The sequence below is a fragment of the Terrabacter sp. P2_E3 genome (genome assembly GCF_056403915.1).
In genome coordinates this window covers 454858-511594 of record NZ_JBFUEN010000003.1, presented here as the reverse complement: position 1 = coordinate 511594, position 56737 = coordinate 454858, and the positions used below count along the sequence as shown (strand labels likewise).

Sequence of the window (56737 nt, the reverse complement as noted above, 5' to 3'; positions counted from 1 at the left end):
CCAGGAGCGCAGCCACGAAGCCCAGCACCATGATCACGACACCCTTCGTGCCGCCCACCGACCCGGCCGAGCCGAGCTGGAGCAGCGCGCCGACGACGATGATGCCGCTGATCGCGTTGGTGACGGACATCAGCGGCGTGTGCAGGGCGTGGTGGACGTTGCCGATGACGTAGTAGCCGATGACGACGGCGAGCGCGAAGACGGTGAAGTGCCCGAGGAAGCTCGGCGGCGAGACGGCGGCCACCGCCCCGAAGACGACGGCTCCGATCGCCATCCCGGCGTACCTGCGGCGTGGGTCCTTCGGTGGCTCAGGCTCTTTCACGACCTTCGTCCCGGACGCCGTCTGGGCCACCGGGGCTGCTGCGCTCACCTGGATCGCGGGCGGCGGCCACAGCAGCTCACCGTCGCGGGCCACCGTCATGTTGCGCTGCACGACGTCGTCGAAGTCGAGGACGAGCTCGCCGTCCTTGCCCGGCGTCAGCAGCTTCATGAGGTTGACGAGGTTCGTGCCGTAGAGCTGGGAGGCCTGCGTGGGCAGCCGGGCCGCGAGGTCGGTGTAACCGATGATCGTCACCCCGTTGTCGGTGACGACCATCTCGTCGGCGACGGCGCCCTCGACGTTGCCGCCGTTGGCTGCGGCCATGTCGACGATGACCGAGCCGGGCTTCATCGACGCCACCATCTCGCCGGTGATGAGCCGCGGCGCCGGGCGTCCGGGGATGAGCGCCGTCGTGACGATGATGTCGACGTCGGGCGCCTGGGCGGCATACAGCTCAGCGGCCCGTCGGTTGTACTCCTCGCCCATCTCCTTGGCGTAGCCGTCGCTCGACGCGGCAGCGGCGTCGACCTCGGGCATCTGGACGGCGAGGAAGTCGGCGCCCATCGACTCGACCTGCTCGGCCACCTCGGCGCGGGCGTCGGTCGCGCGGACGATCGCCCCGAGCGAGCGGGCCGTGCCGATCGCGGCGAGGCCCGCCACGCCGGCCCCAGCGACGAGCACCTTGGCGGGCGGCACCTTGCCGGCCGCCGTGACCTGCCCGGTGAAGAAGGAGCCGAACTCGTGGGCGGCCTCGACGACGGCGCGGTAGCCGGCGATGTTGGCCATCGACGACAGGACGTCGAGCGACTGGGCCCGGCTGATGCGCGGCACCGCGTCCATCGCCATGGCGGTGACGCCCGCGGCGCGCAGCCTCTCGACGAGGTCGGGGCTGATGGCCGGCGCCATGAGCGAGACGAGGACGGTACCGGGGCGGAGCCGCGCGATGTCCTCGTCCGAGGGCGCGTTGACCTGGTGGACGATCGGCGAGCCCCACGCCTCCTCGGCCGTGACGACGCGAGCGCCGGCGGCGGCATACGCCTCGTCGGAGAAGCTCGCCCGCTCCCCCGCCCCGCTCTCGACGGCGACGTCGTAACCGAGTCCGACGAGCTGTTCGACGGTCTTGGGCGTCGCGGCGACACGTGTCTCGCGGGCACGGGTCTCACGGGGGACACCGATCTGCACGCTGGGCTCCTTCGCGCGGAGGGCTGGTGGGCACTGGTTCACGAACCTAGAGCACGACCCACGGGTAGCGGCAGGTCTGCCGGGCACGTCACACAAATGACACGCGACCGGACCCGAACGTCTCTGATCGTGGGCAGACAGAGGGTCGGCGAGGCTGCCCCGGTGAGCTCGACGTGAACCCGGACGGTCAGTGCGACGGCGCCCGACGACCGAGGCTGAACACCTCGGGCGGCGGCTTCTGGTCGGACTCGAGCCGTCGGTAGGCGCTCGGCGTGGTCCCCACCTCCGCGAGGAACTGCCGGTTGAAGTTGGCCATGTTGTGGTAGCCGCTCATCTCGGCGACCTGGGCCACGGAGTGGTCGGTCGTGTCGAGCAGGCGTCGGGAGTAGGCGATCCGCAGCTTCTTGACCATGCTCGAGAAGGTCATGCCGGTCGCGGACTTGAAGTACTTCGAGAACGTCGGCTCCGACATGTACGCCAGACGTGCGGCCGTCGACAGCCGGATGTCGCCCGTCAGGTTGTCGGAGATGTAGCTGAGCCCCGCCTCGCCGGCGTCGCGCGACGCCGCGTCGGTCGGTCGGCCCATCCACTCGCTCGCCACGAGGTCGTACTCCTCGGGCGGGGCGTGCGCGAAGAGCGCGAGGAGCTTGAAGAGGTGGCCGAGCTGCTCGACGCCCTGGCTGTGCACGCAGGCGAGGATCGTCTCGGCGGCCCGCCAGGCCGTGGCACCGGAGAAGACGATCCCGCGGGTCGAGCGCTGGAGCACCTCCGTCACCTCGGCCAGCTCCGGCAGGTGCTCCATCGCCGCGTGGATCCACTCGTCGCTGAACTGGATGACCGCGTCGCGGTCGACCGCCACCTGCCCCTCCGCGAGGTCGCTGACCCAGTCGTGCGGCAGGTTCGGGCCGATCAGGCTGACGTGACCCGGCGCGAAGGTGCCGATGTGGTCGCCGGCGATGAAGCTGCCACGCGTCTTGGTGATGAGGTGGATCTCGTACTCGGGATGGAAGCCCCAGCCGCAGATCTCGCTCGGGAAGTCGTGCGTCAGCACCCGTGCCGAGGCCTGCGGGTGGTGCGGGATGTACTCCCGCCGGACCGGCTGCCCCAGGATCGGGCCCGACGGTACGGAACGCATCGACTCGACGTCGGTCGTGCGGGAAGCGCCATCCGAAGACTGGCCGGATCGATACGAAATCTTCGTCTCCTTCGCCGCGCTGGACAGCACCGTCGCCGTCCCGTGCGGGGCTGCGACCGATTCGTCACCTGCAGCTCCCACCCGTACGCAAAATCGTATCAACGACAGGGGGCTCATGGTGCTTGTTGCCCCGACTCGCGCGTCGTTACCGTTCCGGCAAGTTCCCGTCAAGAAACGAAGCGGAGATCGCCGCAGGGCCAGGTGGAACCGGCCGACGGAAACGAGGAATGCCTACCAAAGGAGTTAGGAATGCTTGCGAACAAGCGCATGCTCGCGCTGGGGACGGGCGCGGTGGCGGTCGCCATGACGGTGGCTGCCTGTTCGTCCGGGGCAGTGCAGTCCGGCAACGGGTCCACGGGCGCCGCCGGAGGCGCCGTCACCCTCAAGGTGGCCACCGTGAACAACGGCCAGATGAAGGACATGGAGAAGCTCAAGTCCGAGTACGAGAAGGCGAACCCCGGCGTCACGGTCAACTTCCAGGTCATGGAGGAGGGCGACCTCCGCGCCGCCGTGACGGCGGACGTCGCGAGCGGCGCCGGCCAGTACGACATCGTCACCATCGGCGCCTACGAGACGCCGCAGTGGGGCGCCAACGGTTGGCTCGTCGACCTCACCCCGGAGCTCCAGTCCGACTCGTCGTACGACGTCAATGACCTGCTTCCCCCGGTCCGCGACGTCAACACCTTCGACAACAAGCTCTTCGCCGTCCCGTTCTACGGGGAGTCCTCGATCCTCATGTACAACAAGGAGGTCATGGACAAGGCCGGGGTCACGATCCCGCAGAACCCCACGTGGCAGCAGGTCGCGGATGCGGCCAAGAAGGTCAACACCGCCGACATGGCCGGGATCTGCATGCGCGGCAAGCCCGGCTGGGGAGACCTCTTCGCCCCGCTGACCACCGTCGTGCAGACCTTCGGGGGCAACTGGTACGACAGCAGCTGGAAGGCCACCGTCGACACCCCGGAGTGGAAGCAGGCGGTCAGCTTCTACAAGACGATGCTCGACCAGTCCGGTGAGAAGGACCCCGTCTCCTACAGCTTCAACGAGTGCCTCACGGCCCTCAAGGAGGGCAAGGCCGCGATGTGGGCCGACGCCTCCGTCGCAGCGTCGATGCTCGAGGCGGCCGACTCGCCCGTCAAGGGCAAGATGGGCTACGCGCACATGCCGGTCGACAAGACCAAGGAGTCCGGCTGGCTCTGGAGCTGGAACCTCGCGATCCCGACGTCGACCAAGCAGAAGGACGCGGCGGTCAAGTTCGTCAAGTGGGCCACGAGCAAGGACTACATCAAGCTCGTCGGCACGAAGATCGGCTGGTCCAACGTCCCGCCGGGCTCGCGGACCTCGACGTACGACATCCCCGAGTACAAGGACGCCGCCAAGGCGTACGCGCCCATCACGCTCGACGTCATGAGCTCGGTCAACCCGAAGCAGCCGGGCGTCAACCCGCAGGGCTGGGTCGGCATCCAGTACGTCTCGATCCCCGAGTTCCAGGACGTCGGCAACCAGTGCGCCCAGCTCGTAGCGGACTACCTGGCCAACCGCGGCACGATCGACGACGCGCTCAGCAAGTGCCAGTCCATCGCCCAGGCTGCGGGCGACAAGCACAAGAAGTGACCTCCTGTTGACGAACAGGTGACACGTGGTGGCGGGCCCGGCCCCCCCCCGGSCCCGCCACCACACCCCCTCCAACCCGCAGTCGCACGAGCCGCACAAGGGAGTGCCGACATGACGACGACCACCACCACGCAACCATCCGAGCTCGAGGACGTCCGGGCCAGCACCGCGACCGACAAGCGGCGCGTGCAGCGGACGGAGCTCTGGCGCAACCGGGGACTGCTGCTCCCGGCCGTCATCTTCCTCATCCTGCTGACGCAGATCCCGTTCCTGACGACCATCGGGTTCTCACTGACGAAGTGGAACCTGCTCTACCCCAACGACCGTGCGTTCGCCGGGTTCGACAACTACACGAGCGCACTCACCTCGGGCGACCTGTGGCCCTCGATCCGCGCCACGGTGCTCATCACGGCCTTCTCGGTCACCCTGGCGGTCCTCTTCGGCCTGCTCTTCGCCGTCCTGCTCGACCGCCCGTTCCGCGGTCGCGCCCTCGCCCGGACCCTGATGATCACGCCCTTCCTCATCATGCCGGCGGCGGCCTCGCTCATCTGGAAGTACTCGATGTTCGACACCAACATCGGGATGCTCAACTGGGTCTTCCGGACCCTGCACCTGCCGGTCGTCGCCTGGAGCACCGAGCACCCGATGGCCACGGTGGTCATCGTGCTGACGTGGCAGTTCACGCCGTTCATGATGCTCATCCTGCTGGCCGGTCTCCAGGGCCAGGACAAGGGCATCCTCGAAGCCGCCCAGGTCGACGGGGCCGGCACCTGGCGCACCTTCACCTGGATCACGCTGCCCCACCTACGGATGTACATCGAGATCGGGGTGCTCCTCGGCTCGGTCATCATCCTGCAGGTCTTCGACCCGATCGCGATCCTCACCAAGGGGACCGGCGGCACGAAGACCCTCGCCTATCTCCTCTACGAGCGGGCCTTCATCGGGCTCGACGTCGGGCAGGCAGCGGCATACGGCGTCGTGACCGTCGTCCTCACGATCATCGTCGCGACCATCGCTCTCAAGAGCGTCTTCAAGGTCTTCATGGCAGGAGGAAGCCGATGAACGGCTCAGGCAGCACCACGAGGTCGAAGGCATCGGCCCGAGGAGCCCTCACGACGCTCGTCACGTGGATCCTCGTGCTCATCTTCTTCTTCCCCGTCTTCTGGATGGTCCTCAACGGGTTCAAGCCGGAGTCGCTCGCGTCGTCCGTCAACCCGACGTTCATCTTCAAGCCCGTCACGGAGGGCTACCAGCTCGCGATGGACCGCGGGATGGCCGGCTACCTCCAGAACTCGCTGACCGCCGCTGTCATCGCGACGATCATCTCGGTGGTGCTCGCGATCCCCGCCGCGTACGCCCTGTCGATCCGGCGGGTCAAGAACGTCGAGAACTCGCTCTCGTTCTTCATCTCGACCCGGTTCATGCCGCTCGCCGCGATCGTGCTGCCGCTCTTCATGATCTTCAAGACCGTCGGGCTGCTCGACAACATCTACATGCTCGCCATCGTCTACGGCGCCATGAACCTGCCCGTGACGGTGTGGATGATGCGCTCGTTCTTCCTCGAGGTGCCCTACGAGATCATCGAGGCGGCCCGGGTCGACGGGGCCGGCATGTTCCGTGAGATCGTGCGGATCGTCCTGCCGCTCGTCCTCCCCGGGGTCGCGGCCGCAGCGCTCATCAGCTTCATCTTCGCGTGGAACGAGTACTTCCTCGCCCTGCTGCTGACGAGCTCGGCCGCCCGCACGACGCCGCCCTTCCTCGGCAGCTTCGTCGACGGCCGAGGACAGTTCCTCGCCGTCCTGTCCGCCGCAGCGACCATCGCGGCCCTCCCCGTCATCATCGCGGGCTGGGCGGCCCAGAAGCAGCTCGTCCGCGGCCTGTCGATGGGGGCGATCAAGTGACCGGCACCAGCACCACGCCCGGTCCCGTCACGCTCCCCGCCGTCGACCGTGGACGGAGCCTCGAGGACTCGGTCGTCGTCGTCACCGGTGCCGGCGGTGGCATCGGTGGCGCGATCGCCCGGATCGTCCTCGAAGCGGGCGGTCGCGTCGTCGCCGGTGACCTCCGGCCCGAGGCCCTCAGCTCGCTCCGCGACGCCTGGGGCGAGGAGCGGCTGGCCGTCGGCCTCGGCGACGTCCGGGACGAGAGCACCGCCGACGCGCTCGTCGCCGCGGGAGTCCAGGCCTTCGGTCGGGTCGACTCCGTCGTCGCCAACGCCGCCGTCGGCTTCTACGGCGGGATCCTCGACTACTCGGCCGAGCAGGCCTCGCTCATGGTCGACGTCAACGTCAAGGGCACCGTGTGGCTGGCGCGGGCGGCCGTGCGCCAGTTCCGCGCCCAGGGCGGAGGTGGTGACATCGTCATCATCGGCTCGGTCGCCGGACTCCTCATCGGGGGCGGCAAGGAGGCGGTCTACTCCGCCACCAAGGCTGCGCAGATCAACCTCGGCTACGCCCTCGACCGCGAGCTGCGCTCGGAGGGGATCCGCACGACGACCATCGCACCGGCCGGCGTCAACACCCCCTTCGCCGCCGCCGACGGACGCTTCGGCGACCGCGACCCGTCCGAGGGCGACTTCATGGAACCGGAGGACATCGCCCAGGCCGTCGTCTACACCCTCCGACAGCCACGACGGATGCGCACCGAGCTGTGGACGATGTGGAGCCTGTCCGAGACGCACTGACGACCGTCAGCCGCGCGTCGAGGACGACCGGCTCCCCCCGTGTCCGGCCACCAGCCGCCGACGACATCCCTTTCCTCCGAGAGGACCCAGACGACCATGACCACCACGCCCGCCACCTCGCCCCCGCGGCCCACGACTCTCGCGAGCGCGACGCTCGACGCACTCCCCGCCGCGGTGGGCCGACCCACCTACGACCGGACGGCCGTCACCGCGAGCATCGTCCACTTCGGCGTCGGCGGCTTCCACCGCGCCCACGAGGCGATGTATGTCGACCGGCTCATGGAGCTGGGCGTCCCCGGAGCCCTGGACTGGGGCATCTGCGGCGTCGGGGCCCTCCCCCACGACCGGCGCATCGTCGACACCCTCACGGCGCAGGACGGCCTCTACACCCTCGTCGTCAAGCACCCGGACGGCCACCGGGAGCCGCGCGTCGTCGGGAGCCTCGTCGAGCTCGTGTTCGCGCCGGACGACCCGCAAGCCGTCGTCGACCGGCTGGCCCACCCCCGGACGCGGATCGTGTCGCTGACCATCACCGAGGGTGGCTACCTCGTCAACCAGGTCACGGGTGCGTTCGACGCCGCCGACCCGTCGATCCGGGCCGACCTCGAGGACGGCGCGGTCCCGCGCACCGTCTTCGGCTACGTCGTCGCCGGCCTCGCGGCCCGACGGGACGCGGGCGAGGCCCCCTTCACGGTCATGTCGTGCGACAACCTCCCCGGCAACGGTGACGTCGCGCGGACGATGATGACGGCATACGCCCGCCTCAAGGACCCCGCGCTCGCGGACTGGATGGACGAGCACGTCTCCTTCCCCAACGGCATGGTCGACCGCATCACACCCGTCACGGTGCAGGACGACATCGACCGCCTCGTCGAGGAGTTCGGGGTCGAGGACGGGTGGCCCGTCGTGTGCGAGCCGTTCACGCAGTGGGTCCTCGAGGACCACTTCACCCAGGGGCGTCCTCCCCTCGAAGCGGCCGGCGTGCAGCTCGTCGAGGACGTCGTGCCCTACGAGCTGATGAAGCTGCGCCTGCTCAACGCGAGCCACCAGGCCCTCTGCTACCTCGGCTACCTGTCCGGCTACCGCTACGCCCACGAGGTCTGCCAGGACCCCCTCTTCGTCGACTTCCTGCTCGGCTACATGGAGCACGAGGGCAGTCCGACGCTCCCCGACGTGCCGGGGGTCGACCTCGACGCCTACCGGCACGAGCTCATCGCGCGCTTCGCCAACCCGGAGGTGCGTGACACGCTGGCACGCCTCTGCGCCGAGAGCTCGGACCGCATCCCGAAATGGCTCGTCCCCGTCATCAGGCGCAACCTCGAGAGGGGCGGGCAGATCGACAGCTCCGCGCTCGTCGTCGCCTCGTGGGCGCGCTACGCGGAGGGCGTCGACGAGCAGGGCGAGCCGATCGAGGTCGTCGACCGCGTCAAGGACCGGGTCATGGCCGCAGCCGCGCAGCAGGGCACCGACCCGCTCGCCTTCCTCCGCGACCGGGACCTCTTCGGCGACCTCGTCGACGACGAGCGGTTCACCTCGGTGTTCACGCGAGCTCTGTCGGCCTTGCACACCAAGGGCGCTCGGGAGACCCTGCAGTCATGGACCGGGCGGAGCAGCACGACGTGACCGATGGACGCACCCTCGTGGCGGGGGTCGACAGCTCGACCCAGTCGACGAAGATCGTCGTCTGCGACGCCGAGACGGGGCAGGTCGTGCGCACGGCCCGGGCCCCTCATCCCGACGGCACCGAGGTGCACCCGGACCGGTGGTGGGAGGCCTACGAGCACGCGTGCGGCGACGGCGTCCTCGACGGGGTGACCGCCATCGCCGTCGGTGGCCAGCAGCACGGCATGGTGACGCTCGACGAGGACGACACCGTCGTGCGGGATGCCCTGCTGTGGAACGACACCCGCAGCGCGGGGGCAGCCCGCGACCTCACGACCGAGCTCGGCGGCGTCAGTGCGTGGGTCGACGCCGTCGGCCTCGTCCCCGTCGCGAGCTTTACGGTCACGAAGCTGCGATGGCTCGCAGAGCACGAGCCCGACCACGCTGCACGGGTGGCCAGGGTGGTCCTCCCCCACGACTGGCTCACCGGCCGGATCCTCCAACAGGGCAACGGTTTCGAGCGCTGGAGCACGGACCGCGGGGACGCGTCCGGCACCGGCTACTGGTCGGCCGCCGACGGCGACTACCGGCTCGACCTGCTCGACCGGGCGTTCGGCCGGACCCTCGAGGTCCCCGAGGTGCTCTCTCCCGCCCAGGCTGCCGGCCGCACGGCCGACGGCCTGCTCGTCGCCGCCGGCACGGGCGACAACATGGGTGCCGCTCTCGGCCTGACTCTCCACCCCGGTGACGTCGTCGTCTCGCTCGGCACGAGCGGCACCGTCTTCACGCCGCACGGCTCGGCGATCCGCGACGAGACCGGTGCCATCGCCGGCTTCGCCGATGCGACCGGTCACCACCTCCCGCTCGTGTGCACCCTCAATGCTGCCCGCGTGCTGACCGCGGCTGCATCGATGCTCGGTGTGGACCTCGCAGAGCTCGACCGTCTTGCGCTGCGGGCGATCCCGGGCGCGGGTGGCCTGACCCTCCTGCCCTACCTCGACGGCGAGCGCACCCCTGACCTCCCCGAGGCGACCGGCACTCTGAGCGGACTCACCCGCACGAACGCGACACCCGAGAACCTCGCCCGGGCCGCGGTCGAGGGGATGCTGTGCAACCTCGTCGCGGGGGTCGACGCCCTGCGCGACCACGACGTCGAGGTCGGACGCATCCTGCTCATCGGCGGAGCGGCCGCCTCACGCGCCGTCCGCGAGATCGCGCCGGGCCTCTTCCGCGCCCCAGTCGTCGTGCCGGCACCAGCCGAGTACGTCGGCGTCGGCGCCGCGCGCCAAGCCGCGTGGGCCCTTTCGGGAGAGACGGACCCACCGACGTGGGCCCTCGCGATCGACTCGGAGTATGCCGTCCCGAGGAGTGACGAGCAGGCGCACGTCGACGTCGTGGCGCGCTACCAGGACCTCGTGTCCCGCACCCACGGGGTCTGAGCCACCAGCGCTCGGGACGCGAGCGGCATACGCCCTCATGCCTCGCGGAGGCTCGGCGCGACGGCCGAGCCTTCGGGGGGCGCCTACGGGTGGTGCCGTGACAGGACGGCGAACCCAGCCGTCAGGCGAGGGCCTTCGCCTTGAGGGCAGCGAACTCGTCGGCGGAGATGGTGCCCGCGTCGAGCAGCTCCTTCGCCTTGGCGATCTGCTCCGGTGCCGAGGTGCTCGAGGCCCCAGCGACGGAACGAACGTAGTCCTCCTGCGCCTGGCGGGCCTCCGCGTACTTCTGCGTCGAACGCTCGTTCATGCCGCGACCGCGGACGATGAGGTAGACGATCGCGGTGATGAAGGTGAAGAAGACGAGGCACACGACCCACAGCGCCTTCATCCCGCCGGAGACCTGGGGGTCGCGGAACAGGTCGGCCACGATCGAGAACAGCACCAGGAGGTAGGTCGCGAACGCGAAGAAGATGACGATGAACCAGACGATGTCCCAGAACGACATGGGGCGACCTTTCTCGGAGGGCAGCACGGAAGCGGTGCTCACCCCCATGGTCGTGACGCGCGGCCACCCTCGGCATCATCCACACGGGGTGACCGCGCGGCCCGGCGCCTCAGCGGTACTCAGGGTTGTGCCAGCCGAAGTGCTCGCCGGCGTTCCAGGCCGACCGCAGGTTGCCGTAGGCCGGCACGCCCCCCGCGTCGTGGAGCATCCTCGCGAGGTGCATGAGGTTCCACGTCATGAAGGTCGTGTTGCGGTTGGTGAAGTCGTTCTCCGGGCCACCGCTGCCGGGGTCGAGATAGCTCGGCCCCGGACCGGCCTCGCCGATCCAGCCGGCGTCGGCGTTGGGCGGGATCGTGTAGCCGACGTGCTGGAGGCTGTAGAGCACGTTCTGGGCGCAGTGCTTGATCCCGTCCTCGTTGCCGGTGATGAGGCAGCCGGCGACCCTGCCGTAGAAGAGGTACTGCCCCTGGTCGTTGAGCATCCCGCTCAACGAGTAGATGCGCTCGATGAAGCGCTTCGTGACGCTCGAGTTGTCCCCGAGCCAGATGGGGCCGGCGACGACGAGGATCTGGCTGTCGAGGATGCCGGGGTACAGGTCGGGCCACGCGTCGCTCTCCCAGCCGTGCTCGCGCATGTCGGGGTAGACGCCCGTGGCGACGTCGTGGTCGACGAGGCGGATCTCGTCGACGGTGACCCCGTGCTCGCGCATGATGGAGACGCTCGCGTCGACGAGCCCCTGAGTGTGGCTCGGCTCGGGGCTCTTCTTCAGCGTGCAGTTGACGTAGGTGGCCTTGAGGCCGGTGAAGTCCCAGTCGGTCATGGAGTCGACTGTCCTCCGACGCGGCCCGCCGCCGCAATGGCCCGGATGTGACGAGGTGCTGACGTCCTCGCGGTCGTCAGCACCTCGTCGGTCACGTCTCAGGACGTCGGGTGGTCAGCGACGCGTGAAGCCCATGACCTTGCGGATGAGCAGGATGCCGACGACGCCGCCGGCGGCCCCGAAGACGCCGCCGAGGGCCTCGTACGTCAGGCCCGTCTGCAGCGTGGAGACGAGGGAGTCGAGGGAGTCGGGCTGCTCGATCCCTCGCTGCGCGGCGCGGCCGAGCATCGCGAGGACGAGGTTGACGGCGAGCACGACCCAGAGGGCGATGATCAGCGGCGGGGTCGTCGACGGACGATCGTGGCGGGTGCGCGGGTTCGCGTGCTCGGTACCCCAGAGGACGTCGCGCAGGGCCAGTGGGCCCAGGACGACGTTGGCGAAGGGGATGAACCAGCCGCCGATGGCCATGCCGGTGCCACGCGTGTAGAGCGCGTGGTCGGACCGGTCGGAGGTCCAGACCCGGTGGAGCCAGACGAGCATGACGATGCCGGCCAGCCCGGCGAGGGCGAGGATCGGCAGGTAGAGGGCATCGGCGCTCTCGGCCTCGCTGACGACGGCGTCGAAGTCACCGTCGCTGAGCAGCCCCTTGATCCGGATGTCGAACCAGGCCAGGTAGAGGTTGGCGACGGCCGCGACCGCGAAGAGGGCCTGCGCGATGATGGCGAGCACGGCGGTGGACTGCTTCCACGGGCGCACCTTGACCGTCTTGGAGTTGGCGGTCAGGCCCGGCTCGGCGGTCGGCGCCGGCTGGGCCGGTCCGGTCGGCGCGGGCAGGTGGCCCTGCGGGGCGATCGGGACGGGCGGCGCCGCGGCCGGGACCGGGGGTTCGTGAGGTGCAGCGGGTTGGGTCATGAGTGTTCTCCCCTGTCGATGAACGTGTGCGCCCGAAAACTACAGCAGCAGGCGCGCCGACAGGAGCGAAGAACGGGGCGACCGCCGCGACCGGGCCGACACCGGGCCGACACCGACCCGCCCTCGAAGGTCACATCTGCTCGGGGGACTCCAGTCCGAGCAGGTCGAGACCGGTCGTCATGACCCGGAAGACGAGCGCGCACAACGTCAGTCGCGACTCCTTGACCTCGTCGAGCTCGGCCTTGAGCACGGGACAGTTCTCGTAGAACGCCGAGAACGCCTGCGCCAGCTCGAAGAGGTAGCCGGCGAGCCGGTGCGGCTCGTAGGTGTCGCCGACCTCGGCGACGACGTCACCGAAACCGAGCAGGTGCGTCGCGAGGGCACGCTCGTGCGGCTCGCCGAGCAGGATCGGCGCGTGCTGGGCGGCCGGATCGAGCCCGATCTGGCGGAAGATCGACCGGACGCGGGCGACGACGTACTGGAGGTAGGGCCCGGTGTTGCCGGTGAGCGCGACCATGCGGTCGAGGTCGAAGACGTACTCGCTGTCGTGCGCGACGGACAGGTCGGCGTACTTCACGGCGCCGATGCCGATCTGCCGGGCGATGGTGGCGCGCACGGTCTCGTCGAGGTCGGGCCGCGTGCCGTCGATGACGGTCCGGGCCTTGTCGACGGCCTCGTCGAGCAGGGCCATGAGCCGCAGCGGCTTGCCGGAGCGGGTCTTGAGGATCTTGCGGTCGTCGCCGAGCACGTTGCCGATCTGGACGTGGACGGGCACGACGTCGTCGGGCAGCCAGCCGGCCTTGCGCGCGGTGTCCCACACCATGTTGAGGTGCAGGGCCTGCGGGGCGCCGATGACGTAGAGCACCCGGTGCGCCTTGAGGTCCTCGACGCGGTGCTTGATCGTCGCGAGGTCGGTCGTGCCGTAGTTGTAGCCGCCGTCGCTCTTGCGGATGATGAGCGGCACCGGCTTGCCCTCACGGCCGGTGTAGCCGTCGAGGAAGACGCACAGGGCGCCGTCCGAGACGGTCGCGATGCCCTTGGCCTCGAGCTCGGCACAGAGGTCGGCGAGCACCTCGTTGTAGGTGGACTCACCGGCGAGGTCGTCGTCGGTGAGCGTGATGCCGAGCGTCGAGTAGATCTTGTTGAAGTAGATCTTCGACAGGTCGACGAGCTCACGCCACAGGGCGAGGGTCTCGGGGTCGCCGGCCTGCAGGCTCACGACGCGCGTGCGGGCCCGGACGTTGAAGTCGCCCTCGCTGCCGGCCGGCTCGGCCTTGTCGGCGCGGTCGAACTTGACCCGGGCCGCCTGGTAGAAGGCGTTGGGGTCGGTGACGAGGAGGTCGGCCTCCTCGGAGTCTCGACCGACATCGAGCAGGTGTTCGATGAGCATGCCGAAGGGCGTGCCCCAGTCACCGATGTGGTTCTGCCGGATGACGTGGTGCCCGAGGTGCTCGAGGGTGCGGGCCAGGGAGTCGCCGACGACGGTCGTGCGCAGGTGCCCGACGTGCATCTCCTTGGCGACGTTGGGTGCGGAGTAGTCGATCGGGATGTTCTGCGTCGCCTGCAGCGCGACACCGCCCCGCTCGTCGGCCTCGACGTCCTGCAGCAGTCCGGCGATCCACGAGCTCGAGAAGGTGAGGTTGATGAAGCCGGGACCGCTCACCTCGACGGAGTCGCACACACCGTCGAGGTCGAGGGCGTCGACGATCCTGGCCGCGACCTCGCGCGGCGGCATCCCGACCTTCTTGGCCAGGGCGAGCGCTGCGTTGACCTGCACGTCGGCGAACTGCGACGGACGCAGCACCGGGTCGGCCTCGCGGAAGTCGTCACCGAGGGCGGCGGCGATCGCGGACTGGACCTTGGGCGTGAGCGCGACGAGCGGGGAAACCATGCCGGCAAGTCTATTTGCGCCGACCGGGTGCCCGCGCCACCGTTTCGGACCGGCCCACCGAGGGCGTATGCCGTGTCGCCCGGACCCTGCCCGAGCGCGGGCCGAGCGTGGTGGCCCCGCGGAGAGGTCCCGGGCACGAGCGTGGCCGCGTGCACACCGTTGTGCACGCGGCCACTGTCCGTCAGGGAACGGTCACTCCCCGTCGCGGTGGAAGCCCGCGCGCCGGGCCGCCTCCTCGCTGTAGAACCACACGTCGGGCTCGACGTCGTCGTAGCCGGCGTCGTCGGGGCCGACGAAGGTCGTGCCGTCGCGCCGGCCCTTGACGGCGTGACCGAGTGGCTGCGCCCCGTCCGCGATGGGTGCGGCCGAGCCCAGGCCGAACCCGCCGTCGGCGACCTCGTCGAACCCGGAGATGCGTCGCCCGGAGGCCGCCGGCTCCTCGGCAGAGTCCGTGTCATCGGCGGTGTCATCGGCCGTGTCATCGGCCGTGTCGTCCGCCGTGTCGTCCGTGGCGTCATCCGTGGCGTCGGAGGTCACCGCGTCAGCGGTCCACGTGTCGGCGTCGGTCACGACGGTGTCGTCGTCCGTGCGGGCCTCGGCCGCGTCCTGGTCGGACTCGTGCGCCGGCTCCGCCAGCTCCTCGTCGGCCTCGCTCTCGTGCGAGTGCGGCGCCATGTCGACGTCGAAGCCGTCGTCGACGGTGTCGTCGTCGAGGTCGGTGCCCTCCTCTGGACCTCGTTCGCCCGGTGTCGTCGCCCATGGCTGGCCGCGGTGGTCGCCGGGGTCGTCGGCCGGGGTGCCGCCACCGGTCACGACCTCGTCGCGATCGTCGAGCGCGGGCACCTCGACGGACTCCGTGTCCGCCTCGGCCTGCGCCGGGTCGCTCTGCGGCGTCGGGTTCTCCGAGGCGGTCTCGTCGGCGGACCGGTCTGCGGGCTCATCGTCGGCGTGCTCGTCGTGGACGGGCTGCTCGTCGTGGACGGGCTGCTCGTCGTGGTCGTGGTCGTCGTCGCTCGACGCCAGCGCGCCAGCAGCAGCCACGCCTCCGGCGGCGGCCCCCACCTGCGGGGCCTCGTCCCGCGCGTCAGCACCCGCGTCGGCACCACCATCGGCACCCGCGTCCGCATCCGTCGTGGACCAGTCGTGGTCGCCCGACTCCCCTGCGGCGTCAGCACCCGCGTCGGCACCACCATCGGCACCCGCATCCGCATCCGTGGCGGACCAGTCGTGACTGCCCGACTCCTCTGCGGCGTCAGCACCCGCGTCGGCACCACCATCGGCACCCGCGTCGGCGTCGGTCGACGAGGCTGCCGCCGTCGCTCCGCCGGTGACCTCGGGCTCGTCGGTGACCTCGGGCTGGTCGGTGGCGTAGGAGGACTGCTTCTCGTCGGCGCGCAGGTCCGCCTCGCTGGCGAGGTCCGTGCGCTGCGTGGCCGACTCGTCGTCCGTGGCGGACGCGCTGGGCGCGAAGGGGTTCTCGGCGTCCGCGAGGTCGTCCTCGTCGTCGTCGTGCGCGAACGCCGCGGCCCCGACCGCTGCCGCACCGGCAGCACCCGCCGCACCGGCGGCGAGCCCGGCACCGCGCGGCGGCTCCTGACCCGGCAGGCGCTTCCCGGCGTCGTCGACGCGGTAGCCCTCGTCGTCGGTGGCGACGTCGGGGTCGACGCGGTCGGCCTCACGCTCGAGACCTGCGTGCTCGACGCGGGCGGACTCGGCGGAGGTGCGGTGCGCCTCGGCCTGCTCCTCGAGCCGCCGCGCCTCCGCAGCGACTCGCTCGGCCTCGGCGGCCTTGCGCTCGGCCTCGGCGCGGGCATCAGCAGCCATCGCGGCCGTCACCGACGCGCGGTCCTCGGTGTCCTGCACCTCGGGCAGGCGCTCCTCGACCTTGGCTCGCAGCTCGCCGGCCTCGAAGCGGCGTGCCTCGACCTCGCGACGCCGCCCTGCCGAGACGAACAACCAGATGATCACTGCAATGACGACGATCGCCACCACGATCCACAGAATCGTCTTGCCTGTGTCGGACATGCCATCCCCTTACGGATTACGGGCCCTCACGACCACTTCCCCCGAAACCTACTGCGCTGGGGGACCTCTGCGGCACCCAGCGCGCCGACGTCGTCGTGCACGTACCCCGAACCGTGGGCACGACCGCCCGGTTCGCACCCCGACGAGCGCGCGTATGCCGTCCGGCCAGCCGGACGGCATACGTCATCGGTGCTCGGGTGCAGCCCCGCACGCTGCTCGTGCGCGCGAATCCCGTTGCTCCGCGGCCCCACTCGGGTCCGCCCGAGGTGCTCAGCCGAGTCCGAGCTTCTTCGCCGTGGTCTCGCGCATCTCGACCTTGCGAATCTTGCCCGTCACGGTCATCGGGAACTCGTCGACGATCTCGACGTAGCGCGGGATCTTGTAGTGGGCGAGCTGACCGGTGCAGAACTCGCGCAGCGACTCGGCGGTCAGCGGGGTGGCGCCCTCCTTCATCCGCACCCAGGCGCACAGCTCCTCGCCGTACTTCTCGTCCGGGACGCCGATGACCTGTGCGTCGAGGATGTCCGGGTGCGTGTAGAGGAACTCCTCGATCTCGCGGGGGTAGACGTTCTCGCCACCGCGGATGACCATGTCCTTGATGCGTCCGGTGATCTCGACGTAGCCGTCGTCGTGCATCACCCCGATGTCGCCCGTGTGCATCCACCCGTCCTCGATGGCCTCCGCCGTCTTGTCGGGCTGCTCCCAGTAGCCGAGCATCACCGAGTAGCCCTTCGTCAGGAACTCGCCGGCCTTCCCCCGGGGCAGCGTCTCGCCGGTCACCGGGTCGACGATCTTGATCTCGAGGTGCGGGCCGACCCGACCGACCGTGCCGACCTTCTGCTCGAACGTGTCGTTCGTGCGGTTCTGGGTCGACACCGGCGACGTCTCGGTCATCCCGTAGCAGATCGTCATCTCCTCGATGCCGGCCGCGATGAGCTGCTTCATCAGCTCTGCGGGACAGGGGGATCCGGCCATGATGCCGGTGCGCACGGTGGACAGGTCGTAGTCGGCGAAGGAGGGAAGGTTCCACTCGGCGATGAACATCGTCGGCACGCCGTAGAGCGAGGTGACCTTCTCGTCCTGGGTGGCCTTGAGGGTCAGCGCGGGGTCGAAGCCGGGCGCCGGGATCACCATGCAGGCACCGTGCGTCGTGCAGGCGAGGTTGCCCATGACCATGCCGAAGCAGTGGTAGAAGGGCACCGGGATGCAGACGCGGTCGGCCTCGGTGTAGTCGCACAGCTCGCCGACGAAGTAGCCGTTGTTGAGGATGTTGCGATGGCTCAGGGTCGCGCCCTTCGGGAACCCCGTGGTGCCCGAGGTGTACTGGATGTTGATCGGGTCGGTGTTCGAGAGTCCCGCCTGGACGCGCGCGAGCTCCTCCGGGGCGACCTCGTCGGCACGGGCGACGAGCTCGGCCCAGTCGGACGTCCCGATGTAGACGACGCGCTCGAGGCCGTCGACCTCGTCGCGCACCTCGTCGACCATCTGCCGGTAGTTGCTCGACTTGAAGGACTCCGCCGCCACGAGGGTCGAGATGCCGGCCTGCCCGAGGACGTACTGCAGCTCGTGGGACCGGTAGGCCGGGTTGATGTTGACGAGGATGGCGCCGATCTTGGCCGTCGCGTACTGCACGAGCGTCCACTCGGAGCAGTTCGGCGCCCAGATGCCGACCCGATCGCCCGTGCCGACGCCGACGGCGAGCAGCGCGCGGGCCAGCCGGTCCACGTCGGCCCGCAGCTCGGCATACGTCCACCGGCGGCCCTGGGTGACGTCGACGAGGGCGTCACGCTCGCCGAACCGCTCGGCCGTGGCGTCGAAGCTGTCGCCGATCGTCGTCTCGAGCAGCGGGGTGTCCGTCTCGCCGCGGGTGTGCGAGAGGTTCGGGTCGAGCGTGACGGGCGGTGCGGCGGTCATCGGTGGCCTCCCGGCGTGCGGCGGTGAACGGTCTCACCACACCCAACCCCGGCACGACCCGGCGCACAAGGGAAAGCGCGCGAGGTGGAGCGAACTCACATGGTGCGCCGGGTGGACGTGCCCGTCGGCGACCTCACGCGTCGGCGGCCGGAGGCGCGTGCACTCCCCGGTGGATCTCGTAGGCCCGGGCGTCACCGGGCGAGTCCGGGTCGTCCCGGATCGGTCGGTCCGACATGAAGAGCCGCGTCACGTTGGCCAGCTCGCCGGGGTGGCTGAAGTTGATGGCGTGCGCGGCGCCGTGGATGACGACGAGGATCACGTGGCTGTCGGTCTGCCCGGCGACCTCCTTGATCCGCGGGGGCGCGGGCATGAGCGGGTCGGCGCTCCCGACCACGACGAGCGTCGGGATGTCGAGCGCGAGGAGGCGGTCGAGCGCCGGGTAGCGGGTCAGGGCCCGGAACATCCGCACGGTGCTCGGCACCCCGAACCGCAGGTAGTCGGGCACGGCCACCGGGATGAGGCCGAACGGCTCGCGTATGCCGTCGCGCGCGAGCTGCTGCACGGCCCGGCGCAACGGCTGGTTGTGAAGGCCACCCGCCGGCGCGACGAGCACGGCCCGCTCGAGACGCTCCGGGTAGAGGTGGGCGAACTCGCAGATGACGGCGCAGCCCATCGAGTTGCCGACGAGGGTCACCCGCTCGACACCTCGGTCGTCGAGGAACGCCGCTGCCGCGTGGGCGAGCTCGGGCACGTCGAGAGGCTCGCGCGGCCGACCGCTGCGACCGAAGCCGGGCAGGTCCGGGACGAGGGTGCGGAACTCTCCCGCGAGCCGCTCCGCCGTCGGCAGCAGGTAGCGACCGGAGAGACCGAAGCCGTGCAGGTGCATCATCGGTGCGGCGCCCGGCGGCCCGGGCGACTCGCGGTAGAAGAGCTTGACCCCGTCGATCACCGTCCATCGCTCGGCGAGCGCCGGCGCGGCCACGGTCAGGCCTCGCCGAGCAGGGGCGAGCGTCGCCGCGTCCAGGACCGCGAGGATCGGACGGATGCCGGTACTGATGGGTGAGTCGACACCGGACCAGAGTCCGCCCCCGGCACGCGTGCCGCGTCACCCCCACAGGATGAACGCGGACGGCCGAGGCAACCGGACAGCACGACGCCCCGGCCGGGAGACCCGGTCGGGGCGTGGTGTTCTGTCTCAACACAGAGTGCACCCGTAGGGATTCGAACCCCAAACCTTCTGATCCGTAGTCAGATGCTCTATCCGTTGAGCTACGGGTGCGTCGTTCCGTCACTCGGAGGAACGAAAAGTTACCTTAGCGCCTCGGGTCCGCATCCACGAAATCGGCCCCGGCCCGAGCCTGACGACCCCGCCCGGCACCCCACGAGCAGCGGCCCGCGGACGCCGCCTCACGGCATACGCGGTCGGCCCGAGAAGGGGCCACGATCACCCGATGCCCGGTACCGGCGAGTACTGAAATTCCTGCAAGAAACCGACAACAGATCGTCGTTTTTCTTGCGGGCCCGAGCCCATGTGAGGCGTCTCACCGCCCCGGCGCCCGCATGCGGTCAACGGCGTCCACGACGGCGCGTACCTTGAAGTCATCACGTCATCTGTTCAGCATGTGGACACCTGCAGCCCGATCCGGGCTCGTCCAGGATCCACCTGCGGAGCAGCTTCACACCGGCACGACGTGGTGCCGGGCGGCACCGCGCGCGAAGGGATGGGCCCCGAGTTGACCACGACCCACGAGAAACAGACACACACGACGCACGCGGGTCTTGCCGCGTGGGTCGAGCAGGTCGCCGAGCTGACGCAGCCGCGCGACATCCGCTGGATCACCGGCTCCCCCGAGGAGTGGACCGAGCTGACCGACCACCTCGTCGAGGCCGGCACCTTCGTCCGGCTCGACGAGAGCAAGAAGCCGAACTCCTTCTACTGCGCCTCCGACCCCAGTGACGTCGCGCGCGTCGAGGGGCAGACCTACATCTGCTCCGTCGACGAGAAGGACTCCGGGCCCACCAACAACTGGATGGCGCCCGACGAGATGAAGGCTCGGATGACCGAGCTGTACCGCGGCAGCATGGCGGGCCGCACGATGTACGTCATCCCGTTCGTCATGGGTCACCTCGAGGCCAAGGTCCCGATGTTCGGCGTCGAGATCACCGACTCTGCCTACGTCGTCGTCTCCATGCTCGTCATGGCCCGCTGCGGCGACAAGGTGCTCCACAAGATCGAGGAGACGAACGCCGACTACGTGCCGGCGCTCCACTCGGTCGGTGCCCCGCTCGCCGAGGGCCAGGCCGACGTCGCGTGGCCGTGCTCCGACACGAAGTACATCGTCCACTTCCCCGAGGAGCGCACGATCTGGAGCTACGGCTCCGGCTACGGCGGCAACGCCCTGCTCGGCAAGAAGTGCTACTCGCTGCGCATCGCCTCGGCCATCGCCCGCGACGAGGGCTGGATGGCCGAGCACATGCTCATCCTCAAGCTCACCTCGCCCAAGGGGTCCGTCCACTACATCGCGGCGGCCTTCCCGTCCGCCTGTGGCAAGACGAACCTCGCGATGATCACGCCCACCATCCCCGGCTGGAAGGCCGAGATGGTCGGCGACGACATCGCCTGGATGCGCTTCGGTGAGGACGGCCGCCTCTACGCCGTGAACCCGGAGTTCGGGCTCTTCGGCGTCGCCCCCGGCACGGGCGAGTCGACCAACCCCAACGCGATGGCCACCATCGAGAAGGGCAACTCGGTCTTCACCAACGTCGCCCTGACCGACGACGGCGACGTGTGGTGGGAGGGCATGACCGACGAGCCGCCGGCACACCTCACCGACTGGCACGGCAACAGCTGGACGCCCGAGGACGGCAAGGCGGGGACGCTCTCGAGCCACCCGAACAGCCGCTTCTGCACGCCGGCCTCGCAGTGCCCGATGATCGCCCCGGAGTACGACAACCCCGACGGCGTGCCGATCGACGCGATCCTCTTCGGCGGCCGCCGCAAGACGACCGTGCCCCTCGTCTACGAGTCGCGCGACTGGCAGCACGGCACGTTCATCGGCGCCACGCTCTCATCGGAGACCACCGCCGCCGCGACCGGCGCCGTGGGCGTCGTGCGCCGCGACCCGATGGCGATGCTGCCCTTCATCGGCTACCACGCGGGCGACTACATGAACCACTGGCTCGAGATCGGCAAGAGCGCGGACGCCTCCAAGCTCCCCCGCATCTTCGGCGTCAACTGGTTCCGTCGCGACGAGGAGGACGGCTCCTTCCTCTGGCCCGGGTTCGGCGAGAACAGCCGTGTCCTCAAGTGGGTCATCGAGCGCCTCGACGGCGACGCCGATGCCGTGGAGACCCCGATCGGGTTCGTGCCGACCGAGGGCGCCATCGACATCGACGGGCTCGACATGACGCCCGAGCAGGTCGCCAAGGCCATCCGGGTCGACGCGGCCGACTGGGAGAAGGAGCTGCCCCTCATCCAGGAGTGGTTCGACAAGTTCGGCGAGCAGCTCCCCGCGGAGCTGTGGGCCGAGTTCGACGCCCTCAAGGCCCGCGTCAGCGAGCGCTGAGAGGTCGGTCCACCGCCTGCTGGCCGGCGGGCGGCGGACGACGTGATGCAGGGCCCGGCACCTCACGGTGCCGGGCCCTCCGTCATGCCACGGGTCCGTGGCGTCGTCGACCCGCCCGGCACCCGAGGTCGTATGCCGTGTCGCCGGGGCAGGCGGCATACCCCCCTGTCGTCGGGTGCCCGTCGTGGGGTACACGTGGGCCATGAGCAACTCACACCCCTACACCCGCGACGAGACCGAGGCCGAGCGGCTCGATCGCAACTTCGGCGAGCAGCTGCAGGAGCTGCGCATCGCCCAGGCCGGCGTCCAGATCCTCTTCGCCTTCCTGCTGACCATCCCGTTCCAGCAGCGCTTCACGATCTTGAGCGACCTGCAGCGCGACATCTACGTCGCGACCCTCATGGCCGCCGCCGTCAGCGTCATCGTCTTCACGGCGCCGGTCGCGCTGCACCGCACGCTCTTCCGCGACGGGCTCAAGGACTTCATCGTCACCTACACCGACCGGCTGATGAGCGTGGGGCTGCTCACGCTCGGGCTCGGCATCATCGGCGGGGTGGTGCTCGTGCTCGACGTGCTGATGTCGCACACCGCCGCGTTCTGGTTCGGCGGCGCGCTGGGCGTGCTGGGGCTGGCGCTGTGGGTCGGGGTGCCGCTGTCGAAGAAGGGCAGCGCCCGCCAGAACCTCGAGGGCGACGACGACGCGAATGCGAACGGCGCCCACTCCTCCCCCGCCTGAACCGTCGAGAGGCCACCGTTTGCGGGTCCCCAACTGTTGAGGGGCCAATGTTTGCGGTCCTGTCCGGGGCGGAGGCGGCGGGAGCCGTCGCGTGGTCGTCCCGGCCTCGCGCCGCCTCCGTGGAAGAACGCCGAATGCCCCCGAGCTCGCTCGGGGGCATTCGGCGTTCTGGCGCGGAGGCGGCGGGATTTGAACCCGCGAGAGGTTTTATCCTCAACCCGCTTAGCAGGCGGGCGCACTAGGCCACTATGCGACGCCTCCGTGCCCGCGACGAGGCCGCCGAGGCGGCGTCCGATGCACGGGCGAGCACAGGCTACCGGCACCGGTGCGCCCGACCCAAACCGGGGGTGGACGCGTCCAGGCGCCTTACCCAACTCGATGCGGCATATATCAGGTTGGCAGGGCACAATGTGCATCGGCTCGTGCGCACGGGCCGATGCAGAGAGGACTCCATGACCTACCCGAACACGCGAGGTCCGGCTGCGCCCCCGACCCGTGAGGCGCTGCGACGCGAGCTCAAGTCAGGCTTCCGTCGCGCCGTCGGGCTCACGGCCCTCGGCACCGTCGTCCCCGGAGCAGGCCTGACCCAGACCCGTAGCCGCAAGTTCGGATGGCTGCTGCTCGCTCTCGCGATCGTCAGCCTCGGCGTCGGCGCGTACTACGTGATGCGCACCGGCGTGACGAACGCCGCCCTGTCGATCGTCGCGCGCCCCACGGTGCTGCAGACGCTCGCCGTCGCCTTCGTCATCGGCGGCATCCTCTGGTGCGGCTCGATCATCCTCACTGCCGTGCAGTCGCGCCCCACGAGGCTCGACCGTGCCCGCACGCGCCTGCTCGCCGGCTTCACCACCCTGATGGTCTTCGTCGTCGCCGGCTCGTCGTTCAAGTTCGCCGAGTACGCCACGATCACGCAGAGCACCGTGGCGCAGGTCTTCGGCAAGACCCCCACGACCCCCGGAGCGGGAGCCCAGGTCTCCGAGGGCGAGGACCCCTGGGCCGAGCAGGCCCGCGTCAACATCCTGCTGCTCGGCTCCGACGCCGGCGCTGACCGGGTCGGCATCCGCACCGACTCGATGATCCTCGCGAGCATCGACACCAAGACCGGACGCACCGCGCTCATCTCGATGCCGCGCAACCTGCTCAACGCGCCACTGGCGCCGAAGAGCCCGCTGCGCGCCATCTACCCCTCCGGCACGTTCGGCTCGCCCGACAGCTCCTGTGACCAGGGCCCCGGCCAGTGCATGCTGACCAACCTCTACGTCGACGCCGAGAACTACGCCAAGGCCCACCCGGGCGCCTACCCCTCGGGTGACCAGCCCGGGCGCGTCGAGCTGCGTGGGACCGTCCAGGAGATCACCGGACTCGAGGTCGACCAGATGGTCGTCATCGACCTCAAGGGCTTCTCGCGCCTCATCGACGCCATGGGTGGACTCGACATCAACGTCAAGCTGAGCGGCTACGGCACCAAGCTGACCATCGGCGGCGAGCACGCCCCCGACGGCAGCGTCTTCGGCGTCAAGGGCTACTTCGAGCCCGGCCGCCAGCACCTCGATGGCTACCACTCCCTCTGGTACGCCCGCTCGCGCGCCGCCGACAGCGACACGTTCCGCCAGATGCGGCAGCGCTGCGTGGTCCAGGCGATCGTCCAGCAGGTCAACCCGGCCCAGATGGTCTCGAAGTACCCCGAGGTCGCGAGCATCCTCAAGGACAACATCTACACCGACATCCCGGTGCAGAACCTCCCGGCCTTCGTCGAGCTCGTCGAGCGTGTGCAGAAGTCGAAGATCAACAGCGTGGCCCTGACGCAGAAGCAGAAGGTCTACTCCAACGACCCCGACTACGCGCTCATCCGCGAGCTGATCCAGAAGGGCATCGCGCCGCCGAAGGCGACGCCCAAGCCCTCCTCGACGTCGACGAGCACGCCGACGAAGACGAAGACCCCGACCTCGTCGAGCACCGACTCCTACGAGACCTGCTGACCCGCAGGCCCGCCGACCCACAACAAAGCCCCCGGCCGATGGCCGGGGGCTTTGTCACAAACGACTGAGGTTGGTGTCGCTCGTTGCTGTTGCTCTCGAGTGATCAGAGCGGGCGAACTGCGTCGGCCTGCGGGCCCTTGGGACCCTGCGTGACCTCGAACTCGACTCGCTGCGCCTCGTCCAGCGAACGGTAACCGTTCGACTGAATGGCCGAGTAGTGGACGAAAACGTCGGGGCCGCCGCCGTCCTGGGCGATGAAGCCGAAGCCCTTTTCAGCGTTGAACCACTTGACGGTGCCCTGTGCCATACGGGTAACTCTTCCTTCTTTAGCGTGTGGGACAACGCACCTCGCGCATCCCAAGCTGCCGCTTTGACTCCACTCGACGGGCGCGAACCCACCGAAGCCGAAAGGAAACCCGTCACCGTTGCGGATGACGGGCACCTGCTCGACTGCGAGGAACTGCAACTGCAACCGCGACGAACCTAGCAGAATACCGGCCGGTCGGCCCGTCGGATGACACTCGTTTTTGGGCGTTCAGGAACCGTTCGTCGCGACGTCACGTCGGGTGCCTCGCAGCGCGAGCCGCGGGGGTCGGTCGCCGCGGATCGTCGCGACCATGTCGAGAACGCGCCGGGTCGCCCGGACGTCGTGCGCGCGGAACACCGTGGCCCCCAGCCAGGCCGCCACCGCGGTCGCCGCGAGCGACCCCTCGAGCCGCTCCTCGGCCGGCAGGTCGAGCGACTCCCCGACGAAGTCCTTGCGCGACATCGCCTGCAGCACAGGGTAGTTCAGGGCAGTGATGTCGGCCGTGTGCCTCAGGACCTCGAGCGAGTGCGCCGTGGTCTTGCCGAAGTCGAGCGTGGGGTCGACGAGGATGCGTTCACGAGGTATGCCGGCCTGCTCGGCCGCCAGGGCGCCGTCGGCCAGGGTGCGCACGACGTCCCGCACGACGTCGAGCGGGTCGTCGCCGTAGGTGACGTCGACCGGATCGGTCCGGGGCGGAAGGCCGCCGGTATGTGAGATGACGTAGCCGGCACCGATGCCCGACGCGACGTGGACGAGCTCGGGGTCGTGTCCGGCCCACGTGTCGTTGACGAGGTCCACGACCCCGGCCGCCTCACGGGCCACCTCCGACCTCCACGTGTCGAGGCTCAGCAGGACGTCCGGGTGCTCGGCCCGCGCCCACTGCAGGAACGGGACGACGCGCCGGATCTCCTCGTCGGCGTCGACGACCTCGCCCTCCTGACCGGCGCGCACGCCACCGACGTCGACGAGGTCCGCGCCGAGCTCGACGGCCTCGACGAGGGCCGCCTTGGCGGACTCGAGGTCGGCGTGGCGGTTGCCGCTGAAGAAGGAGTCACGGGTCCGGTTGACGATCGCCATGACGGCGGGCGAGGCAGCGTCGAAGCGGCGTCCCCGCAGGACGAGAGGGCTCGCCGACGTGAGCTCGAGAGGGGCCAGCCGGCTCAGGATCTCGGCGGTGTCGGGCGCGGGATCCGAGCCGGAATGTCTGGTCACACTGTCGTATCTCACGGCTCCACCCAAAGGTCAACGCCGGTCGGGAGCATGGTTGCGGAACTGTTACCATTGTCGAGCAGACATCGCCCACGGCCCGGCCACGCTCCCGGCCGGGTCGCGGGTGGTCCGCCGGTCCTGATCGTCCCGCAATGACGGTCGACCAACCGGGCCCGCGACGACGCGTCGGCGGGCCCAGTCACCAAGGAAACTGAATACAGAGATGTCGTACATCGTGTCGTTCTTCGCGGCCATGAACCGTCCGTCCACGTCGATGCCGGTCGGTCAGTACAACTCCAGCACGACGTTCGAGGAGAGGCTCGGCCTGCTCTGAGAGCGCGTGCAACCGCTGGGCTCACCGTCGAGGCCGGCGCATGAGAACAAAAGGGACTCCGGATCTCCGGAGGCCCTTTTTTCATGCCCGGATCCGGTCCGAGGCCAGGCCGGAGGAGTGGGGTCGTGAGGTCGCGCGTGAGATCGCGCACGAGGTCGTGCGACTGCTGCGCCCTGGCGACACGAGCTGCGCGATCTCCCGCGCTGTCTGGGTGCACCCGTGGCCTGCGGCGTGGCGACGCGCTCCGGCCAGCGTGCGGAGGGCGTGGGACTCCGCGCTGGTACCGGGCTCGTTCCTCGCCCGGGCCCAGCGCTCCCCGTCATCTCACGCCTCCGCAAGCTGCTCCGAAGGCGCTCCGCGCCGACGGAGCAGTTGGCGGAGGGCGTGGGATTCGAACCCACGATGGGCTATGAACCCATAGCGGTTTTCAAGACCGCCGCACTCGGCCACTATGCGAGCCCTCCAGTGTCCGCGGAAGTCTAGCCGCGGGCGACCCAGCCGTCCGAATCATCCCGGCGCCGACCATGACGCGCCCGATGACACGCCTCATGATGCTGCGTCTGGTGTGGTCATCACCCCACGAGCGGCAGGACCATCCGCAGGACGATGACGGCGCTGCCGGAGCAGTGGGTCAGATGTACATCGCCGGGTCGAGCCACTGGTTGGTCGCGTCGCGCTTCGGGAACCGGATGACCGCCGGGATGCCGGTCGCGACCGCGCCGGAAGGGACGTCCTTGACGACGACCGAGTTGGCGCCGATCTGGACGTCGTCGCCGACGCGGATGGGCCCGAGCACGCGGGCACCGGCGCCGATGGTGACGCGGTCGCCGACCGTGGGGTGCCGCTTGACGTGTTCCATCGACCGGCCGCCCAGGGTGACCCCGTGGTAGATCATGACGTCGTCGCCGACCTCGGCGGTCTCGCCGATGACGACTCCCATGCCGTGGTCGATGAAGAACCGCCGGCCGAGCCGGGCCGCCGGGTGGATCTCGACGCCGGTGATCGAGCGCGTCACCGTCGCGAGGACCCGCGCCGGCAGCCGTCCGCCCGGGCGCTTCCACAGCTCGTGCAGGCCGCGGTGCGCCCAGATGGCGTGCAGCCCAGGAGAGGTCAGGACCATCTCGAGCCGGGAGTTGGCCGCGGGGTCGCGCTCGATCGCGCCGTCGACGTCCTCGCGGGCCCGGTCGGCGAGCTTGCGCACGAGGCCGAGCGGGCCGGCATACGACCGCCCGCCGGGGACGACGGCGGCTGCGTGGGAGGTCACAGTCGCCGCCGGCTCCCCGGCTGTCCCGACCACCTCGGCCGCGCCGTCACCGCGCACGAGCGTCAGCGGCTTCTCGGCCGGCCGGGGCTCGTGGTCGATCTGTGGTGCGGTGCTCATGCACGACTCCTTGGTGGCATTGCAGGTGGGGCGGGCGAACGAGGGGACGTCAGTCGACGAGGCCCTCGAAGAGGATCGTCGACAGGTAGCGCTCACCGAACGACGGGATGATGACGACGATCGTCTTGCCGGCGTTCTCGGGACGCTGGGCGACCTGGACGGCGGCAGCGATGGCGGCACCGGACGACAGGCCGACGAGCAGGCCCTCCTCGGTCGCGGCGCGGCGGGCCCACTTGACGGAGGTCTCGGCGTTGACGTCGATGACCTCGTCGTAGACCTCGGTGTCGAGGATCTCGGGGACGAAGTTGGCGCCGATGCCCTGGATCTTGTGCGGACCGGGCTGGCCGCCGTTGAGGATCGGGCTCTCCTCGGGCTCGACGGCGATGATCTGGACGCTCGGCTTGCGGGCCTTGAGCACCTGGCCGACGCCGGTGATGGTGCCGCCCGTGCCGATGCCGGCGACGACGATGTCGACCTCGCCGTCGGTGTCCTTCCAGATCTCCTCCGCGGTGGTCCTGCGGTGGATCTCGGGGTTGGCCTCGTTGGCGAACTGGCGGGCCAGCACGCCGCCTCGCTCGGCGACGATCTCGTCGGCCTTGGCGACCGCGCCCTTCATACCGGTCGACGGGTCGGTGAGGACGAGCTCGGCGCCGAAGGCGCGCAGCAGCGCGCGGCGCTCCTTGCTCATCGACTCGGGCATCGTCAGCACGACCTTGTAGCCACGGGCGGCGCCGACCATGGCGAGCGCGATGCCGGTGTTGCCGGAGGTGGCCTCGACGATGGTGCCGCCGGGCTCGAGCTGCCCGCTCGCCTCGGCGGCGTCGATGATGGCGACGCCGATGCGGTCCTTGACGGAGTTGGCGGGGTTGTAGAACTCGAGCTTGGCGGCCACGGTCGCCTGCGCCCCGTCGGTGACCTTGTTGAGGCGCACGAGCGGCGTGTTGCCGATCAGCTTGGTCACGTCGTCGTAGATCGGCATTGCTGGAGCCCTTTCGGCTGGGTACGGCGGAACGGTCTGTCGCCTCGATTGTCTCCGACAACCGAGTTCTCGTTATGCATATTCCAACACGTCGTTATCGATTGCCAAGGCCGCGCCCATGATCCGGGCGCCGACACGACGCCGGGTCACCCGGCACACACCCCGAAGGGCGTATGCCGCCCGGCGCGGGACGAAGGGGACGAGCGTCACGCCGCGACGGCCGTCACAATCACTAAGCGCTTGCTCACGCGTCAGTAGACTCCCCGGCATGAGTGCGCTCCAGATCGTCGCCGTCGTCGTCTGCCTCGGCGTGACCGCCGTCGCCGTCGCCCTGCTCGTCAAGACGGTCAACCACTTCCTCGCGACCTTCCGCCTCGGCCAGCCCGAGGACCGCGGCGACGACAAGGGGGCCCGCACGCGCACGCTGCTGCGCGAGTTCCTCGGCCACACGCGCATGTCGCGCCTGCCGGTCGTCGCGATCGCGCACTGGTTCACGATGGTCAGCTTCGGCGTCCTCTTCTTCACCCTGCTCAACGCGTTCGGTCAGCTCTTCCAGCCGGAGTTCGTGCTGCCGCTCATCGGCCACTTCTTCCCCTACGAGTGGATCACCGACTTCTTCGCCTTCGCGGGCTTCCTCTCGATCCTCGTGCTCATGGCGATCCGCCAGAAGAACCACCCGCGCTCGGCCGCCGGTGAGGACGGTCGCCGCAGCCGCTTCTTCGGCTCCACGTGGTGGCAGGCCTACTACGTCGAGCTGACGATCCTCGGCGTCACCCTCTGCATCGGCCTGCTCCGCGCCCTCGAGTGGACCCTCGCGCGCAAGACCGGCACCGGCATGGACACCGCCCTCCACTTCCCGCTGACGGGCTGGATCGGCAACTTCTTCACCGGCCTGTCGGTCAGCGCCGTCGAGAACCTCATCGTCGTCATCGCCGCGGTCAAGATCCTCATCTCCTTCGCCTGGATGATCACCATCGCGCTCCAGCCGACGATGGGCGTCGCCTGGCACCGCTTCCTCGCGTTCTTCAACATCTTCTTCAAGCGCCACGCCGACGGCCGCACGAGCCTCGGCGAGCTCCAACCGATCCGCGTCGGCGGCGAGGTGCTCGACTTCGAGAACGTCGACGAGCTCGACGAGGACGCCGCGCTCGGCGTCGGCAAGGTCGAGGACTTCACGTGGAAGGGCCTGCTCGACTTCACGACGTGCACCGAGTGCGGTCGCTGCCAGAGCCAGTGCCCGGCATGGAACACCGACAAGCCCCTCTCCCCCAAGCTGCTCGTCATGACGCTGCGCGACCACGCGCACGCCAAGTCGCCCTGGCTGCTCGCCTCCGAGGAGGTCCGCGCGGGCGGCATCGAGTCGGCCGAGGGCTTCAGCGACGCCACGAAGGGCGCCGTCGCGACCGAGCAGCTCGTCGGCGAGACCGGCTACGACATCCGCCACCCGCTGACGGCCTACAACCCGCACGGTCCCGACGCCGTCATCGACGAAGACGTGCTCTGGTCGTGCACGACGTGCGGCGCCTGCGTCGAGCAGTGCCCCGTCGACATCGAGCACGTCGACGCCATCGTCGACATGCGCCGCTACAAGAACCTCATCGAGTCGGCCTTCCCGGCCGAGCTCAACGGCCTGTTCAAGAACCTCGAGAAGAACTCGAACCCCTGGGGCCTCGCACCGCGGCTGCGGATGGACTGGGCCAAGGACCTCCCCTTCGAGGTCAAGCAGGTCGGCCAGGACGTCGAGAGCCTCGACGAGGTCGACTACCTCTTCTGGGTCGGCTGCGCCGGCGCCTACGAGGACCGCGCCAAGAAGACGACCCGCGCGGTGGCCGAGCTGCTCGACACCGCCGGTGTCTCCTTCGCCGTGCTCGGCGACGGCGAGGCCTGCACGGGCGACTCGGCCCGCCGCGCCGGCAACGAGTTCCTCTTCCAGATGCTCGCCCAGCAGAACGTCGAGACCCTCAACGAGGTCGGCGCGACGAAGATCGTCGTCACCTGCGCGCACTGCTTCAACACCATCAAGAACGAGTACCCGCAGCTCGGCGGGCAGTACGAGGTGCTGCACCACACGCAGCTGCTCAACCGCCTCGTCCGCGAGAAGCGCCTGACGCCCGTCGCGCGCCCGGGTGACGCGGTCGCCACCGGAGCGGCGTCGACCGGCGCCAAGGTGACCTACCACGACCCCTGCTACCTCGGTCGGCACAACCAGGTCTACGCCCCGCCGCGCGAGCTGCTCCAGATCCTCCCCGGCGTGGAGTACGCCGAGATGGAGCGCAGCAAGGAGAAGTCCTTCTGCTGCGGCGCCGGTGGCGCGCGCATGTGGATGGAGGAGAAGCTCGGCACGCGGATCAACACCAACCGCACCGAGGAGGCTCTCGCGACGGGCGCCGAGCGCATCGCCGTCGGCTGCCCCTTCTGCAAGGTCATGCTCTCCGACGGCCTCAACGCCGCGATCCAGGACGGCAAGGCCACCGACGCCGTCGAGGTCGTCGACGTCGCCCAGATGCTCCTCGCCGCCGTGCGCCGCGGCGACGGCGGCGGTGAGCCCGACGAGGCGGAAACGCCTGAGCCCCAGCCGGACCCGGAGCCCGCACCGGTCGCCTGAGCGCGCCGGACGGCATACGCCCGCTTCCTGACGAAGGCCCCCTCCGCACCCGCGGAGGGGGCCTCGTGCGTATGCCGTCACGCGACGTCGGCGTGTATCAGCGGGTCGCGCCCGCCGCACTGACTCCCTGCAGCCGGGGCACCGCAGCCGGCCCGAGCACCGGGGGGAACCCATGAGCCTGACCGATACCTCCGAGGTCTTCGTCTCCGCCGAGGAGTCAGCCCTCAACGACCTCGTGACGGCGCTGTGCACCGCCAGACCACACCTGCTGTCGTACGGGTCGCCGGCCTTCGTGCCGGTCTCGGACGTGGCCGACACGCAGACGCCGCCGATCCTCTTCCCCGGCACCGGGGGCATCCAGTGGCACGTGCGCTTCTCGGTGCCCCACCTCGACCTCTACGACGAGGACGCGCCCCTGCCGCCCCAGCTGAGCCTCGGCCCGGGGCAGTTCAGCGTGTCGACGAAGGTGCAGATCTGCGTCGACTGCCCGAAGGACCGGCACGATCCCAAGGACGACCCGCACGACCCGCACGGCGACCACGGTGGCGACCACCCGAACGAGCCGGACGACCCCCGCTGGGACGACAAGCCGGGCAAGGCCGAGAACCCCGTGTGCACGACCATCGAGCTGTATGCCGTCGGGCACCTCGCAGGGACGACGCTCGACGGGCAGCCCGCCCTCGGATTCGCCGTCGACGCCGTCGAGCTCGTCGACGTGATGCCGGACGACCTCGAGTCGGTGCTCGAGTGCCTCATCGGCCAGATGCTGCGCGCCGTCCTCACGGCGATCCGCGTCCCCGTCTCGGCGCTGCGCGTCGGCGCCTTCACCCTGACCCCGACGGTCGGCCCGCTCATCGACACCGACCGCGTGATCGCCCGCGGCAACCTCTAGGAGACCCACATGTCCGAGATCATCGCCGCCATCGACGAGGGCGCGGCCAACGACTTCCTCGACACCGTCGTCGCCGGGCTCGGCCCGCAGTCGACGAGCGGCTCGTCCAGCCTCGGACCGTTCGCGGTCAGCTACTCCGTGAGCGGCACCCTGAGCAACGGCACCGTCGACCTCATCCCGCCGGGCACCATCCGGATCGCCGACCTGCGCCTCGACTGGAGCGCGAGCGCGACGCTGTCGCTCGACCTCGGCGACTTCCTCCCCGAGATCCACATCCCCCAGGTCTGCATCGACATCCCGTGCGTCGGGACGGTCTGCACCCCGCGGATCGACATCACGTGGCCCACCGTCTCGGTGCCCGTGTCGTTCGGCGACTTCGTGCGGGCCACCGTCGACCTCGGGCTGTCCGTGACGCTCGTCGGTGGCGTGTGGAAGGTCGAGGGCATCGTCCAAGGCGTGCCGAGCCTGGCCTTCGGCCCGGGGACCGCGGCGATCGTCGCCGGCATCGGGCTCGCCGTCGCGGCCGCCGTCGCCTGGGTGCCGCTCATCGGTCCCTTCCTCGCCGGGCTCGCCATCGCCGTCACCGCGGCCATCGGGATCGCCGGGCTCACCGGCTGGCTCGGCCCCATCATCACGCCGTTCATCTCGGGCACCCGCTTCCCGGTCTACGAGCAGCCCGAGTGGTTCGAGGTGCTGCCGGCGACGTCGGCGATCGCCCCGGCCGTCTCGGTCCACATCGACGCCGTCGGCGCCGAGGTCCAGCACAACGCGCCCGAGGACGAGCTCGTCCTCAGCGCCGACATCAGCGCCTGAGGAGGGCGGAACCATGAGCGACCACTTCGACAGCAGGGCGCTGAGACAGACCGACTGCTACGGGCAGCGGTTCATGAAGCCCGGCACCTACGCCTACGCGATCGGCCACGCCGGCACCGCCGCCCTGGCCCAGGACCACCCCTACGTCGTCGTCGTCGAAGGTGACTCCCCGAAGCGCGGCGAGATGGCCCAGACGCTCGTCACCGTCCACGCCGAGGGCAAGGCCTTCGTGCCCGACGCCCCGAAGGTGACGGTCAACGCGGGCGACATGGTCATGTGGCACTGCCCCGACCCGCACGCCCGGCCCTTCGCCGTCTCGGGCGAGAAGGACTTCTTCTCGAGCGACCGCCTCGTCAACGAGTCGGGCTACTCGCACGCCTTCACGTGCACCGGGACCTACGAGTGGGCCGACGCCCACGGCTCCGGCGCCAAGGGAGTCGTCCGCGTCTCGACGCCCGACTCGAGCTCGGACAAGGGGATCCGGACCTGGCAGAGCCAGCAGCGCCAGGGCGTCCTCGTCATGGTCACGGACGGCCAGACGGAGCCCGCCGAGGTCGACGTCGTGCTGGGCCAGACGGTCTTCTTCGCGATCGTCGCCGGGCCGGGCATCTCGATCACCGACACGGCCGTCATCGAGGCCGAGCGGCCCGTGCCCGGGATCGCCTTCTACCGCAAGCCCACCCGGGGCAAGGACGCCGTAGCCTGACCGGGTGACTGCGACCCCGACGCCCGCCATCGCCCAGGACCTCGCGCCGACGGGCGTCCTCCGCGCCTCGATCAACCTCGGCAACCCCGTGCTCGCCCAAGGCACACCGGACTCGCCCAGCGGGGTGACCGTCGACATCGCCCGCGCCGTCGGCGATCGGCTCGGCGTGCCCGTCGAGCTGGTCTGCTTCGACGCGGCGCGCCGGTCGTTCGAGGCCATGAAGACGGGCGCGGCCGACCTGTGCTTCCTCGCCGCCGACCCGGCCCGGGCGACCGAGGTCGCCTTCACGGCGCCGTATGCCGTCATCGAGGGCGTCTACGTCGTGCCCGTCGACTCGCCCGTGGTGTCCGTCGCCGACGTGGACCGCGAGGACGTCCGGGTGGGGGTCAAGGAGGGCTCGGCCTACGACCTCTTCCTCTCCCGCACTCTGGCGCACGCGACGGTCGTGCGTGGCGACGAGGGCGTCGACGTCTTCGTCACCGAGGGTCTCGAGGTCGGCGCCGGCATCCGCGAGCCCGTCACGGCCTTCGCCGCGCGCCGCGACGACGTGCGGGTCGTCGACGAGGCGTTCATGCAGATCGGGCAGGCCGTGGGAACGACGTGTACGCGTACAGTCGAGACCGTCGCCTTCCTCCACGAGCTCGTCGAGGAGCTCAAGGCGAGCGGCTTCGTCGCCGACGCGCTCTCGCGGTCGGAGCAGTCGGGGGCGGCGGTCGCCCCGCCCGCCTGACGGCATACGCCGGTCGGACGGCATACGCCCGCCGACACCCGGCCCACGACGGCGTGGAGGTCCGCACCCCCGCACAGGGGTGCGGACCTCCACGGTCCGGTCGGACTCAGCCGACCCGGCCCACGGTCGGAGCGGTGATGCCGAAGGCCGACAGCTCCGCGCCGGTCAGCAGGCGCGAGCGGATGAGGAACCGCACACCCTCGGGCGCCTCGACGGAGAAGCCGCTGCCGCGGCCCTTCACGACGTCGACGGTGAGGTGCGTGTGCTTCCAGTACTCGTACTGCGAGACCGACATCCAGAAGCCGATGGGCGCTGGGGCACCCTCGACGACGAGGTCGGCCAGGTGCACGTCGGCCTCGCTCGTCATGAACTCACCGGCCGGGAAGCACATGGGAGAGCTGCCGTCGCAGCAGCCGCCCGACTGGTGGAACATCAGCGGACCGTGGATCCCGGTGAGGCGGCGGAGCAGGTCCGCCGCCTCACCGGTGAGGTCGACCCGGCTGGGGGAAGCCGATGGCTCACCGGGTGCGACCGTCTCTGGGGGCGTGGTGGCCACGGGGGCCGGCCCGCTCAGAAGAACCCGAGCGCGTCGGGCGAGTAGGAGACGAGGAGGTTCTTCGTCTGCTGGTAGTGGTCGAGCATCATCTTGTGGTTCTCCCGGCCGATGCCCGACTGCTTGTAGCCACCGAACGCGGCGTGCGCCGGGTACTGGTGGTAGCAGTTCGTCCAGACGCGACCGGCCTTGATGCCACGGCCCATCCGGTAGGCGCGCGAGCCGTCACGGGTCCACACACCGGCGCCCAGGCCGTAGAGGGTGTCGTTGGCGATGGAGAGCGCGTCGGCCTCGTCGTCGAAGCTCGTGAGCGAGACCACCGGGCCGAAGATCTCCTCCTGGAAGATCCGCATCGAGTTGTCGCCCTCGAAGATCGTCGGCGCCACGTAGTAGCCCTCGGCGAGGTCGCCGTCGAGCACGTTGCGGTCGCCGCCGGTGAGGATCTTGGCGCCCTCCTGGCGGCCGATGTCCATGTAGGACAGGATCTTCTCGAGCTGGTCGTTGCTCGCCTGGGCGCCCATGGTCGTCTCGGTGTCGAGCGGGTTGCCCTGCTTGATCTTCTCGACCCGGGCCACCGCGTCAGGCACGAAGTCGCCGTAGATCGAGCTCTGCACGAGCGCGCGCGACGGGCACGTGCAGACCTCGCCCTGGTTGAGGGCGAACATCGTGAAGCCCTCGAGAGCCTTGTCGTAGAAGGCGTCCCGCTCCTGAGCGACGTCCTCGAAGAAGACGTTGGGGCTCTTGCCGCCGAGCTCGAGGGTGACCGGGATGATGTTCTGCGAGGCGTACTGCATGATGAGGCGGCCGGTCGTCGTCTCGCCGGTGAAGGCGATCTTGGCGATGCGGGGGCTGCTGGCGAGCGGCTTGCCGGCCTCGACGCCGAAGCCGTTGACGACGTTGAGCGTGCCCGGGGGCAGCAGGTCGCCGATGAGCTCGACGACCTTGAGGATCGACCACGGCGTCTGCTCGGCCGGCTTGAGCACGACGCAGTTGCCGGCGGCGAGGGCCGGGGCGAGCTTCCACACGGCCATGAGGATCGGGAAGTTCCACGGGATGATCTGGCCGACGACGCCGAGGGGCTCGTGGAAGTGGTAGGCGACGGTGTTCTCGTCGATCTCGCTGCTCGAACCCTCCTGTCCCCGAAGGACACCCGCGAAGTAGCGGAAGTGGTCGACGGCGAGCGGGAGGTCGGCGGCGAGGGTCTCGCGGACGGCCTTGCCGTTCTCCCACGACTCGGCGACGGCGAGCGACTCGAGGTTGGCCTCGATGCGGTCGGCGATCCGGTTGAGGATGAGCGAACGCTCGCCGAGCGGGGTCTTGCCCCAGGCGGGTGCGGCGGCGTGGGCGGCGTCGAGGGCGGCCTCGATGTCCTCCTCGGTGCCACGGGCGACCTCGCAGAACGGCTTGCCGTTGACCGGCGAGATGTTCTCGAACCAGAGGCCCTTCTTCGGGTCGACCCAGTTGCCGCCGATGAAGTGGCCGTAACGGTCGAGGACGGTGACGAGCGAGTCCGGCGAACCGGGCGGTGCGTAGACGGTCATGGTTGATCTCCCAACATCCTTGGTGGTTCCCCTCCCAGGGGTTGGCGTGACCGTAGGCAGCGCAACGTTGCAACCACGTTGCGTCGCGTATGCCGGGTGGCGGCGTCACGGCATACGCCCGGTTGGGGTCAGGCAGGCCCGAGCTCGCGGTCGAGGCGGTGGATCTGGTTCTGGACGAGGGGCATGAGGGGCGAGCCGGGGCCGAGCACGCGTGCCTGCGCCTGCCACATCTCGTAGTCGTCGGCGCCCGACGCGGAGCGGGTCCACGCCGACATCAGGTCGGCGCGACCGCTTCCGAGGACGGCTCGACGCAGGTCGCCCTCGACGCTCGCGCGCAGCCGGACCACCCCGGGTGCCGTCGACCGCGGGAGCAGGGGTCCCCGGTAGGCCCGCATCGCGCTCGCGACGTCACCAGCGGCGAGGTGCGCCTCGACCCCGATCCAGTCCCCGGAGAGCTCGGCGACGAGGCGATACGGGCGCGAGGCGAGGAGGTCCTCCCCGAGCAGGCTGCGCAGCCGGCCCATCTCGACCCGGAGCGTCGAGGCGCTGCTGTCCTCCTCGTAGAGCAGGACGGCGAGCTCGTCGCCGGAGAGGCCGCGCGGTGCCGAGGCGAGCAGGAGCAGGATCTCGCTGTGCCGCGGGCTGAGCCGCACCGTCCGGCGGTGGCCCCGGCCGTCGTCGACGGTCAGGAGGGTGTCGTTGCGACCGAGCGACTCCATGAGCACCGAGAGCCCGCGCCCGACGGCGTCGGGCTGGGCGCCTCGGCCGCTGACGAGCAGCTCGCGGGCCAGCTCGGACTCGGCCATCCGGGCCGCGGCGCGCACCATCGCCATCGTCTGCGGCACGACGATGTCGTCACCGCCGGTGATGTCGAGGACCCCGAGCACGCTCTGGTCGGACGGGTCGTGGATCGTCGTGGCCGCGCAGCTCCAGCGCTGGACGGAGTGCCGGAAGTGCTCGGCGCCGATGACGTTGACGGACTGGTCGAGGCGCAGCGCCATGCCGGGGGCGTTGGTGCCGGCGAGCCGCTCGTCCCAGTTGCTGCCCTCGACGAAGCCGATCGACTCGGCGCGACGGAGCACGCTCGGCGTCCCGCACACCCAGAGCAGCTGACCGGAGGCGTCGGACACCGCCATCACGGCGTCACAGTCGCGCGCCGCCTGGCCGAGCACGTCGTCGAGCAGGGGGAAGACCCTCGCCAGCGGGTGCGCTTCACGGTGGTCGCGGAGGGCGTCCCCGGGCAACGTGATCGGCGCGTCGACGGTGTCGACCTGCACGCCGGCCGCGGCCGAGCGCAGCCACGAGTCGGCGACGTGGGCGCGGACCCCGCCGCTCTCGGACTCGGCGTGCGCGTCGACGGGCATGGGCCGATTGTGCACACACTCCGACGCCCAGCGACAGGAGTGCACGCGATCCCACAGCCACCACCCTGACCACGGGGTTGGACAGAAGGGGTGGTCAAGGAGCCGATTGAGGCGCACCATGAAGGAACCCGCACAGGATCCTTGATGGGAAAGTCCGAGGAGCGACGATGTCACGACGAGCCCCCTTCGTGCCCGACGGCGTGCCGGTGCTGTCGCGCGGCCGCCACCGCAGCTCGCGCAAGGGCGCGTGCTTCATGGAGATGGCCTCATTCCTGGCCGGCGAGCGGTGGAGCGACCACCCGGAGTGCACGCACCCGGTGCTCGCGACCCTCGCGCGCTGCGTCAACGACATGCTCGACGAGACGCATCGCCAGCGCCTCGTGATGATGATCCCCGAGGTGGTGGGCCTCAACCCGGACGACCCACGGGTCACGACGGCGCTCGTGCTGACCACGGCTCGGGCGGCACTGCCCGTCGCCGCCGAGGAGCGCCAGAACGTCATGGCCCTCGCCATCCTCAACGCCGAGGGCATCCTCGCCGAGCAGGACGGGCGCGCTCACGGACAGCTGTCCAGGGCCTCTCGCGCCGCGCTCACAACGGCGCCGGCGGCCGAGCGTTGGGCGCGGATCCACTTGGCCCGCATGGGATTCAACACCGCAGCCGTCCGGCCGGCCAACGCCGCCAAGGTCGTCGCCCTCGCCGTGGACGGCATCGCCCGCGCCTGTGTCGACGACCCGGAGGAGCGGCTCGTCAAGCTCCTCCGCGACGGCATCGACGTCGTGGCCACGTTCGCGCCGCTCGCGGCCGAGCCGGTCAGCGTCACCTGGGCCACCCCCGCGTCGACGCCCGTCGCCCCCGAGACCACCCCCCAGGCAGGCAGCCTCACCCGCTGATCGCGCCCGCATACGCGAGTGGCCACGTCCGAGGTCGGACGTGGCCACTGCGCGTCGGCCGCGGGTCGCGGCAAGCGCCTGCCGTCAGCGGGTCTCGCGGAAGTCGACGTGCTCGCGCGCCACGGGGTCGAACTTGCGCAGCACCATGCGGTCGGGGTTGCTGCGACGGTTCTTGCGCGTCACGTAGCTGTAGCCGGTGCGGGCGGTCGAACGCAGGGTGACGACGGGGCGCAGGTCGGTGCGCTTGGCCATGGGGGCTCCTTCGGTCTCGGGGTCACGAGTTTTCGCGACTGTAATGAGAACCATTCTCGGCAGTGCTACATTCCCGGTACGGCCGAGTCAGCCCGGCCGGGTCCTGTCGGGGCACGACCGAGGCCCCCGCATCCGACGCGGGGGCCTCAGGCGTGTCCTGCGGACAGAAGGCGTATGCCGTCAGCCGCTCAGCAGGTGCCTCGGATCAGGCGAGACCGGCGCTCGCGAGCCACGTCTTGGCGACCTCGCTCGCGTCCTTCTTGTCGACGACGACCTGCTTGACCATGTCGGCGAGCGACGTCGTGTCGAGCTTGGCCGCGACCGGGTTGAGGGCCGCCTTGAGGCTGTCGGCCTTCTCGGTGCGCACGAGCGGCACGACGTTGTCGGAGCCGAAGAGGCTCTGCGGGTCGTCGAGCACGACGAAGCCGTCGGCCGCGATGGACGGGTCGGTGCTGAAGATGTTGGCGGCCTTGACCTGGCCGTTCTTCAGTGCAGCGACGGCGGCCTGGCTCTGCAGCGCGCGGAACTCCTTGGGCACGACGTTGTAGACCGACTTGAGGCCGACGAGGCCCCGCTGGCGGGTCTTGAACTCCGGCGGCGCCCCGAGCGTCAGCTCGGCCTGGTGCGCGGTGAGGTCGGGGATCGCCTTGAGCGACCACGCATCGGCCGTCTCCTTGGTGACGGCGATGGAGTCCTTGTCCTCGGCCGCGGACTTGTCCAGGACCGAGAGGCCCTGCGGCACCGCCTTCTGCAGGGCGGCGTAGACCTCGTCGGGCTGGGTGACCTTGGCGTTCTTGTCGAAGAAGGTGAGAAGCGTGCCGGAGTACTCGGGGAGCACGTCGACCTCGCCACCGGAGATGGCCTTGAGGTAGGTCTCGCGGCTGCCGATGTTGAACTGGCGCGTCACCGTCATGCCCTTGGCCTCGAGGGCCTGGGCGTAGATCTCGGCGAGCAGGGCGCTCTCGGGGAAGTCGGCGGAGCCGACCTTGACCGAGCCGGCGGCGCCGGTCGATCCACCGGTCCCGCCGGCAGCGGGGCTCGAGGCAGGGGCGAGCGGGTCACCGCCGCCACCGCAGGCGGCGAGCGGCACGACGGCGGCGAGGAGCAGGCCCGCGGCGAGGAAGCGCGTGCGTGTCATGGTCGGTCCCTTTCGGATGGGGTGCCCGTGGCGGCGGTCGCCTCCACGGGGCCGGTGCTGCCGGAGCCGACCACTGCGGCCTGCCGCGAGTCGGGGTCCGAGCGGTCTGCACCGTCGGGGTCTGGTTCGGAGTGGGGATCGGAGTTTCGTGCGCGTGAACGGGCAACACGCGTGGCCCGTCCGGAGATTCCCGGTGAGACGGCCCTCTTCTCGAGCAGGGCCAGGAGGCCGTCGGCGACGAGGGCCAGGACGGCGACGAGGATCGATCCGCAGACCATCTGCACGTAGTCACGCGAGGCCAGCCCGTCGATGAGGTAGCGGCCGAGGCCGCCGAGGCTGACGGAGGCCGCGATGGTGGCGGTGGCGATGACCTGGAGGGTCGCGCTGCGCAGGCCGCTGAGGAAGAGCGGGAGCGCGATGGGGGCCTCCACCTTGGTCAGCACCTGCCAGCCGGTCATGCCCATCCCCCGGGCCGCGTCGCGCGCAGCGGGCTCGACGCTGTCGATGCCGGCGTAGGTGCCCGACAGCAGAGGTGGGATCGCGAGCAGCACGAGGACGGTGATGCTCGGGATGACGAAGGCGAGATCGCTCTGGATGAGCGGCCCGACGAACATCGACACGGCGAAGAGCAGCCCCAGGGTCGGGATGGCCCGGGCGGCGTTGGCGCCCGTGACGAGCCAGCGCAGGCGTCCGGAGTGGCCCACCCAGGCGCCGAGCGGCACGGCGACGACGAGCGCGATGAGCAGGGTCAGCCCGGTGTAGAGCAGGTGCTCGAGCACGCGGTTGGGCACGCCGTCGGTGCCCTGCCAGTTGGCCGGGTCGGTGAACCAGGCCCAGATCGTCGCGAGGCTCATGCGGCCACCGCCCTGGTCCAGGGGGTGAGGAACCGCGAGACGACCTGGATGACGAGGTCGAAGACGAGCGCGAGGAGCAGGCACGCGACGATGCCGACCCACACCTCGGTCGGGAAGGAGCGGGCGTAGCCGTCGGTGAGGAAGTAGCCGAGCTGCGAGATGCCGATGAGCGAGGCGACACTGACGATGCTGACGTTGCTCACGGCAGCGACGCGCAGGCCGGCCGCGATGACGGGCACCGCGAGCGGGAGGTCGACCGCGCGGAACCGGGCGAACGAGCCGTAGCCCATCGCGATGGCCGCTTGCTGCGTCGACCCGTCGACGGAGGAGAGCCCGTCGGCGACGGTGCGGGTCAGCAGCGCCACGGTGTAGACGGTCATCGCGACGATGACGTTGACGGGATCGAGGATCTTCGTGCCGAGCAGCGGCGGCAGCAGGATGAAGAGCGCGAGCGACGGGATCGTGTAGAGCAGGCCGGTCGTCGTGAGCAGCACGGCCCGCAGCCGGGGCCGGCGCGCCGCGAGCCAGCCCAGCGGGAGGGCGATGACGAGACCGAGCACGAGCGGCAGCCCCGCGAGCCAGGCGTGCTGGCCGGCGCGGGACATGATGTCGCCGATGTGGTCGAGGGCCCAGGTCACCGAGCGGTCGCCTCCTCGGCGGGGGCCTGGGAGGCGGCGGCGTCGCGCCGGGCCTCGATCGCGGGGATCACCTCGGCGGCGCGGATGGTGCCGACGAGGCGTCCGTCGTCGTCGGCCACGACGCCGCGCCCGCTCGGGGACGACAGGGCCGCGTCGAGCAGGGCCCGCAGCGATCCGGTGGTCGAGGCCACGGTGCCACCGCGGTGCAGGACCGTGCGCGTCACCTCGGACTCGACGGCAGCCGCCCGGACCCAGCCCAACGGCTCGCCCGCGGCACCGACGCACAGCACCCACGGCGTACCGACGGCTCGGACGTCGTCGGCACTGGCACCGAGGGACACGGTGGGCTCGTCGGCGAGCGAGAGCTCGGGGGCCGCCGCAAAGGAGAGCGCGCGGTAGCCGCGGTCGCGGCCGACGAAGCCGGCGACGAAGTCGTCGACGGGGTCGGCGAGGAGCTTGGCCGGCGAGTCGAGCTGGGCGAGAACGCCGCCCACGCGTAGGACCGCCACCTGGTCGCCGAGCTTGACGGCCTCGTCGATGTCGTGGGTCACGAAGAGGATGGTCTTGCCGAGGTCGGACTGGAGCCGCAGGAACTCGTTCTGGAGCTGCTCGCGCACGACGGGATCGACGGCCGAGAAGGGCTCGTCCATGAGCATGACGGGCGGGTCGGCTGCGAGCGCGCGGGCCACACCGACGCGCTGCTGCTGGCCGCCGGAGAGCTGCGCGGGATAGCGCTTGGCCATCGCCGGGTCGAGGCCGACCCGCTCGATGAGCTCCATGGCCCGCGTCCGCGCGGTGCGCTTGTCGGTGCCGAGCAGCCGCGGGACGGTCGTGACGTTGTCGAGGACCGTGCGGTGCGGGAAGAGACCGGCGTGCTGGATGACGTAGCCGATGCCGCGGCGCAGCTCGGCGACGTCGAGCGAGGCGGTGTCGCGGCCGTCGATCGAGATGGTGCCGGACGTCGGGGTGATCATCCGGTTGACCATGCGCAGCGTCGTCGTCTTGCCGCAGCCCGAGGGACCGACGAGGACGGTGATCTTGCCCGTCGGGGCCTCGAGGGTCAGGTCGTCGACAGCCACCGACCCGTCCCCGCGGTCGGTGCCGGACGCATCGGCGTATCGCTTGGTCACGCCCTCGAAGCGGATCATGTCCCTCAACGTACCCGCCTGCCCCGACCGCGCCGCGGTCCTCGTCGAGGGTCAGATGTCGACCGTGACGCCCCCGGAGTGCACGACCCGGGCGACGACGGCCCCGATCGGGCCGGATCGCGGCTCCCCCGTGCCACCGAGCTCGTTCGCGAAGGTGGCCTCGACGACCTCGGTGACGAGGGCGGTCCAGAGCCGGGCCCGCACGAGCATCGCGTGGTCGGCGCGCGCGACGCGGACGAGGGAGGCGTCGAGACCGTCGGCCTGCATCTGCTCGACCGCGCGGCGGGTGCGGGCGAGCGAGCAGATGACGTCACGGTCGCCGTGGACGAGGACCGTGCGCCGGCCCTCGCCCGGGTGGGGGTCGCCCGGCTCGACCCACGGAGCGAGGCCGACGACGAGGCGGACGTCGGGCTCGTCGCCGACGAACATCGCCACCCGGCCGCCCATCGAGTGACCGACGAGGGCGATCGGGACACCGGGGTATGCCGCCCGCACCTGTGCCAGCGCCCACCGGGCGTCCTCGACGGGCATCGCGTCGCCGTTCCAGCCACGGACGCGGAAGCGGAGCCGGGCGACGGCGATCGGACCGGGCCCCCTCTTGAGGGACCGGGCGAACGGCACGAGGCGCGCGACGTTGTGCGACCAGGGCCGGTTGGGCTCGTGCCCGTCGACGGCACCGCCGTGCATGACGAGGGCGACGACGGCCGCGTCCGCGGGCCGGGCGTCCCAGACCAGGGAGGCCAGCGGCATGCTGTCGCCGTCGGCCGCGGTGGTGTCGAGGTCGGCGCTCACACCTGGGTGCGGTGGAAGCTCGCGAACGAGCGGCTCGCCGTGGGCCCGCGCTGCCCCTGGTAGTGGGAGCCGTAGGCCGCTGAGCCGTAAGGGTTCTCGGCCGGCGAGCTGAGGCGGATGAAGCAGAGCTGGCCGATCTTCATGCCGGGGTAGAGCATGATCGGCAGGGTCGCGACGTTGGACAGCTCGAGCGTGACGTGGCCGGAGAAGCCGGGGTCGACGAAGCCGGCGGTCGCATGGGTCAGCAGGCCGAGCCGTCCGAGCGAGCTCTTGCCCTCGACGCGCGCAGCGAGGTCGTCGGGGAGCGTCACGGTCTCGAGCGTCGAGCCGAGGACGAACTCGCCCGGGTGCAGCACGAAGCTGTCCTCGTCGGGACCGACCTCGACGAGCCGCGTCAGCTCCGGCTGCTCGGCGGCCGGGTCGATGTAGGGGTACTTGTGGTTGTCGAAGAGCCGGAAGAACTTGTCCAGCCGGACGTCGACGCTCGACGGTTGGACCATCGAGGGGTCCCACGGGTCGAGCACGACCCGCTCGGCGGCGATCTCGGCCCGGATGTCCTTGTCGGAGAGCAGCACGGGACGAGGCTATAACGCCGGGCCGGATTCGCCCCGACACTCCTGCCCGACTCTCCTCCCTCGCGGACGCCCCACGGACGCCGTCGGCGACCTATCGTCACGTCATGGACCCCTCCGACCCCTCCGGCCCGGGCTCCGGCCGCGCCGACGACGCCCTGCTCGCCGACTTCCACTCCGTCCTCCGGCGGATCCTCGAGTCGCTACCGTCCGACGAGGCCGGACAGCGGCTGTCGGACGCCCTGCGCGAGCACCTCGGGGTCGAGCCGCACCTGCTGGCCGTCGTCTCGGCGACCGTGCTGCCGCACCGCCTCGTCGACGCGGACATCGCCCTGTCCGAGGTCGCGGGCGCCGATCCCGACGCCGCCGTCATCGGCATCGCCGGCGACGCACGTCACCACATGTCGCTCGGCGACCTCGTGCAGCGCTTCCACGGCCAGGTCATGTCGGTCGGCCAGGTCGACTACGACCGGATGCCGACCGGCCCCGGCAAGGACGACCAGCGACAGGTCGTGACCTCCGGCATCCGCCTCTTCCACTTCGACGGACACGCCGTCGCGGTCCGTCAGCAGGGCATGAACCGACAGTTCGGGCGCGAGTCCGGGACCATCGAGGTCGTCGCCCGCGACCGCGACGTGTCCGACGCCCTCATGGCGCGCATCCAGGAGCTCATGGACGAGCGCAGCGTCATCCGCGGCCAGGTCGTGACGTTCGGCTCGGACCCCTACGGCCCCGGCATGGCGGGCGTGACCTTCATCGAGCGACCGACCGTCGACGCGGCTGCCGTCGTGCTGCCCGACGGGGTGCTCGACCGGGTGGCGCACCACGTCATCGGCATGGGCGAGCACCGGGAGCGGCTCGTGGCCCACGGGCAGCACCTCAAGCGCGGGGTCCTGCTCTACGGGCCGCCCGGCACCGGCAAGACGCACACGGTGCGCTACCTGCTCTCGGCGACGCCGGGCACGACGGCGGTGCTGCTGAGCGGCGGCTCGTTGCGCTTCATCCACGACGCCGCCAAGGTCGCGCGGGCGCACCAGCCGGCGATCGTCGTCCTCGAGGACTGCGATCTCGTCGCCGAGGACCGGTCGTTCGCCCCGATGGGGGCCTCTCCCCTGCTCTTCGAGGTGCTCGACGCCCTCGACGGCCTCGACTCCGACTCCGACGTCGCCTTCGTGCTGACGACGAACCGCGTCGAGGACCTGGAGGTCGCCCTGTCGCAGCGGCCCGGCCGTGTCGACCTGGCCGCCGAGATCCCGCTGCCGGACGCCGAGGGCCGTCGCGAGCTGCTCCGCCTCTACGGCGGGCACCTCTTCGGCCCCGAGGCGATCTCGGCCGCGGCCGCCCGGGCCGAGGGCACGACGGCGTCCTTCGCCAAGGAGCTCGTGCGGCGCGCGGTCCTCGCGGCGGCGGTCGCCGACGAGCCGCCGGCCGACGACCACCTCGGCCAGGCCCTCGACGAGCTCCTGTCGGACGCGCAGGCGCTGACGCGCAGCCTCCTCGGCGTGGGCGGCAAGGACGAAGACGGCGCCGCCGTCGACCCCGGTGGTATGCCGTCCGGCCGGCTGCGACCGCGTCGCCCGGTCGTGCTCCTCGGCCCGTCCTCCGACGGCGGGATGACCCGCCCGGGACCACCGCCGTGAGGTGATGCGTGCCGAGCGCGCCCGGGCCCGCTGCGCGACCCGGGCACACGGCATACGCCCTCGGTGGTCTGGGGGCTGCTGCTCAGCCGGCGAAGGCGCGCACCGGCTGCCCCGGCACCGCGACGCGCACGCGGAAGACGGCTCCGGCCTGGGGCTCGGGGTCGTCGAGGTTCTCGCGCGACGTCGTGACGTAGAGGTCGCGCAGGTCGTCGCCGCCGAACGTGCACGCCGTCGTGAGGCGCACGGGGACGGCGACCTCGGCGAGCACGTCGCCCCCCGGTGAGTGGCAGCGGACGCGGCCAGCGCCGTTGAGGGCGACCCAGACGTTGCCGGCGCTGTCGACCGTGAGCCCGTCAGGGTGGCCGACGTCGTGGGTGACGAAGGGGCGCCGGTCGGTGAGCTCGCCGTCGACGACCGTGAAGACGTCGGTGCGGCCGGTCGGGGTGTCGTCGTAGTAGGCGAGGCGGCCGTCGGGCGAGAGGTCGATGCCGTTGGAGATCGTCACGTCGGGCAGCAGGGTCGTGACGTCGCCGTTGCCGTCGACACGGAAGAGCCGCGCGCTGCCGGGCACGCGGTCGTAGCCCATGGTCCCCGCCCACAGGCGGCCCTCGCCGTCGACGCCGCCCTCGTTCATCCGGACCGTCGGGTCGTCCCAGAGGTCGAACCACGGGGTGGGTGTGCCGTCCGGCTCGTCCGCGAGCGCCAGACCGCGCTCGGTCGCGACCACCCAGCCGCCGGACCTGCGTGGCCGCACGAAGGCGGCGACGTCGCCGACGTGCAGGCGGTCGACGGAGCCGTCGGCGCGCAGGGTCAGGACGTCACCGGCGAGAAGGTCGACCCAGCGCAGCCCACCCCACGTCGGCGACCACACGGGCCCCTCGCCGTGGTAGCAGACGGCGTCGGTGACCTGCTCGAGCTCTCCCGTCACGATCGGGCCGCCGTCGGCAGCCATCAGTCCCACCACACGCCGACGTAGTGGTGGCCGTCGGGGACGACCGGCCCGTCGACGAGCCACTGCGCGCTCGCGGCGGGGCCGCCGCTCGACTCGGTGTCGGCATCGATCGTCATCGCGTCGACCTCCTCGGGGAGCAGGGTCGTGATGACGGCCACCCCACTCGCGTAGGGCCATTCGTCGTCGGGGAAGTCCTGGAACTCGAGGACGTCGAGCTCCACCCGCACGTCGTGCACCTCCGGGTGCTCGCGCAGCTCGAAGAGCACCCGGCGCACGGTGTCGAGCGGCACGTCCTCGGGACGGTTCGGCGCGATGCACCACTCGCAGTCGTTGCCCTCGAAGAACTGCTCGAGGGTGACGGCCACCTGGGCACTCGCCCCGCCGCGCTCGCGGACATGGTCGACGAAGGCGGTCTGCTTGGCGAGATCCATGACGGTTTCGGCCCCTGGGGTCGCGTTCCTGGCACTGGCGCGGTGTCGGCTACACTGACGCCGCGTGCCGCCTTGCGGACCCTTTCGCGGGGCACCTCCGGGCGGCCGTGCGAGCGTAGCTCAATGGTAGAGCGCCAGCTTCCCAAGCTGGATACGCGGGTTCGATTCCCGTCGCTCGCTCCACGCGACGCGAGGGCCCCGACCGGTATGCCGTTCGGGGCCTTCGCGCGTCTCGCGACGTCCGCCTAGCAGGTCGTCCACATGCAGACGAGCTGCGTGGGTGCCGTCGGGTCGGCGGCGACCGAGCCGTGGCCCCAGATGTGGTCGCCAGAGGGGTCGACGCCCGCCTTGGTGACCCACATGGCACCCACCCACACGTCCGGGCCGTCGGGCGCGGCCTCTCCGTTCGTGGCTGGCTGGACCTCCTTGGCGGTCCGGAACCAGGCATCGATGACGCTCATTCCGTCGCGGGTGTAGCGGGCCAGCTTGCGTCCCTCATCGGTGTTGTCGAAGGTGATCGCGCCGTAGCCGAGCATCGTGTGCAGGCCGTCGAAGGCGCCGTCCCAGCGGCTCAGCACGTCGCCGCCACCGGCCGAGATGACGTCGTCCTGGAGCGGCCCGCAGGCGGCCACGGCGAACCACTCGAGGTCGTTCTGGCCGTAGAGGTCGCCGGGTGATGCCGGCGCCGCACCGACGGAGCTCGGGGTCAGGAGCACCGACTGCTTCTTGCCGGGCACGCACAGCACCCAGCCGTTCTGGTTGGCGTGGCCGGTGTAGAAGACGAAGTCGGCGGCGTCGACCCACGTGTCGTCGTCGGAGTGCCAGTCCGACTCCCAGGCGTTGAGGTCGCCCCAGTTGAAGTTCGTCTGCCACCCGTCGGCCGACAGGCCGTCGACGAAGCCCTGGGCGTTGGCAGGGCTGCCACCCAGGGGCGTGCTCTGGTCGATCTGCCTGACCCAGCTGGTGCCCGCCTCGCTCGGGTTGACTGCACGGTCGGCTCGGGCCCCGTTGCGGTCGAAGGGTCTCCGGGCTGCCGGGGGCCTGTCCCCCCGCTCCGACTGCTCCTCCACCTGCGCAAAGACGGGTCCGCGGTCGGTGGCCGCCACGAAGGTGTGGCGGCCGTGCACGGTCGATCGGCCCCTGCCACCGGCGTGGTCGACGTCGAACGCGCTCGTGAAGACCCACACCGGCGTGAGCACCGCCTGACCGACGTCACCCGGCGCGAGGTAGTACGCGAGGTAGGCGCCCTCGCGGTCGAGCGTGTCGCCCGAGCCGAGCCTCTCGAACGCCTCGTCGACGTCGAGCGCGTCGACGAACGTCGGATCGCCGACCGGGCGGAAGCCGCCGTTGGCGCCGATGAGCCGCCCCCCGTCACCGAAGGTGAAGGAGAGCTTCCCGCCACCGCCGATGACCGGGAGGACCTTCGGCTCCGAGTCCACCCCGGGGTTGCGGATGCCGAGGGTGAAGCGTGCCTGCACGTCCAGCTGCCGGGTGCGCCGGTCCGCACGTGCGCGGCGACGTGCCCGTGCCGCGACGTGGGTACCGCCGGGGCCTAGCTCGACGAGCTCGACGAGGTCACCGGTCCGAGGGGCGAGGTCGTGGCGCTCCATGAGACCCCTCGCCAGCGCGTAGGCCTCGTCAGGCGTGGGCAGCACGGGTCGCAGGGATGGGTTGTGCAGCTGCGACCGGTCCGCCGCGAAGAGCTCGCCGGAGGCGGTGAAGACCTCGAGCACGAGGTTCTCGTCGGAGACGGAGAGACGGTCCCCGTCCTCGGTCACCTCTCCCCGCAGCTCCAGCAGGTCGGCGGCGAGGGCGGCGACGCGTTCGAGGTCGAGCCGCGGTCGGCCCAGCTCGAAGACGGGCAGTGACGTGGTCATGGAGATCTCCCTGGTCCGGGCGTCGGACGACGCAGGGGACAGAGGCCCACCGGACAGTCACTGATACGCCGTCCCGTGGCCGGTGGCGGACGCGCCCGACACCGGTCACGGGACGGTGTGACGGGCGTCAGGGCATGCGGCCTGCGACCCAGCTCGTCGTCCAGATCCTCGAGAGTTGGACGCGCTGGCCGGGTCTGGGTGCGTGCCAGACCTTGCCGTAGCCGGCGTAGATGCCGACGTGGTAGGCGCGGCCCCCGGACATGAAGAAGATGAGGTCGCCCTGCTGGACGTTCGCCTTGCTGATGCGGACGCTGGCGAGTCTCTGTGCGTTGGCGGTGCGCGGGACGCCGACGCCGAGACGGGTGCGGTAGGTGTAGTAGACAAGGCCGGAGCAGTCGAACGCCGACGGGCCCGCGGCCCCGTAGCGGTAGGGATCGCCCTGCTGTGCGGCGGCGATCCTGACGGCGGTCCTGCCGCGCGCAGCACGCGTGGCGGCCGAGACGTAGGCGACCGGTTTGGCCTTGATGGTGACCGGAGCGGTTCCCGCTCGAGAGGCCGCCTGGGGCGTCACCGACGATGTCGGCGCGCTACCCGTCCCGACGAGGAGGGCGGCTGCGAGAAGTGGCGTGATAGCCAGGGACTGCAAGGGAATTCGGCGTGCAAGGGTAGAAGCGGGCATGGTGGATTCCTTCCCACGCCTGTGAGGTGAGCTGTCGGGTTCGGGCGGAAGATGCCCGGCCGCAGATGCGGCTTCACCCCAAGGACCGGCTGGCCGGCCCGAAAGTGGGTCCCCCACTCCTGTCCGTTATTGCGTTGCTGCCCCACCGGTGGACAGGACTCGGCGTGCGGTGGGCCGCTCGGGGGAGACCCCGGGCGATGAGCATCCATCGACGGTGACAGACAGGTCACGAAAAGGGTCCTACACGAACAGATTGTGGCAATAGTTGACAAGTCAAATGCGGTGGGAGCGGACATTCCGTCGGCCGCCGCGGCGTGATGGACGTCCTCGGTAGCCCACGGCATACGCAGTCCGGCGCTGCTGCGCTCCGGTAAACCGGTGGACCACCGCGGACGTCGTGACACACCATGGACGCTGCTCCGTCGGGGCACGTCAGTCGTCAGCGGGGAGGCCCGCGGAGAGGTGGGTGGCCGTCATGGCCTGCTCAGCGGTCAGGGTCCCGCCCCACCTCCCCCACCCCGGCTGACCGGGTCACCCGGTCCTGCCCGACTGACAGGAACAGACCGTGAAACCATTGACGGACAACGAGATTCGCGCCTCCTTCGTCAACGCCTCCCGGCGTGAGGCCAAGCAGGCCACCCTTCCCGCCGACCTCGACCTCGGACGGCGCTGGGAGACGCTCGACTACCTCGGCTGGGTCGACCGCAGCAACCCGCAACGGGCCTACGCCGTCGTCCCGGTCGACGACGAACCCGTCGGCTTCCTCCTCCGGACCGCAGAGCGCACGCGCAAGGCGAGCGCGATGTGCGCCTGGTGCGAGGACGCCTTTGCGACGAGCGAGGTGGGCCTCTTCGTGGCCCGGCGGGCCGGGGCATCCGGCCGCGAGGGCAACAGCCTCGGCACCCTCGTGCACGCCGACTTCAGCTGCTCGACGCACGTCCGGCGGCCGCCGAACGGCATGGAGGGCGGCCTGGACCCGCTCGCCCTCGTCGAGCGACGTGTCGAGGAGCTGCGGGCGCGGTCGTCGGCCTTCGCCCGCCGCCTGCGCGACGGCTCGTGACCGTCGGCTGACCTCCAGCGCGTCGGCCCGGACCCGAGCGGGCGGTCCGGCGGCGCGCCCGAGCGCGCCGTTTGGACGTCGCGGCCCGACTGTTGCTACGGTTGGCGACGCCTCGCAGGCGTAGTTCAGTAGCAGAACAGCCTTCTTCCAGAAGGAAGACGTACGTGCAATTCGTGCCGCCTGCTCCAGATGGGAAGGGCCCGGTCTCCGTGACCGGGCCCTTCTGCCGTCCGAGCACGTATGCCGTCCGGTCGGGGCTCGCGGGCCGGGTGGCCGGCGCTCCCCACCGTCAGCGCTCGTTGCCGCGCCGGTAGTTGCCGGTCGCCCGGGCCAGAGCGTGCTGGACCGCGTCCTCGTCGTCGCCGTCGAGCACCCGGTCGAGCCGGCGTGCGGCTGCGCCGGCGACGACGGCGACGAGCCGGCCACCACGGCTCACGCGGATCTGGCCCGAGGCGGTGCGCTGCCAGTCGAAGGGGTCCAGGGCGAGGCGGTGGCGGGCGTCCATGTCCCCATCCCAGCGGCTCCCGACGCGTGACGCACCCCGTTTGCGACCGGGCCGTCCCGGCTACGGGTGCGTGGCGCACAGCCCGGCCGGGCGGCATACGCCCTCGGAGGCCGCTCGTGGCGCAACCGTGACCTCTCCCCCTTGCGATCGTTACCGGTCAGTAGCATCATGGAAGTGACCGGCCAGTAACTTGGCGCGCCCGCCGACGACAGCGCGGACGCACGACGAGCGACAGAACGTGGAGGGTCCCCGGATGGGCCACTACAAGAGCAATGTGCGTGACCTCGAGTTCAACCTCTTCGAGGTCTTCAACCGTCAGGACGTCCTCGGCACCGGCATCTACGCCGACGTCGACGTCGACGCCGCCAAGGACATCCTCCGCGAGGTCTCACGCCTCGCCGAGCACGAGCTGGCCGACAGCCTGCTCGACAGCGACCGCAACCCGCCCGTCTACGACCCGGTCGGCCAGTCGGTGACGATGCCCGAGTCGTTCAGGAAGTCGTTCAAGGCCTACGTCGACGGCGACTGGGGCAACCTCGACGTCCCCGCCGAGCTCGGCGGCATGGTCGTGCCGGCCTCCCTGCGCTGGTCGGTCGCCGAGATGGTCTGCGGCGCCAACCCCGCGATCCACATGTTCACGGCGAGCTACTCCTTCGCCAACCTCCTCTGGCACCTCGGCACCGACGACCAGAAGAAGCTCGCCAAGCACATCGTCGACCAGGCCTGGCACACGACCATGGTGCTCACCGAGCCCGACGCCGGCTCCGACGTCGGCGCGGGCCGCACCAAGGCCGTCCAGCAGCCCGACGGCACGTGGCACATCACCGGCGTCAAGCGCTTCATCACCTCGGCCGAGTCCGACATGGTCGACAACGTCGTCCACTTCGTCCTGGCCCGCCCCGAGGGCGCAGGCCCCGGCACCAAGGGCCTCTCCCTCTTCATCGTGCCGAAGTTCCAGGTCGACCTCGAGACCGGCGAGCTCGGCGAGCGCAACGGCGCCCACGTCACCAACGTCGAGCACAAGATGGGCCTCAAGGTCAGCACCACGTGCGAGGTCACCTTCGGCGAGCACGAGCCGGCCGTCGGCACCCTGCTCGGCGACGTGCACGACGGCATCGCCCAGATGTTCAAGGTCATCGAGAACGCCCGGATGTTCGTCGGCACCAAGGCGATCGCCACACTCTCGACCGGCTACCTCAACGCCCTCGAGTACGCCAAGGAGCGCGTCCAGGGCGCCGACCTGACGCAGATGACCGACAAGGCGGCGCCGCGCGTCACCATCACGCACCACCCCGACGTCCGCCGTTCGCTCATGCTCCAGAAGGCGTATGCCGAGGGCCTGCGAGCCCTCGTCATCTACACCGCGAGCCAGCAGGACGCGGTCAACCAGGCGCAGGCCGGCAACCCGGCCGTGCCGCTCGAGAAGGGCTCGGCGGCCGAGGTCGCCAACCGGATCAGCGACCTCATGCTGCCCCTCGTCAAGGGCCTCGGCTCCGAGCGCGCCTGGGTGCTGCTCGGCACCGAGTCGCTCCAGACCTACGGCGGCTCGGGCTTCCTGCAGGACTACCCGATCGAGCAGTACGTCCGCGACGCGAAGATCGACACGCTCTACGAGGGCACGACCGCCATCCAGGGGCTCGACTTCTTCTTCCGCAAGATCGTCCGCGACAAGGGCCAGGCCCTGCAGCACGTCGCCGGACAGATCCAGGAGGTCGCCAAGGACCTCGGCGGCTCGCTCGACACCGAGCGCGAGCTGCTCGGCCGGGCCCTCGAGGACGTCCAGGGCATCGTCGGCCACATGATCGGCGACGCCATGAAGAGCGACCCGCGGATGGGCGGCGACACGGCCAACCTCTACAAGGTCGGCCAGAACACGACCCGCCTGCTCCTCGCGGCCGGTGACCTCGTCGTCGGCTGGCTGCTGCTCCGCCAGGCCGAGGTCGCCCAGAAGGCTATCGACGGCGGCGCCACGGGCAAGGACGCCGACTTCTACCGCGGCAAGGTCGCCGCAGCGTCCTTCTACGCCAAGAACGTCCTGCCGAAGCTCGCCGCCGAGCGCGCCATCGCCGAGGCCACCGACAACGACCTCATGGACGTCCCCGAGTCCGCGTTCTGACGCGCACCACCCCTCACCTCGAGGCGCCCCTCCCCACCCGGGGAGCGGGCGCCTCGTCGTCTCACGACGGCGTGCGTATGCCGTCCGCCCCGGTCACGGGGTGCCGTGGCGGGCGCGCGGTGGCGCGGCCGTGAGTGGAACGCCAGCCGACTCGGTCGCGACGACCGAGGGGGCCGAGCGAGGTCAGGCGAGCGACCGCTGGTAGGCCGGGCACAGCTCGACGATGCGGAAGCCGAGGTCCTCGTTGATCGAGACCATCCACGAGTTCGTGTCGTCGTTGCCGGTGACGACCCGCTGCCGCTCGGGGTGGTCCACCTGCAGGCGCCGGAGGTTCTCGACCTTGAGGGCCATGCCGAGCCGACGTCCCCGGTGGTCGCGGTGCACGAGCGTCCCCCACTGCCAAGCGATCCCAGGGGCACCCGAGGGCAGCATGAAGTCGGTGTAGGCCACGACGTCGCCACTGTCCTCGTGGACCGCGACGGTCGTCAGGCGTACGCGCCCTTGGGCACTCGCGACGTCGAGGTACTCCCGGTAGCGCGCCGGCGTGAGGGACTCCTCCTCGAACTCGATGTCGCCCGTCGGCGCGTCGACGGCGAGCTGGTTCATGACGGCGCAGAGCGACTCCTGCAGGTGCTCGGGCACGCCGCCGACATGGGTCTCGAGGCGGTAGACGCCATCCCAGCGCGGTCGGGCGTGCTCGGCGTGCCGGGCGAGGAGCTCCTCGGCGACGGGCAGCTGGAGGTGGCGCATGATCTCGGTGTTGCTGAGGTGGAAGCCGTGCCGCTCGGCGAAGCGGCGGTAGCCGTGTCCCTCCGACTCCGGGGGCACGAGGAAGTCGACGACCATCGTGACGCGACCCTCCTCACGGGCCCGCTCGAGGAGGCGCTCGACGAGGGCGGTGCCGGCGCCGCGCCTGCGGTGGGCCGGGTCGACCTGGACGTCGGTCCACGTCATCGTCGTGTTGTCCGACAGCGGCAGCCAGAGCGTCGCGACGCCGACGAGCTCGTCACCGTCGTGGGCCGCCCACATCTCCATGCGTTCGGCCTCGTCGACGTGACGCCACTCGACGAGCGTCTCCGCGAGGGACGGCGGCTCGTTCCACGGGCGCTCGTGGCCCTTGCTGGCGATGATGACGTCGTACGCGCGGGCGCAGACGGCGTCGTCGTGCACGTCGATGAGCCTCGTCTCCATGGCACGACGGTAGGGGTCCGCGCGTGGGCGCTGCCATCGAGTTTCCCTGGGACGGGGCGCTCACTCGACAGGGACGGGGCGCTCACTCGACAGGCGGAGCGCGCGTCAGGTGCGGGGTGCGCGGGGGCGGGTCGCGCCTAGCAGGAGCAGGCCGGCCGCGAGGACGGCGAAGCCGACGACCGGCGTGACGTCGCCGACGAGGAAGAAGACCGGCCGGTTGCCGAGCACGTCGACGCCGACGATCGAGACGATGAGGATGCCGAAGAAGAGCACGCCCGCCGACACGGCGGCCACGGGGTCGACCCAGCCCCGCGGTTCCGGCGCGGCGTCAGCCGCCGGGCGAGGCCCGCGGTCGAAGCGGACGAAGACGGCCACGAGCAGACCGGTCACGACCGCGAGCACGGCGAAGAGGAGCGGCCGGGTCAGCCACCACTGCCACGACGCGACGGACGGCTGGACGACGCCGACTGCGCGCAGCGCCAGGAGCACCGTCATGAGCGCCGTGAGGTGCCAGAGGAAGGCGGTCATCGCGAAGGGTCCGGCCAGGACGACCGAGCGCCAGACACGGGGCCGGGCGAGCACGCGCGCCATGACCGGCCGCAGGACGACGGCGAGGCCGCAGATGCCGATGCCCTGGGCGAGCAGGGCCGCCGTGGGCGGCGCCATGTTGGAGACGGCCTCTCCGGGCAGGCCCACCATCGACGTCGGGTAGGGCCCGAACGCGACGGCGAGACCCATCGCGCCGAAACCGAGGAGGGCCATCGCCCAGCCGCGTGCGGTCGTGAGCAGGCCGTCACGCCAAGCGAACCCGAGCTGGTGCAGGGCCAGCCAGACGAGGGCGAAGTTGAGGTTGCCGATGAGCTCGGGGCCGCCCCCGAAACGCACGACGTCGACGACGCACGCCAGCAGGACGAGCACCGCGACGACGACGAGGCCCCAGCGCCGGTGGAGGTCACGCATCAGCGGGGCGAAGGCACAGGCCCCCAGGTAGATCCCGACGAACCACAGCAGCTGCGGCACCATGACGAGGGCGTCGCGTGCGAGCCTCCCCGCGTCACCGGGACGCGACGTCAGGCCCGATAGGTCGGCGACGACGCCGAGCGCTACCCAGACGGCGAGGAAGGCCAGGGTGGGGCGCAGCAGGCGCGTCGCCCGCGCCCGGAAGAACGCGGCATACCGTCCGCGGGGCTCGGGTCGCCGGCGCTCGAGCGACTCGAGCGTGTGGGCGTGGGCGACGCCCCCGACGAGGAAGAAGAGCGGCATGACCTGGAGCAGCCAGGTCAGTGGCTGGAGGGCCGGCACGACCGCGAGCGCGTTCGTGATCTGCCCGTCGGGCGTGATCGAGACCATGAGCCAGTGCCCGAGGACCACGACGAGGAGAGACCCGACACGGAGGGTGTCGACCCAGCGGTCCCGGTCGGCGGGGGTCGCGGCGTCGATCTCGGAGGCCGTGCGGGGCGACGCGTCGGGCACGGACAGCGCCCCGCGCAGGTGAGTTCTCCTGCTCAGGCCACCGTCCGTGGCTCAGCCCCCCGTCCCCCACTCACCCACCGTCGAAAGGCCMCGAACCGGAGTTCCGGTTCGTGGCCTTTCGACGGTCGAGGGCCGGGTTCGTGGCCCTCCGACGGTTCTAGATGGTGCCGTCGCGGTGCTCGACGCGACGCTCGACGACCTCGTCGCCGTCGACCCGGCGCTCGACGACGTCGGGAGCGCCCCGGCGCTCCGTGACGACCGTGTGCTGGGTGCGCGCGCGCTGGGCGTTGAGGACGAGCGCGAGGATGATCGCGAGCGCGCCGGCCACCATGAGGATGATCCCGATCGTGTTGCCCGTGCTGCTGCTCAGGTTGAGGACGCTGGAGTCGATGTTCGTGAAGCTGAAGATCGCGCCGACGACGAGCAGGAAGATCCCGAGTCCGATACCCATGAGGTCTCCTTGGCTGGGGTACGCCCTGGACGCGTACCTGCGTGCCACATACCCGCCGGTCGGCAAACCGTCACGATCCCGGCATCGACGGGCCCGCGGTCAGCCGGAGCGCCGCCGCCCGAACGCGAGAGAGACGGCCGAGACGACGAGCATGACGACCCCGACACCCACGGCGATCGCGATCTCGTAGTAGAGGTTGCGCGCCGCGAGACCGTAGGCGGCGTCGGCGATGGTGCGCGCCACCTCCGGGTCGACGCGGCGCATGAGCGGCTCGCGCGA

At 70.6% G+C, this 56737-nt stretch carries 50 protein-coding genes, 5 tRNA genes and 1 riboswitch (2 of these 56 running past the window's edge); of the genes, 20 read left to right on the top strand and 35 right to left on the bottom strand.

Annotated features, from left to right (window positions below; translation table 11 throughout):
- Positions 1-1501: the 5' portion of a Re/Si-specific NAD(P)(+) transhydrogenase subunit alpha gene (locus AC1DW8_RS05645; protein ID WP_056774205.1), read on the bottom strand. The gene continues 68 nt to the left of window position 1, outside the view; the window shows 1501 of its 1569 coding nt (coding positions 1-1501); the start codon lies at positions 1499-1501; the stop codon falls past the left edge of the window.
- A gap of 187 nt (positions 1502-1688) precedes the next feature.
- Positions 1689-2636: a helix-turn-helix domain-containing protein gene (locus tag AC1DW8_RS05640; protein ID WP_235508688.1), complete on the bottom strand. Its 948-nt coding sequence runs from the start codon at positions 2634-2636 to the stop codon at positions 1689-1691.
- Positions 2637-2945: 309 nt separating this feature from the next.
- On the opposite strand from AC1DW8_RS05640, the gene AC1DW8_RS05635 reads away from it, so the two are divergent.
- The 6 genes from AC1DW8_RS05635 (at position 2946) to xylB (ending at position 10034) form a co-directional block, all read left to right on the top strand.
- Complete coding sequence (locus AC1DW8_RS05635) at positions 2946-4310, top strand: ABC transporter substrate-binding protein (protein ID WP_056774211.1); 1365 nt, start codon at positions 2946-2948, stop codon at positions 4308-4310.
- A gap of 111 nt (positions 4311-4421) precedes the next feature.
- The gene (locus tag AC1DW8_RS05630; RefSeq protein WP_056774214.1) at positions 4422-5372 is read left to right on the top strand and encodes a carbohydrate ABC transporter permease; all 951 of its coding nucleotides are present in this window, start codon (positions 4422-4424) and stop codon (positions 5370-5372) included.
- Positions 5369-6211 carry a carbohydrate ABC transporter permease gene (locus AC1DW8_RS05625; RefSeq protein ID WP_056774218.1) on the top strand — a complete coding sequence of 281 codons (843 nt, stop codon included), beginning with the start codon at positions 5369-5371 and terminating at the stop codon, positions 6209-6211. The genes AC1DW8_RS05630 and AC1DW8_RS05625 overlap by 4 nt, the downstream gene beginning before the upstream one ends.
- A complete protein-coding gene (locus AC1DW8_RS05620) occupies positions 6208-6993 on the top strand; it encodes an SDR family oxidoreductase (RefSeq protein WP_056774223.1) in 786 nt (261 codons plus the stop codon). Before AC1DW8_RS05625 ends, AC1DW8_RS05620 begins: the two co-directional genes overlap by 4 nt.
- A gap of 96 nt (positions 6994-7089) precedes the next feature.
- Positions 7090-8616, top strand: coding sequence for a mannitol dehydrogenase family protein (locus tag AC1DW8_RS05615; RefSeq protein WP_478092486.1), 1527 nt, complete (start codon positions 7090-7092; stop codon positions 8614-8616).
- Positions 8589-10034, top strand: a complete 1446-nt coding sequence (gene xylB / locus AC1DW8_RS05610) for a xylulokinase (RefSeq protein ID WP_478092484.1) — start codon at positions 8589-8591, stop codon at positions 10032-10034. Before AC1DW8_RS05615 ends, xylB begins: the two co-directional genes overlap by 28 nt.
- Before the next feature lie 121 nt (positions 10035-10155).
- Here xylB and AC1DW8_RS05605 read toward each other — a convergent pair whose 3' ends face one another.
- From AC1DW8_RS05605 to AC1DW8_RS05570, 8 genes are all read right to left on the bottom strand, one after another.
- Positions 10156-10539: an SHOCT domain-containing protein gene (locus AC1DW8_RS05605; RefSeq protein WP_056826198.1), complete on the bottom strand. Its 384-nt coding sequence runs from the start codon at positions 10537-10539 to the stop codon at positions 10156-10158.
- A 109-nt stretch (positions 10540-10648) separates the two neighbouring features.
- Positions 10649-11359 carry a flavodoxin family protein gene (locus tag AC1DW8_RS05600; RefSeq protein ID WP_056826196.1) on the bottom strand — a complete coding sequence of 237 codons (711 nt, stop codon included), beginning with the start codon at positions 11357-11359 and terminating at the stop codon, positions 10649-10651.
- Between the two features lie 114 nt (positions 11360-11473).
- Positions 11474-12271, bottom strand: coding sequence for a DUF4328 domain-containing protein (locus AC1DW8_RS05595; protein ID WP_478092481.1), 798 nt, complete (start codon positions 12269-12271; stop codon positions 11474-11476).
- A 130-nt stretch (positions 12272-12401) separates the two neighbouring features.
- Positions 12402-14162: an arginine--tRNA ligase gene (argS, locus tag AC1DW8_RS05590; RefSeq protein ID WP_056826192.1), complete on the bottom strand. Its 1761-nt coding sequence runs from the start codon at positions 14160-14162 to the stop codon at positions 12402-12404.
- 192 nt (positions 14163-14354) lie between these two features.
- Positions 14355-16187 (bottom strand): sunset domain-containing protein, encoded by a 1833-nt coding sequence (locus AC1DW8_RS05585; RefSeq protein WP_478092479.1) that lies wholly within the window; start codon positions 16185-16187, stop codon positions 14355-14357.
- A 270-nt stretch (positions 16188-16457) separates the two neighbouring features.
- Positions 16458-18101, bottom strand: coding sequence for an AMP-binding protein (locus tag AC1DW8_RS05580; RefSeq protein ID WP_056826187.1), 1644 nt, complete (start codon positions 18099-18101; stop codon positions 16458-16460).
- Positions 18102-18234: 133 nt separating this feature from the next.
- Complete coding sequence (locus tag AC1DW8_RS05575) at positions 18235-19083, bottom strand: alpha/beta fold hydrolase (RefSeq protein ID WP_056775249.1); 849 nt, start codon at positions 19081-19083, stop codon at positions 18235-18237.
- Positions 19084-19307: 224 nt separating this feature from the next.
- Positions 19308-19380, bottom strand: a tRNA-Arg gene (locus tag AC1DW8_RS05570).
- A gap of 442 nt (positions 19381-19822) precedes the next feature.
- On the opposite strand from AC1DW8_RS05570, the gene AC1DW8_RS05565 reads away from it, so the two are divergent.
- The gene (locus tag AC1DW8_RS05565) at positions 19823-21667 is read left to right on the top strand and encodes a phosphoenolpyruvate carboxykinase (GTP) (protein WP_056774247.1); all 1845 of its coding nucleotides are present in this window, start codon (positions 19823-19825) and stop codon (positions 21665-21667) included.
- 202 nt (positions 21668-21869) lie between these two features.
- Positions 21870-22403 carry a DUF6328 family protein gene (locus tag AC1DW8_RS05560; RefSeq protein WP_056774250.1) on the top strand — a complete coding sequence of 178 codons (534 nt, stop codon included), beginning with the start codon at positions 21870-21872 and terminating at the stop codon, positions 22401-22403.
- Between the two features lie 174 nt (positions 22404-22577).
- On the opposite strand, the gene AC1DW8_RS05555 is transcribed toward AC1DW8_RS05560, so the two are convergent.
- A tRNA-Ser gene (locus AC1DW8_RS05555) sits at positions 22578-22664 on the bottom strand.
- A gap of 191 nt (positions 22665-22855) precedes the next feature.
- Here AC1DW8_RS05555 and AC1DW8_RS05550 point away from each other — a divergent pair.
- Positions 22856-24382 (top strand): LCP family protein, encoded by a 1527-nt coding sequence (locus AC1DW8_RS05550; RefSeq protein WP_478092476.1) that lies wholly within the window; start codon positions 22856-22858, stop codon positions 24380-24382.
- Positions 24383-24485: 103 nt separating this feature from the next.
- Here AC1DW8_RS05550 and AC1DW8_RS05545 read toward each other — a convergent pair whose 3' ends face one another.
- The 5 genes from AC1DW8_RS05545 to cysK all read right to left on the bottom strand — a co-directional run bounded on the left by AC1DW8_RS05545 (position 24486) and on the right by cysK (position 28592).
- The gene (locus tag AC1DW8_RS05545) at positions 24486-24689 is read right to left on the bottom strand and encodes a cold-shock protein (protein ID WP_013491183.1); all 204 of its coding nucleotides are present in this window, start codon (positions 24687-24689) and stop codon (positions 24486-24488) included.
- Positions 24690-24917: 228 nt separating this feature from the next.
- Positions 24918-25856, bottom strand: a complete 939-nt coding sequence (gene folP / locus AC1DW8_RS05540) for a dihydropteroate synthase (RefSeq protein ID WP_443081116.1) — start codon at positions 25854-25856, stop codon at positions 24918-24920.
- 749 nt (positions 25857-26605) lie between these two features.
- Positions 26606-26696: transfer RNA gene (locus AC1DW8_RS05535), tRNA-Ser, on the bottom strand.
- Between the two features lie 167 nt (positions 26697-26863).
- On the bottom strand, positions 26864-27613 hold the full coding sequence (gene cysE, locus AC1DW8_RS05530) for a serine O-acetyltransferase (RefSeq protein WP_056826183.1): 750 nt from the start codon (positions 27611-27613) through the stop codon (positions 26864-26866).
- Between the two features lie 49 nt (positions 27614-27662).
- Positions 27663-28592, bottom strand: a complete 930-nt coding sequence (cysK, locus tag AC1DW8_RS05525) for a cysteine synthase A (protein ID WP_056774255.1) — start codon at positions 28590-28592, stop codon at positions 27663-27665.
- A gap of 268 nt (positions 28593-28860) precedes the next feature.
- Here cysK and AC1DW8_RS05520 point away from each other — a divergent pair, with 268 nt between their 5' ends.
- From AC1DW8_RS05520 to AC1DW8_RS05500, 5 genes are all read left to right on the top strand, one after another.
- On the top strand, positions 28861-31197 hold the full coding sequence (locus AC1DW8_RS05520) for a (Fe-S)-binding protein (protein WP_056774257.1): 2337 nt from the start codon (positions 28861-28863) through the stop codon (positions 31195-31197).
- A 172-nt stretch (positions 31198-31369) separates the two neighbouring features.
- Complete coding sequence (locus tag AC1DW8_RS05515; RefSeq protein ID WP_478092473.1) at positions 31370-32089, top strand: hypothetical protein; 720 nt, start codon at positions 31370-31372, stop codon at positions 32087-32089.
- A 9-nt stretch (positions 32090-32098) separates the two neighbouring features.
- On the top strand, positions 32099-32902 hold the full coding sequence (locus AC1DW8_RS05510) for a hypothetical protein (protein WP_478092471.1): 804 nt from the start codon (positions 32099-32101) through the stop codon (positions 32900-32902).
- Positions 32903-32915: 13 nt separating this feature from the next.
- A complete protein-coding gene (locus tag AC1DW8_RS05505; protein WP_478092469.1) occupies positions 32916-33608 on the top strand; it encodes a cupredoxin domain-containing protein in 693 nt (230 codons plus the stop codon).
- A 4-nt stretch (positions 33609-33612) separates the two neighbouring features.
- Complete coding sequence (locus tag AC1DW8_RS05500; RefSeq protein WP_478092468.1) at positions 33613-34338, top strand: transporter substrate-binding domain-containing protein; 726 nt, start codon at positions 33613-33615, stop codon at positions 34336-34338.
- Between the two features lie 106 nt (positions 34339-34444).
- On the opposite strand, the gene AC1DW8_RS05495 is transcribed toward AC1DW8_RS05500, so the two are convergent.
- The 3 genes from AC1DW8_RS05495 to AC1DW8_RS05485 all read right to left on the bottom strand — a co-directional run bounded on the left by AC1DW8_RS05495 (position 34445) and on the right by AC1DW8_RS05485 (position 37796).
- Positions 34445-34894 carry a DUF779 domain-containing protein gene (locus tag AC1DW8_RS05495; RefSeq protein ID WP_056774267.1) on the bottom strand — a complete coding sequence of 150 codons (450 nt, stop codon included), beginning with the start codon at positions 34892-34894 and terminating at the stop codon, positions 34445-34447.
- 14 nt (positions 34895-34908) lie between these two features.
- Positions 34909-36432 carry an acetaldehyde dehydrogenase ExaC gene (exaC, locus tag AC1DW8_RS05490; protein WP_478092466.1) on the bottom strand — a complete coding sequence of 508 codons (1524 nt, stop codon included), beginning with the start codon at positions 36430-36432 and terminating at the stop codon, positions 34909-34911.
- Between the two features lie 128 nt (positions 36433-36560).
- Entirely contained in the window at positions 36561-37796 is a 1236-nt protein-coding gene (locus tag AC1DW8_RS05485) for a GAF domain-containing protein (RefSeq protein ID WP_478092464.1), read from the bottom strand.
- Positions 37797-37963: 167 nt separating this feature from the next.
- Between AC1DW8_RS05485 and AC1DW8_RS05480 the strand changes: the two genes are divergently transcribed.
- Positions 37964-38689: a hypothetical protein gene (locus AC1DW8_RS05480; protein WP_478092462.1), complete on the top strand. Its 726-nt coding sequence runs from the start codon at positions 37964-37966 to the stop codon at positions 38687-38689.
- Between the two features lie 84 nt (positions 38690-38773).
- Here AC1DW8_RS05480 and rpmG read toward each other — a convergent pair whose 3' ends face one another.
- From rpmG to dcd, 7 genes are all read right to left on the bottom strand, one after another.
- On the bottom strand, positions 38774-38941 hold the full coding sequence (gene rpmG, locus AC1DW8_RS05475; protein WP_478092460.1) for a 50S ribosomal protein L33: 168 nt from the start codon (positions 38939-38941) through the stop codon (positions 38774-38776).
- A gap of 205 nt (positions 38942-39146) precedes the next feature.
- A complete protein-coding gene (locus AC1DW8_RS05470; RefSeq protein ID WP_056826167.1) occupies positions 39147-40079 on the bottom strand; it encodes an ABC transporter substrate-binding protein in 933 nt (310 codons plus the stop codon).
- A complete protein-coding gene (locus AC1DW8_RS05465) occupies positions 40076-40933 on the bottom strand; it encodes an ABC transporter permease (RefSeq protein WP_056826165.1) in 858 nt (285 codons plus the stop codon). The genes AC1DW8_RS05470 and AC1DW8_RS05465 overlap by 4 nt, the downstream gene beginning before the upstream one ends.
- Positions 40930-41571, bottom strand: coding sequence for an ABC transporter permease (locus tag AC1DW8_RS05460; RefSeq protein WP_056826163.1), 642 nt, complete (start codon positions 41569-41571; stop codon positions 40930-40932). Before AC1DW8_RS05460 ends, AC1DW8_RS05465 begins: the two co-directional genes overlap by 4 nt.
- Positions 41568-42719 carry an ABC transporter ATP-binding protein gene (locus AC1DW8_RS05455; RefSeq protein WP_478092457.1) on the bottom strand — a complete coding sequence of 384 codons (1152 nt, stop codon included), beginning with the start codon at positions 42717-42719 and terminating at the stop codon, positions 41568-41570. Before AC1DW8_RS05455 ends, AC1DW8_RS05460 begins: the two co-directional genes overlap by 4 nt.
- 51 nt (positions 42720-42770) lie before the next feature.
- Positions 42771-43511, bottom strand: a complete 741-nt coding sequence (locus AC1DW8_RS05450; RefSeq protein WP_478092455.1) for an alpha/beta hydrolase — start codon at positions 43509-43511, stop codon at positions 42771-42773.
- Positions 43508-44086, bottom strand: coding sequence for a dCTP deaminase (dcd, locus tag AC1DW8_RS05445; RefSeq protein ID WP_020143865.1), 579 nt, complete (start codon positions 44084-44086; stop codon positions 43508-43510). Before dcd ends, AC1DW8_RS05450 begins: the two co-directional genes overlap by 4 nt.
- A gap of 104 nt (positions 44087-44190) precedes the next feature.
- On the opposite strand from dcd, the gene AC1DW8_RS05440 reads away from it, so the two are divergent.
- Positions 44191-45723, top strand: a complete 1533-nt coding sequence (locus AC1DW8_RS05440) for an AAA family ATPase (RefSeq protein WP_056774293.1) — start codon at positions 44191-44193, stop codon at positions 45721-45723.
- 82 nt (positions 45724-45805) lie between these two features.
- On the opposite strand, the gene AC1DW8_RS05435 is transcribed toward AC1DW8_RS05440, so the two are convergent.
- On the bottom strand, positions 45806-46675 hold the full coding sequence (locus tag AC1DW8_RS05435; protein ID WP_478092453.1) for an SMP-30/gluconolactonase/LRE family protein: 870 nt from the start codon (positions 46673-46675) through the stop codon (positions 45806-45808).
- The gene (locus tag AC1DW8_RS05430; RefSeq protein WP_056774299.1) at positions 46675-47106 is read right to left on the bottom strand and encodes a hypothetical protein; all 432 of its coding nucleotides are present in this window, start codon (positions 47104-47106) and stop codon (positions 46675-46677) included. Before AC1DW8_RS05430 ends, AC1DW8_RS05435 begins: the two co-directional genes overlap by 1 nt.
- A 109-nt stretch (positions 47107-47215) precedes the next feature.
- Here AC1DW8_RS05430 and AC1DW8_RS05425 point away from each other — a divergent pair.
- Positions 47216-47289 (top strand) — tRNA-Gly (locus tag AC1DW8_RS05425).
- Positions 47290-47351: 62 nt separating this feature from the next.
- On the opposite strand, the gene AC1DW8_RS05420 is transcribed toward AC1DW8_RS05425, so the two are convergent.
- Complete coding sequence (locus AC1DW8_RS05420) at positions 47352-48983, bottom strand: DUF6345 domain-containing protein (RefSeq protein WP_478092450.1); 1632 nt, start codon at positions 48981-48983, stop codon at positions 47352-47354.
- A 127-nt stretch (positions 48984-49110) separates the two neighbouring features.
- The gene (locus AC1DW8_RS05415; protein WP_235509578.1) at positions 49111-49629 is read right to left on the bottom strand and encodes a C40 family peptidase; all 519 of its coding nucleotides are present in this window, start codon (positions 49627-49629) and stop codon (positions 49111-49113) included.
- Positions 49630-49663: 34 nt separating this feature from the next.
- A riboswitch (cyclic di-AMP (ydaO/yuaA leader) is annotated at positions 49664-49806 on the bottom strand.
- 421 nt (positions 49807-50227) lie between these two features.
- Between AC1DW8_RS05415 and AC1DW8_RS05410 the strand changes: the two genes are divergently transcribed.
- Complete coding sequence (locus AC1DW8_RS05410) at positions 50228-50722, top strand: FBP domain-containing protein (protein ID WP_478092448.1); 495 nt, start codon at positions 50228-50230, stop codon at positions 50720-50722.
- A gap of 114 nt (positions 50723-50836) precedes the next feature.
- Positions 50837-50910: transfer RNA gene (locus tag AC1DW8_RS05405), tRNA-Gly, on the top strand.
- 101 nt (positions 50911-51011) lie between these two features.
- Here the strand turns inward: AC1DW8_RS05405 and AC1DW8_RS05400 are convergent.
- Entirely contained in the window at positions 51012-51227 is a 216-nt protein-coding gene (locus AC1DW8_RS05400; protein WP_478092446.1) for a hypothetical protein, read from the bottom strand.
- Between the two features lie 253 nt (positions 51228-51480).
- Between AC1DW8_RS05400 and AC1DW8_RS05395 the strand changes: the two genes are divergently transcribed.
- On the top strand, positions 51481-53343 hold the full coding sequence (locus AC1DW8_RS05395; protein WP_478092444.1) for an acyl-CoA dehydrogenase: 1863 nt from the start codon (positions 51481-51483) through the stop codon (positions 53341-53343).
- Between the two features lie 183 nt (positions 53344-53526).
- Here AC1DW8_RS05395 and AC1DW8_RS05390 read toward each other — a convergent pair whose 3' ends face one another.
- From AC1DW8_RS05390 to AC1DW8_RS05375, 4 genes are all read right to left on the bottom strand, one after another.
- Entirely contained in the window at positions 53527-54534 is a 1008-nt protein-coding gene (locus AC1DW8_RS05390) for an N-acetyltransferase family protein (protein WP_478092443.1), read from the bottom strand.
- 105 nt (positions 54535-54639) lie between these two features.
- A complete protein-coding gene (locus AC1DW8_RS05385; protein WP_478092440.1) occupies positions 54640-56007 on the bottom strand; it encodes an acyltransferase family protein in 1368 nt (455 codons plus the stop codon).
- A 157-nt stretch (positions 56008-56164) separates the two neighbouring features.
- Entirely contained in the window at positions 56165-56458 is a 294-nt protein-coding gene (locus AC1DW8_RS05380) for a DUF6458 family protein (protein WP_056774322.1), read from the bottom strand.
- Between the two features lie 99 nt (positions 56459-56557).
- Positions 56558-56737: the final stretch of a hypothetical protein gene (locus tag AC1DW8_RS05375; protein WP_478092438.1), read on the bottom strand. 699 nt of this gene lie beyond the right edge of the window; the window shows 180 of its 879 coding nt (coding positions 700-879); the start codon falls outside the window, past its right edge — the gene reads right to left on this strand; it ends in the stop codon at positions 56558-56560.

Excerpts from the sequence above, each read along its gene's own strand:
- AC1DW8_RS05440 (WP_056774293.1), top strand. The coding sequence starts at position 44,191 with ATGGACCCCTCCGACCCCTCCGGCCCGGGCTCCGGCCGCGCCGACGAC.
- AC1DW8_RS05420 (WP_478092450.1), bottom strand. The coding sequence starts at position 48,983 with ATGACCACGTCACTGCCCGTCTTCGAGCTGGGCCGACCGCGGCTCGAC.
- AC1DW8_RS05470 (WP_056826167.1), bottom strand. The coding sequence starts at position 40,079 with ATGACACGCACGCGCTTCCTCGCCGCGGGCCTGCTCCTCGCCGCCGTC.
- AC1DW8_RS05430 (WP_056774299.1), bottom strand. The coding sequence starts at position 47,106 with ATGGATCTCGCCAAGCAGACCGCCTTCGTCGACCATGTCCGCGAGCGC.
- AC1DW8_RS05480 (WP_478092462.1), top strand. The coding sequence starts at position 37,964 with ATGTCACGACGAGCCCCCTTCGTGCCCGACGGCGTGCCGGTGCTGTCG.
- AC1DW8_RS05515 (WP_478092473.1), top strand. The coding sequence starts at position 31,370 with ATGAGCCTGACCGATACCTCCGAGGTCTTCGTCTCCGCCGAGGAGTCA.
- xylB (WP_478092484.1), top strand. The coding sequence starts at position 8,589 with ATGGACCGGGCGGAGCAGCACGACGTGACCGATGGACGCACCCTCGTG.
- AC1DW8_RS05580 (WP_056826187.1), bottom strand. The coding sequence starts at position 18,101 with ATGACCGCCGCACCGCCCGTCACGCTCGACCCGAACCTCTCGCACACC.
- AC1DW8_RS05595 (WP_478092481.1), bottom strand. The coding sequence starts at position 12,271 with ATGACCCAACCCGCTGCACCTCACGAACCCCCGGTCCCGGCCGCGGCG.
- AC1DW8_RS05465 (WP_056826165.1), bottom strand. The coding sequence starts at position 40,933 with ATGAGCCTCGCGACGATCTGGGCCTGGTTCACCGACCCGGCCAACTGG.
- AC1DW8_RS05455 (WP_478092457.1), bottom strand. The coding sequence starts at position 42,719 with ATGATCCGCTTCGAGGGCGTGACCAAGCGATACGCCGATGCGTCCGGC.
- AC1DW8_RS05435 (WP_478092453.1), bottom strand. The coding sequence starts at position 46,675 with ATGGCTGCCGACGGCGGCCCGATCGTGACGGGAGAGCTCGAGCAGGTC.
- AC1DW8_RS05560 (WP_056774250.1), top strand. The coding sequence starts at position 21,870 with ATGAGCAACTCACACCCCTACACCCGCGACGAGACCGAGGCCGAGCGG.
- rpmG (WP_478092460.1), bottom strand. The coding sequence starts at position 38,941 with ATGGCCAAGCGCACCGACCTGCGCCCCGTCGTCACCCTGCGTTCGACC.
- exaC (WP_478092466.1), bottom strand. The coding sequence starts at position 36,432 with ATGACCGTCTACGCACCGCCCGGTTCGCCGGACTCGCTCGTCACCGTC.
- AC1DW8_RS05635 (WP_056774211.1), top strand. The coding sequence starts at position 2,946 with ATGCTTGCGAACAAGCGCATGCTCGCGCTGGGGACGGGCGCGGTGGCG.
- cysE (WP_056826183.1), bottom strand. The coding sequence starts at position 27,613 with ATGAGCACCGCACCACAGATCGACCACGAGCCCCGGCCGGCCGAGAAG.
- AC1DW8_RS05600 (WP_056826196.1), bottom strand. The coding sequence starts at position 11,359 with ATGACCGACTGGGACTTCACCGGCCTCAAGGCCACCTACGTCAACTGC.
- AC1DW8_RS05400 (WP_478092446.1), bottom strand. The coding sequence starts at position 51,227 with ATGGACGCCCGCCACCGCCTCGCCCTGGACCCCTTCGACTGGCAGCGC.
- argS (WP_056826192.1), bottom strand. The coding sequence starts at position 14,162 with ATGGTTTCCCCGCTCGTCGCGCTCACGCCCAAGGTCCAGTCCGCGATC.
- AC1DW8_RS05510 (WP_478092471.1), top strand. The coding sequence starts at position 32,099 with ATGTCCGAGATCATCGCCGCCATCGACGAGGGCGCGGCCAACGACTTC.
- AC1DW8_RS05625 (WP_056774218.1), top strand. The coding sequence starts at position 5,369 with ATGAACGGCTCAGGCAGCACCACGAGGTCGAAGGCATCGGCCCGAGGA.
- AC1DW8_RS05545 (WP_013491183.1), bottom strand. The coding sequence starts at position 24,689 with ATGGCACAGGGCACCGTCAAGTGGTTCAACGCTGAAAAGGGCTTCGGC.
- AC1DW8_RS05380 (WP_056774322.1), bottom strand. The coding sequence starts at position 56,458 with ATGGGTATCGGACTCGGGATCTTCCTGCTCGTCGTCGGCGCGATCTTC.
- AC1DW8_RS05605 (WP_056826198.1), bottom strand. The coding sequence starts at position 10,539 with ATGTCGTTCTGGGACATCGTCTGGTTCATCGTCATCTTCTTCGCGTTC.
- AC1DW8_RS05630 (WP_056774214.1), top strand. The coding sequence starts at position 4,422 with ATGACGACGACCACCACCACGCAACCATCCGAGCTCGAGGACGTCCGG.
- cysK (WP_056774255.1), bottom strand. The coding sequence starts at position 28,592 with ATGCCGATCTACGACGACGTGACCAAGCTGATCGGCAACACGCCGCTC.
- AC1DW8_RS05390 (WP_478092443.1), bottom strand. The coding sequence starts at position 54,534 with ATGGAGACGAGGCTCATCGACGTGCACGACGACGCCGTCTGCGCCCGC.
- AC1DW8_RS05485 (WP_478092464.1), bottom strand. The coding sequence starts at position 37,796 with ATGCCCGTCGACGCGCACGCCGAGTCCGAGAGCGGCGGGGTCCGCGCC.
- AC1DW8_RS05520 (WP_056774257.1), top strand. The coding sequence starts at position 28,861 with ATGAGTGCGCTCCAGATCGTCGCCGTCGTCGTCTGCCTCGGCGTGACC.
- AC1DW8_RS05585 (WP_478092479.1), bottom strand. The coding sequence starts at position 16,187 with ATGTCCGACACAGGCAAGACGATTCTGTGGATCGTGGTGGCGATCGTC.
- AC1DW8_RS05505 (WP_478092469.1), top strand. The coding sequence starts at position 32,916 with ATGAGCGACCACTTCGACAGCAGGGCGCTGAGACAGACCGACTGCTAC.
- AC1DW8_RS05395 (WP_478092444.1), top strand. The coding sequence starts at position 51,481 with ATGGGCCACTACAAGAGCAATGTGCGTGACCTCGAGTTCAACCTCTTC.
- AC1DW8_RS05615 (WP_478092486.1), top strand. The coding sequence starts at position 7,090 with ATGACCACCACGCCCGCCACCTCGCCCCCGCGGCCCACGACTCTCGCG.
- AC1DW8_RS05550 (WP_478092476.1), top strand. The coding sequence starts at position 22,856 with ATGACCTACCCGAACACGCGAGGTCCGGCTGCGCCCCCGACCCGTGAG.
- AC1DW8_RS05565 (WP_056774247.1), top strand. The coding sequence starts at position 19,823 with ATGGGCCCCGAGTTGACCACGACCCACGAGAAACAGACACACACGACG.
- AC1DW8_RS05640 (WP_235508688.1), bottom strand. The coding sequence starts at position 2,636 with ATGCGTTCCGTACCGTCGGGCCCGATCCTGGGGCAGCCGGTCCGGCGG.